Source organism: Oceanococcus sp. HetDA_MAG_MS8, assembly GCA_019192445.1.
Taxonomy (GTDB): domain Bacteria; phylum Pseudomonadota; class Gammaproteobacteria; order Nevskiales; family Oceanococcaceae; genus MS8.
The window spans coordinates 230687-288357 of sequence record JAHCMK010000005.1 but is presented as its reverse complement, the minus strand read 5'-3'; the positions used below and the strand labels follow the sequence as shown (position 1 = coordinate 288357).

General features: G+C 59.2%; 55 protein-coding genes and 1 other RNA gene (2 of these 56 running past the window's edge). 34 read left to right on the top strand and 22 right to left on the bottom strand.

Translation table 11 applies throughout. The annotated features are described in order from the left end of the window. Positions 1-878, top strand: the 3' portion of a protein-coding gene (locus tag KI787_11115; GenBank protein ID MBV6630504.1) for a glycosyltransferase family 9 protein. The gene continues 166 nt to the left of window position 1, outside the view; the window shows 878 of its 1044 coding nt (coding positions 167-1044); the start codon falls outside the window, past its left edge; the stop codon is at positions 876-878. Positions 879-884: 6 nt separating this feature from the next. On the opposite strand, the gene KI787_11110 is transcribed toward KI787_11115, so the two are convergent. From KI787_11110 to glnE, 3 genes are all read right to left on the bottom strand, one after another. Then, positions 885-1883: a glycosyltransferase family 9 protein gene (locus KI787_11110; protein MBV6630503.1), complete on the bottom strand. Its 999-nt coding sequence runs from the start codon at positions 1881-1883 to the stop codon at positions 885-887. 55 nt (positions 1884-1938) lie between these two features. After that, positions 1939-3123: a hypothetical protein gene (locus tag KI787_11105; protein MBV6630502.1), complete on the bottom strand. Its 1185-nt coding sequence runs from the start codon at positions 3121-3123 to the stop codon at positions 1939-1941. 246 nt (positions 3124-3369) lie between these two features. Further along, on the bottom strand, positions 3370-6084 hold the full coding sequence (glnE, locus tag KI787_11100) for a bifunctional [glutamate--ammonia ligase]-adenylyl-L-tyrosine phosphorylase/[glutamate--ammonia-ligase] adenylyltransferase (GenBank protein ID MBV6630501.1): 2715 nt from the start codon (positions 6082-6084) through the stop codon (positions 3370-3372). A gap of 14 nt (positions 6085-6098) precedes the next feature. Between glnE and KI787_11095 the strand changes: the two genes are divergently transcribed. Next, positions 6099-6692 carry a prolyl oligopeptidase family serine peptidase gene (locus KI787_11095; protein ID MBV6630500.1) on the top strand — a complete coding sequence of 198 codons (594 nt, stop codon included), beginning with the start codon at positions 6099-6101 and terminating at the stop codon, positions 6690-6692. 159 nt (positions 6693-6851) lie between these two features. Here KI787_11095 and KI787_11090 read toward each other — a convergent pair whose 3' ends face one another. Next, positions 6852-7814, bottom strand: coding sequence for a nitronate monooxygenase (locus KI787_11090; protein ID MBV6630499.1), 963 nt, complete (start codon positions 7812-7814; stop codon positions 6852-6854). Positions 7815-8132: 318 nt separating this feature from the next. Here KI787_11090 and KI787_11085 point away from each other — a divergent pair, with 318 nt between their 5' ends. Then, positions 8133-10760: a serine/threonine protein kinase gene (locus KI787_11085; protein MBV6630498.1), complete on the top strand. Its 2628-nt coding sequence runs from the start codon at positions 8133-8135 to the stop codon at positions 10758-10760. Here KI787_11085 and KI787_11080 read toward each other — a convergent pair. Then, positions 10717-11289: a hypothetical protein gene (locus KI787_11080; GenBank protein ID MBV6630497.1), complete on the bottom strand. Its 573-nt coding sequence runs from the start codon at positions 11287-11289 to the stop codon at positions 10717-10719. The two genes, KI787_11085 and KI787_11080, sit on opposite strands and share 44 nt — an antisense overlap. 125 nt (positions 11290-11414) lie before the next feature. Between KI787_11080 and KI787_11075 the strand changes: the two genes are divergently transcribed. Then, positions 11415-12344 carry a recombination-associated protein RdgC gene (locus KI787_11075; protein ID MBV6630496.1) on the top strand — a complete coding sequence of 310 codons (930 nt, stop codon included), beginning with the start codon at positions 11415-11417 and terminating at the stop codon, positions 12342-12344. Next, positions 12344-13006 (top strand): hypothetical protein, encoded by a 663-nt coding sequence (locus tag KI787_11070; GenBank protein ID MBV6630495.1) that lies wholly within the window; start codon positions 12344-12346, stop codon positions 13004-13006. The genes KI787_11075 and KI787_11070 overlap by 1 nt, the downstream gene beginning before the upstream one ends. A 26-nt stretch (positions 13007-13032) precedes the next feature. On the opposite strand, the gene ampD is transcribed toward KI787_11070, so the two are convergent. Both ampD and KI787_11060 read right to left on the bottom strand, forming a co-directional pair. Further along, positions 13033-13608 (bottom strand): 1,6-anhydro-N-acetylmuramyl-L-alanine amidase AmpD, encoded by a 576-nt coding sequence (ampD, locus tag KI787_11065; protein MBV6630494.1) that lies wholly within the window; start codon positions 13606-13608, stop codon positions 13033-13035. A 10-nt stretch (positions 13609-13618) separates the two neighbouring features. Beyond that, a complete protein-coding gene (locus tag KI787_11060; GenBank protein ID MBV6630493.1) occupies positions 13619-15214 on the bottom strand; it encodes a thioredoxin family protein in 1596 nt (531 codons plus the stop codon). Positions 15215-15301: 87 nt separating this feature from the next. Here KI787_11060 and KI787_11055 point away from each other — a divergent pair, with 87 nt between their 5' ends. From KI787_11055 to KI787_11000, 12 genes are all read left to right on the top strand, one after another. Continuing rightward, positions 15302-18049 (top strand): insulinase family protein, encoded by a 2748-nt coding sequence (locus tag KI787_11055; GenBank protein MBV6630492.1) that lies wholly within the window; start codon positions 15302-15304, stop codon positions 18047-18049. Continuing rightward, positions 18046-18381 carry a hypothetical protein gene (locus tag KI787_11050; protein ID MBV6630491.1) on the top strand — a complete coding sequence of 112 codons (336 nt, stop codon included), beginning with the start codon at positions 18046-18048 and terminating at the stop codon, positions 18379-18381. The genes KI787_11055 and KI787_11050 overlap by 4 nt, the downstream gene beginning before the upstream one ends. Beyond that, on the top strand, positions 18378-18860 hold the full coding sequence (locus KI787_11045; GenBank protein MBV6630490.1) for a tRNA (cytidine(34)-2'-O)-methyltransferase: 483 nt from the start codon (positions 18378-18380) through the stop codon (positions 18858-18860). The genes KI787_11050 and KI787_11045 overlap by 4 nt, the downstream gene beginning before the upstream one ends. A gap of 113 nt (positions 18861-18973) precedes the next feature. Then, complete coding sequence (locus tag KI787_11040; protein MBV6630489.1) at positions 18974-20428, top strand: RNA polymerase factor sigma-54; 1455 nt, start codon at positions 18974-18976, stop codon at positions 20426-20428. Positions 20429-20526: 98 nt separating this feature from the next. Continuing rightward, entirely contained in the window at positions 20527-20859 is a 333-nt protein-coding gene (gene raiA, locus KI787_11035) for a ribosome-associated translation inhibitor RaiA (GenBank protein MBV6630488.1), read from the top strand. A gap of 77 nt (positions 20860-20936) precedes the next feature. Next, on the top strand, positions 20937-21398 hold the full coding sequence (gene ptsN, locus KI787_11030) for a PTS IIA-like nitrogen regulatory protein PtsN (protein ID MBV6630487.1): 462 nt from the start codon (positions 20937-20939) through the stop codon (positions 21396-21398). Positions 21399-21431: 33 nt separating this feature from the next. Then, a complete protein-coding gene (locus KI787_11025; GenBank protein MBV6630486.1) occupies positions 21432-21893 on the top strand; it encodes a hypothetical protein in 462 nt (153 codons plus the stop codon). Next, positions 21875-22768, top strand: coding sequence for an RNase adapter RapZ (gene rapZ / locus KI787_11020; protein ID MBV6630485.1), 894 nt, complete (start codon positions 21875-21877; stop codon positions 22766-22768). The genes KI787_11025 and rapZ overlap by 19 nt, the downstream gene beginning before the upstream one ends. Before the next feature lies 1 nt (position 22769). Beyond that, entirely contained in the window at positions 22770-23168 is a 399-nt protein-coding gene (locus KI787_11015; protein MBV6630484.1) for a PTS fructose transporter subunit IIA, read from the top strand. Further along, the gene (locus tag KI787_11010; protein ID MBV6630483.1) at positions 23165-23446 is read left to right on the top strand and encodes an HPr family phosphocarrier protein; all 282 of its coding nucleotides are present in this window, start codon (positions 23165-23167) and stop codon (positions 23444-23446) included. The genes KI787_11015 and KI787_11010 overlap by 4 nt, the downstream gene beginning before the upstream one ends. Beyond that, entirely contained in the window at positions 23443-25167 is a 1725-nt protein-coding gene (ptsP, locus tag KI787_11005; GenBank protein MBV6630482.1) for a phosphoenolpyruvate--protein phosphotransferase, read from the top strand. Before KI787_11010 ends, ptsP begins: the two co-directional genes overlap by 4 nt. Positions 25168-25289: 122 nt before the next feature. After that, positions 25290-25655: a hypothetical protein gene (locus KI787_11000; protein MBV6630481.1), complete on the top strand. Its 366-nt coding sequence runs from the start codon at positions 25290-25292 to the stop codon at positions 25653-25655. 157 nt (positions 25656-25812) lie between these two features. On the opposite strand, the gene KI787_10995 is transcribed toward KI787_11000, so the two are convergent. Beyond that, complete coding sequence (locus tag KI787_10995) at positions 25813-26796, bottom strand: malate dehydrogenase (GenBank protein MBV6630480.1); 984 nt, start codon at positions 26794-26796, stop codon at positions 25813-25815. Positions 26797-26962: 166 nt separating this feature from the next. Continuing rightward, positions 26963-28405, bottom strand: coding sequence for a PAS domain S-box protein (locus KI787_10990; protein MBV6630479.1), 1443 nt, complete (start codon positions 28403-28405; stop codon positions 26963-26965). 323 nt (positions 28406-28728) lie between these two features. Here KI787_10990 and KI787_10985 point away from each other — a divergent pair, with 323 nt between their 5' ends. Further along, positions 28729-29130, top strand: a complete 402-nt coding sequence (locus tag KI787_10985; protein MBV6630478.1) for a GNAT family N-acetyltransferase — start codon at positions 28729-28731, stop codon at positions 29128-29130. Between the two features lie 15 nt (positions 29131-29145). Next, on the top strand, positions 29146-30069 hold the full coding sequence (gene rarD, locus KI787_10980) for an EamA family transporter RarD (protein ID MBV6630477.1): 924 nt from the start codon (positions 29146-29148) through the stop codon (positions 30067-30069). On the opposite strand, the gene KI787_10975 is transcribed toward rarD, so the two are convergent. From KI787_10975 to KI787_10950, 6 genes are all read right to left on the bottom strand, one after another. Further along, a complete protein-coding gene (locus KI787_10975; protein ID MBV6630476.1) occupies positions 30063-30578 on the bottom strand; it encodes a spore coat protein U domain-containing protein in 516 nt (171 codons plus the stop codon). The genes rarD and KI787_10975 overlap by 7 nt on opposite strands. After that, on the bottom strand, positions 30569-32872 hold the full coding sequence (locus KI787_10970; GenBank protein ID MBV6630475.1) for a fimbrial biogenesis outer membrane usher protein: 2304 nt from the start codon (positions 32870-32872) through the stop codon (positions 30569-30571). The genes KI787_10975 and KI787_10970 overlap by 10 nt, the downstream gene beginning before the upstream one ends. Positions 32873-32881: 9 nt before the next feature. Then, a complete protein-coding gene (locus KI787_10965) occupies positions 32882-33586 on the bottom strand; it encodes a molecular chaperone (protein ID MBV6630474.1) in 705 nt (234 codons plus the stop codon). Between the two features lie 2 nt (positions 33587-33588). Then, positions 33589-34074: a spore coat U domain-containing protein gene (locus tag KI787_10960; protein ID MBV6630473.1), complete on the bottom strand. Its 486-nt coding sequence runs from the start codon at positions 34072-34074 to the stop codon at positions 33589-33591. 297 nt (positions 34075-34371) lie between these two features. Continuing rightward, complete coding sequence (locus KI787_10955; protein MBV6630472.1) at positions 34372-35688, bottom strand: MFS transporter; 1317 nt, start codon at positions 35686-35688, stop codon at positions 34372-34374. Positions 35689-35795: 107 nt separating this feature from the next. Further along, positions 35796-37001, bottom strand: coding sequence for a sorbosone dehydrogenase family protein (locus KI787_10950; GenBank protein MBV6630471.1), 1206 nt, complete (start codon positions 36999-37001; stop codon positions 35796-35798). Positions 37002-37159: 158 nt separating this feature from the next. Between KI787_10950 and KI787_10945 the strand changes: the two genes are divergently transcribed. Next, positions 37160-37975, top strand: coding sequence for a PhzF family phenazine biosynthesis protein (locus KI787_10945; GenBank protein ID MBV6630470.1), 816 nt, complete (start codon positions 37160-37162; stop codon positions 37973-37975). Here the strand turns inward: KI787_10945 and egtD are convergent. Next, positions 37944-38915 carry an L-histidine N(alpha)-methyltransferase gene (gene egtD / locus KI787_10940; GenBank protein ID MBV6630469.1) on the bottom strand — a complete coding sequence of 324 codons (972 nt, stop codon included), beginning with the start codon at positions 38913-38915 and terminating at the stop codon, positions 37944-37946. The two genes, KI787_10945 and egtD, sit on opposite strands and share 32 nt — an antisense overlap. After that, positions 38905-40182, bottom strand: coding sequence for an ergothioneine biosynthesis protein EgtB (gene egtB, locus KI787_10935; protein ID MBV6630468.1), 1278 nt, complete (start codon positions 40180-40182; stop codon positions 38905-38907). Before egtB ends, egtD begins: the two co-directional genes overlap by 11 nt. 202 nt (positions 40183-40384) lie before the next feature. On the opposite strand from egtB, the gene KI787_10930 reads away from it, so the two are divergent. Further along, positions 40385-41443, top strand: a complete 1059-nt coding sequence (locus KI787_10930; protein MBV6630467.1) for an NAD-dependent epimerase/dehydratase family protein — start codon at positions 40385-40387, stop codon at positions 41441-41443. Between the two features lie 90 nt (positions 41444-41533). Here KI787_10930 and KI787_10925 read toward each other — a convergent pair whose 3' ends face one another. The 4 genes from KI787_10925 to KI787_10910 all read right to left on the bottom strand — a co-directional run bounded on the left by KI787_10925 (position 41534) and on the right by KI787_10910 (position 46330). Then, on the bottom strand, positions 41534-42376 hold the full coding sequence (locus KI787_10925; GenBank protein ID MBV6630466.1) for an SDR family NAD(P)-dependent oxidoreductase: 843 nt from the start codon (positions 42374-42376) through the stop codon (positions 41534-41536). Positions 42377-42422: 46 nt separating this feature from the next. Beyond that, a complete protein-coding gene (locus tag KI787_10920) occupies positions 42423-44321 on the bottom strand; it encodes an ATP-binding cassette domain-containing protein (protein ID MBV6630465.1) in 1899 nt (632 codons plus the stop codon). Positions 44322-44498: 177 nt separating this feature from the next. After that, positions 44499-45038 (bottom strand): inorganic diphosphatase, encoded by a 540-nt coding sequence (gene ppa / locus KI787_10915; GenBank protein MBV6630464.1) that lies wholly within the window; start codon positions 45036-45038, stop codon positions 44499-44501. A gap of 26 nt (positions 45039-45064) precedes the next feature. Next, on the bottom strand, positions 45065-46330 hold the full coding sequence (locus KI787_10910; protein MBV6630463.1) for a 6-phosphofructokinase: 1266 nt from the start codon (positions 46328-46330) through the stop codon (positions 45065-45067). Between the two features lie 166 nt (positions 46331-46496). Between KI787_10910 and KI787_10905 the strand changes: the two genes are divergently transcribed. Genes KI787_10905 through KI787_10895 form a run of 3 tightly spaced genes read left to right on the top strand, consistent with a single transcriptional unit; the run spans position 46497 to position 48847 of the window. Then, a complete protein-coding gene (locus KI787_10905) occupies positions 46497-47144 on the top strand; it encodes an adenylate kinase (GenBank protein MBV6630462.1) in 648 nt (215 codons plus the stop codon). Between the two features lie 52 nt (positions 47145-47196). Continuing rightward, positions 47197-48033: a 23S rRNA (adenine(2030)-N(6))-methyltransferase RlmJ gene (locus KI787_10900; protein ID MBV6630461.1), complete on the top strand. Its 837-nt coding sequence runs from the start codon at positions 47197-47199 to the stop codon at positions 48031-48033. After that, complete coding sequence (locus tag KI787_10895; protein MBV6630460.1) at positions 48026-48847, top strand: SDR family NAD(P)-dependent oxidoreductase; 822 nt, start codon at positions 48026-48028, stop codon at positions 48845-48847. Before KI787_10900 ends, KI787_10895 begins: the two co-directional genes overlap by 8 nt. A gap of 8 nt (positions 48848-48855) precedes the next feature. On the opposite strand, the gene KI787_10890 is transcribed toward KI787_10895, so the two are convergent. After that, positions 48856-49083, bottom strand: a complete 228-nt coding sequence (locus KI787_10890) for a hypothetical protein (GenBank protein MBV6630459.1) — start codon at positions 49081-49083, stop codon at positions 48856-48858. Between the two features lie 236 nt (positions 49084-49319). Here KI787_10890 and KI787_10885 point away from each other — a divergent pair, with 236 nt between their 5' ends. The 10 genes from KI787_10885 to KI787_10840 all read left to right on the top strand — a co-directional run. Next, positions 49320-50609 (top strand): sodium-dependent transporter, encoded by a 1290-nt coding sequence (locus tag KI787_10885; protein MBV6630458.1) that lies wholly within the window; start codon positions 49320-49322, stop codon positions 50607-50609. A 26-nt stretch (positions 50610-50635) separates the two neighbouring features. After that, a complete protein-coding gene (locus KI787_10880) occupies positions 50636-52306 on the top strand; it encodes a sodium:alanine symporter family protein (GenBank protein MBV6630457.1) in 1671 nt (556 codons plus the stop codon). 7 nt (positions 52307-52313) lie between these two features. After that, complete coding sequence (gene hemH / locus KI787_10875) at positions 52314-53324, top strand: ferrochelatase (GenBank protein ID MBV6630456.1); 1011 nt, start codon at positions 52314-52316, stop codon at positions 53322-53324. A gap of 284 nt (positions 53325-53608) precedes the next feature. Next, positions 53609-54682 (top strand): protease SohB, encoded by a 1074-nt coding sequence (sohB, locus tag KI787_10870; GenBank protein ID MBV6630455.1) that lies wholly within the window; start codon positions 53609-53611, stop codon positions 54680-54682. After that, on the top strand, positions 54657-55289 hold the full coding sequence (locus tag KI787_10865; protein ID MBV6630454.1) for a YbhB/YbcL family Raf kinase inhibitor-like protein: 633 nt from the start codon (positions 54657-54659) through the stop codon (positions 55287-55289). The genes sohB and KI787_10865 overlap by 26 nt, the downstream gene beginning before the upstream one ends. A 60-nt stretch (positions 55290-55349) precedes the next feature. After that, complete coding sequence (locus KI787_10860; GenBank protein MBV6630453.1) at positions 55350-56684, top strand: DegQ family serine endoprotease; 1335 nt, start codon at positions 55350-55352, stop codon at positions 56682-56684. A gap of 148 nt (positions 56685-56832) precedes the next feature. Further along, positions 56833-57024, top strand: coding sequence for a hypothetical protein (locus KI787_10855; protein MBV6630452.1), 192 nt, complete (start codon positions 56833-56835; stop codon positions 57022-57024). Next, positions 57021-57383 carry a cell division protein ZapA gene (locus tag KI787_10850; protein MBV6630451.1) on the top strand — a complete coding sequence of 121 codons (363 nt, stop codon included), beginning with the start codon at positions 57021-57023 and terminating at the stop codon, positions 57381-57383. Before KI787_10855 ends, KI787_10850 begins: the two co-directional genes overlap by 4 nt. 36 nt (positions 57384-57419) lie before the next feature. Beyond that, positions 57420-57602, top strand: a non-coding RNA gene (gene ssrS / locus KI787_10845) — 6S RNA. A gap of 44 nt (positions 57603-57646) precedes the next feature. Then, positions 57647-57671, top strand: the beginning of a protein-coding gene (locus tag KI787_10840) for a 5-formyltetrahydrofolate cyclo-ligase (GenBank protein ID MBV6630450.1). The gene runs 566 nt beyond the window's last position; only the first 25 of its 591 coding nucleotides appear in the window; its start codon is at positions 57647-57649; the stop codon falls past the right edge of the window.

Here is a 57671-nt window from a genome sequence, read left to right as displayed (position 1 = left end):
ACTCGGTCAACCAGCTGCACCTACTCAGCAGCCGCAAGACGCCTTATCTTTTCAATCGCAGCCAGCAAGAGCTCGTCCAATGGCTCAAAACCCAGCACCCCAGGCCGGTAATCATCTGCGAAACCGAGCCCAAGTCACGTTGGCTGGTCGAGCGCGCCGGCTATGGCCCCGATGAGATGTTTTGGGCCGGAGATCTGCCCATCCAGGCGGGAGAGCACTGGGTGCAGCGATGGTTGCGTTTAGCCTGCCTATGCTATGGGCAGCGCTGGGAGCCGGGTATTGCCCATACCTACACCCACCAGGGTTGGCTACCGGCCTCCGGCGCGGCCCGCGAGGATTTTCAGCAATGGGTGCAGGCTCGTGGCTGGCAGCAGGCCGAGCTGCTGCTGATTCAGCCCGGCAACAAACGCACCATGCGGCGCGGTCGCGCCGAACGTCAGAGCAACCCTAAATTTTGGCCGGACGACTATTGGGTCGCCGTGGCGCAATGGCTCTGCACCCAGCACCCACAGGCCCAGGTGCTGTTTTGTGGGTCGCCTGAAGAAGCCGAATACATCGATCGCTTGAGCGCGGCCTGCAACCATCCCAGAGTGCATAACCTCGCCCGCGATTTGCCCATACCCCGACTGCTGGCGCTGCTGGAGAAAGCCCAAGGCCTCATCAGTGTAGATACCGGCCCTGCCCACGCGGCAGCTGCCGCCGGATGCCCGACGGTGGTCCTTTTTGCCGACAAGGACCCGGCACTGTGGCAACCCTATACGGGCCCCGCTGCGGTCATTCCCCTGCAGGCATCTTCGCAAAGCATGGCCGACATCTCCGTCGCTGAGGTGCAGCAGGCCTGGCAACAACTCAGCCTATCCACCGCAGGCCATGGCTAGTACGGATTAGGCGGCGCCTGCTAAGCGCGCGGTACAGACTTGCCGCAGACGCGCGCAGACTTCCTCCACAGTGATGCAGGCCATGGCCTGCTCGGACTCCACCCGCGTTCCCCAGGGCACCTGCTCCACCGACTTCGCCATCACCGCCTGCAAGGCGCGTGGATAGGCGTCTACGCAGTATTGACGCCAACGATAAGGCCCGCAACGCTGCGGGTTACTCAAACCATACAAACCAATCGCTGGCGTTCCGGCCAGCGCAGCCATATGCGCTGGACCAGAGTCCGGTCCCACCACCACCGTACTGCGTTCCATCAGCGCTAAAAGCTGCGGCAAGGTGTCCTGACCGACCAAATCCAGGGGGGACTGTTGACTCCGACATTCAGCCAGAATGCGATCGGCTAGCTGCCGCTCACCGGCGCTGGGCCCACCACAAATCACGACGCGCAGACCGAGTTCCTCCAGCGCATAATCCACCAGCCCTGAGTAGCCTTTTACGCTCCAATTGCGCAGAGCCACGCTAGAGGCCGGAGCCAGCAGTAATGTGGGCTGCGTACCTGGAAGTTTGTCAGCGGCCCACTGCCGCTCAGCGTCGCTAATGGGGATAGACCAACTCAGTACAGGCTCCGGCAGCCCGAGATAGCGCAAGAACCCCAATTGGGCTTCAAGCACATGCTGGCGATCAATGAACGGAATACGCTCGTCTACAAACAGGCCATGCAGGTCTCGCCCTCGCACCGCGTCATAGCCAATTCGGCGCTGGGCGCGTACCCCTAGACTGGCAATATGAGCCCGCATGCTCACCTGCATGAGCAGCAGCAGGTCAAAACGCCGTCCAGCCAACTGTGCGTAGAGCTGCCGGTAGCCTCGCCATCCGGCAGCCTTATCCAACACCAGGAATTCCACATCGGCTAAGGCCTGCATTAAGCGGTGCTCATGCTTCCCGATGATCCAAGTGATGCGAGTCTGCGGCCAATGCTTACGCAAGCTATGCACCACCGGCAGCATGTGGGTGACGTCGCCCAAAGCTGACAAACGCAGCAAGCAAATATGGCGCGGTGCCTCAGCCAAGGTTCCAACTCCATTGCCAGCGTTGAGCTGCGGGCTGCGCGCGCCGCCTGGCTCCAGGATGCTGTTTCAATCGCTCGCTCAAGCGGCGGAAATGCTCCTGAGTGGGCGCCTTATGGTGTGCGGGAATGCAGTAATCATTCAGCAAATAGTTGATAAAGGCTTCGCGGTGAGTCGCGGCAGGCAGCTCACCGGCGTCAGCCATACGCATCCATTGCGCAAGCTCCGCAACGCTTCGGGCCTGCGCCGCCACCCCGGGAATGGCGTAGCAGGCGCGTCCGAGCGTCATCACCGGCCGGTTCAGCAACACACTTTCCAAGCCCACCGTAGAGTTGATGGTCACCACGCCCAAGGCGTGATCGATCAGCTCTTGCGTGCTATTGCCATCTGCAAATCGTGCGCAGCCCAAGGCCTGGAACAGGCGCTCGAGGTCGGCGTAATCCTGGGTGCAACTCGGGTGACGTTTGAAAACCAGCTCCACATCACTGTGCTGCAAACCATCACGGGCGGCTTCCAAGACCACCTGCACCAAATGGCGCATGTTGCGAATCCAGGGGGAATACAAAAGTACCTGGCTATCCAAGCGCACTTGCAGAGGAATAAAGAGATAACGTTTGGGCAGGCGCTGCGCGGCGTCAACGCGACGCCTAGATGGTCTTGGCAATAAATTCTGGGGCCAGGCGGCGGACTTGTTATAGCGCGCGTAAAACTGCGGGTCCTGAGGAATGGAATTATCTGCGTTGACCCCCACCGGGTCGCAAGTGGTGGTATTCGGCAACAATCCGCACTCAAAGATATAGCGCTCTACGCCTAGACGATCCGCTGCGAATAGTGCTGAGGCCACATCGACTGACTGCCCTCCCCACACAGCGACGGCATCGGGCTTCAGGGACTCGATCCGTCGCCATACGTCATTGATGTGCCAACGCGCCACACGCCGATGACTGTGCTCAAGCGCGCGCAGCCGCCAAGACGGAATTCGCTCGCGTGCCCACTTGCGGCGCATGGTGTAGTCACACACCTCATCCACACACGCCGCTGGCAAACAGTTGGCCGCCCCCTGCCAACGAATACCAATAGCTGCCGTATGGATATCCAGCTCATCGATGCCGGACTGCAGCGTGCGAAAGTAACGCCTGGCTTTGGGCGTGTTGTGCAGCAATAAGACGCGACGCGCCATACAAGCTTCTCCCAACTGAAGTTCAGACCGCAGCGTGGCGCGCCACATCTGAGTGATAGGCACAGTGATGTTCCACCATGAGCCGCTGCCAAGCCATGGCCCAAAAGCAACTACAGGGATAGCTTGGAGGACAAAGATGGCAGCCACGTGAAAGGCCTGCCCACCGCAGCGCTGCTGGCTAAGCGGCTACACCAAACTTTGCCTGCGCCGCTATGGCCAGTGGCTCATCCGGCGGTACACACCGCGTTAGCTCGTCGATGCTTGGCGACCAAAAAAGCTCTGCAGCAAGGGCAGCGCTGGCAATTGCTGCTGCGCTTGCTCCGGGCTCTGCAAGGATTGCGCATGGATTCGTTCACGCAGTAGGCGGTAGCGCTGCGCCAAAGTGTCGGCGGTATCGGGCTCGATGAGGTCGGCGGCAGCCGCCGACTCTAGAATGCGTAACACATCGCCAAAGCGCGACAGTGCCGGCCACTGCGCAGCATGGGCTAATACCAACCACTGGGAATAGAACTCGATATCGACCAGCCCTCCAGGTGACTGCTTGTCATCGAAGTCCTTGGTGATGGGCTTGTCTTTGAGCATGCGTGCACGCATGTCCTGAATATCTTGGAGCAATGCTGCGTGATCTCGACGCCGGCCCAGAATGTCCAGGCGCAGCTCATTAAAACTCGCAATCACCTCAGCCTGCCCTACGATGGGGCGGGCACGCACCAAGGCCTGGTGCTCCCAGGTCCATGCCGACTCTTGCTGGTAACGGGCAAAGGCCGACAACGACGTCACCAATAAGCCAGCATTGCCATTCGGGCGCAAACGCATGTCCACCTCATAACAGCGACCTGCCGCAGTTTGCGTGGCCAGGGCAGAGATGAGTTTTTGCGCAAGTCGCGTAAAGAACAATTGCGGGTCTTGGTCCACACCCGGAATAGGCCCGTCGCGGTATACGAAGACCAAGTCCAAATCTGAGCTGTAGGACAGCTCCATCCCGCCTAATTTGCCGTAGGCCACGACGGCAAATGGTAAAGCGCCCAGCTTGGGCCAACGCTGGCGCATACGCGCCTGGGCCCAATGCAAGGCCGCGCGAACAACCTCTTCGGCCAACTCAGTGAGCTGGTCCGACACGCGCATCAGCGGCAAGGCATGCGCCACATCAGCCGCGGCAATGCGCAAGCCCACAGCATGCCGAATCCTCCGCAGCTGCTCCAATACCGCCTCATCATCCTCCGTGTCGCAGGCACTGATCTGCCTTTGGATATGTTGGCGCAGTGCCTCGCGGGTTGGCGGAGCATAGAGGGTGCGAACATCGCATAGTTCCACCAATAAGGACGGATGCTGAACCAGCTCGGCAGCAATGGTTCCGCTGTGCTGGCAAAGCCAGAGTAGTTCGCGGCGCGCCTCCGGATGCTTGCGTAACAAGCTCAGATACTGGGGGCGCCCGCAAATCGCCGTCACCAGCGCCAGCACTCGGCGTCCGGTGGCGTCATCTGGGGCTTGATCCAGCAGGCGCAGGGCTAACTCAAAAGCCTCCGTCTGCGCGTCCGCATCACGAAATCGACGCTGGGCTGCCAGCTTCAGCGCTTCTAGTTCTGCGCGCAAATCTGCAAATGGAGCCGGCCATGACGGCTCATCGTCGCTCTCCAAGGCGACCATGAGCTCTTGCATAGGCTTGGGAAGGGGGGCGTCTTCAACCGGCGTGAATAGCTCTAGGAAATGACTCCGCACCCGACTTCGCACCGCCTGCAGGGCAGCCTCAAACTCGCCCCAGCGGGAGTAACCCAAGGCCGCAAGCAGACGCTGCCGAGCCTCTTCTTCTAAGGGCAGTACATGAGACTGGGCATCGGCGACAGCCTGCCAGCAGTTCTCCACGTGGCGCAAAAACCAATAATGCTGCGCCCATTCCTGGGCGAAAGAGGTGTCAACCAGCTCTTCTGCATGCAGGGCCGTGAGCGCCAGAATCAAACTACGTTGCTGCAAGCTTGGCCGAGCGCCGCCATGAATCAGCTGCAGGGCTTGAACTGTGAACTCCATTTCGCGGATTCCACCCCAACCCCGCTTGATATCTTGCTCACGGCCCTTATGCCGCACATCGGCATCGATATCGTCCTTCATTTGTTTCAGGGCGGCGAGCTGGCCAAAATCGATATAACGTCGATAAATGAAGGGAGTGAGGCCCTCTAGCCAACTCTCCCCCACCTCGACATCACCGGCCACACAGCGCGCCTTCTGCCAGGCATAGCGCTCCCAGTCCCGCGCGTGAGTCTCAAAGTAACTGTCCAGCGCAGCCAGGGAAAAACTCGGGGCGCCCTGGCTACCAAACGGCCGCAACCGCAAGTCCACCCTAAACACAAAGCCATCCTCCATAGGCTCGGATAGGGCCCGCGTCACCCGCTGAACCAGTTTGGCCATCAATGGCTCTACAGCCACCGAATGGGCCGCGGCTGTGGCGCTATGGGCAAAGACCAAATCCACATCCGATGAGAAGTTCAGCTCCGAACCGCCAAGCTTGCCGAGCGCAAAGACCAGCGGTTGAATGGGCCGGCCCCGCGCGTCCACAGGCTGACCTTTCTTGGCGCAAAGCTGCTGCCAGTGGTAGTCGACCATTGTGGCAATGCTCTGATCAGCCAGCCGGCTTAAGGCCTCCACGATCTGCGCCGGCGTGTAGCGACCCAGCACCTGACCGCAGGCAAGCCGAACCATCTCTCGATTGCGGTAACGGCGCAGGCCTGCATCGTCCTGCGGCGGCGGCGAAGGCGCTGCAGCAGCCGTCATCAAGGCTGGAAACTCCGCCGGGTTGCGACGCGCCCAATCACTGACAAAGCGGCTGGCCAGCAAACAACGCAGCAGCGGCTGAGCCTGCGCAGATTCCGCGGACTCGCCCAGCGCTGCCAGCAGTTCGAGGCTACGCTCGCGTAAAGCGCTGGGCAGCGCGGCTAGGTCAAGGCGATAATCCGGGCTGTCTTGCATCTGCGTACATCCTTATGACGACCGTCGCCCTACTCTATCTGCATGGGCTAGGTTCCAGTGGTAACAGTGACACTGGGCAGTTTCTTGAGCAGCATTTCGGGCAGACCCACCGTGTGCTGCGCCCGGACTACCGCCCGCAGTTTTTTGTGGAATCGGTGCAGGCTATCGACCGCTGGATACAACAGCTGGGTGAGGACGCTGAGCGTGTCGCCATTCTCGGCAGCTCTATGGGCGGCTGGCAGGCTCTGCATGCACTTGCGCGTCATCCGCAATTGCAGGTGTTGGCTCTGAACCCGGTGTTGGCTCCGGCCGCGTTGGCAACATCTGCGCCGCCAGACCAGGTCGACCACCGCAGCGGCGATCCACTACCGTGGCCGCAGCCCATCCGAGTCGAGGACTTCCCACCTGCGCCCCTGGCTACGCTACCGGCGCAGCAACTCAGAGTCTTGATCGGTCGTCATGATGATGTGGTGCCACCCCAGCCTACCATCGATGCATGCGCCACATTCGATATCAGCCACCGCGTATTGCCCTGGGGCCACCGCGCGGAGTTTGGCTCGGTGCTTCGCGATGAGGTCGCCGAATTACTTGGTCGTAGCCAGGCTTGACGGCCCCATCAGCACGCAAGTAGCAGTCTGTAGCAATGAGCGCAGCGCAGGCTTTGCGCTGCCCATCACTTCGAGCTCAGATCGACAATGATCTGCAGCCCAAGCTTGTGGGACAGGGCCAAAAAGACCCTGTCCACTACTGCTTTTTCAGGAGCGACACTACTGGCCCAGCAAGCGCTCGCGAGCGGCCCGGTACTCGCCCTCAAGGCGGTCGATTAATCCAGCCGCGCTAGGGATTTGGTCCACAGCGCCAATGCCCTGCCCGCAGCCCCAAATATCGCGCCAAGCTTTGGTGGGTTTGCCGCTAGAGCCAAAGTCCATCTGCGACACGTCGCCCTCGGGCAGATTGTCCGGGTCTAAACCAGCCGCTTCAATAGAGGAGCGCAGGTAGTTACCGTTCACTCCAGTAAACAGGCTGGAATAGACGATGTCGGCAGCACCCCCATCGACCACCGCTTGTTTGTAAGCCTCGGCAGCTCGCGCCTCTTTGGTCGCAATGAAGGGCGAGCCGATGTACGCCAGATCCGCGCCCATCGCTTGGGCCGCCAAGATGGAATCTCCACGCGCGATACAGCCCGAGAGCAGCAGCGGCCCATCAAACCAACTGCGAATTTCCTGAACCAGCGCAAAAGGCGACCAAGTACCCGCATGTCCACCAGCGCCAGCCGCAACAGCGATGATGCCGTCGGCCCCTTTATCGATGGCCTTGCGCGCAAACTGATCGTTGATCACATCATGAAAAACAACGCCGCCATAACTGTGCACGGCCTCAAACACTTCTGGCCGGGCCCCCAAGGAGGTGATCACGATGGGAACTTTGTACTTCACGCACATTTCCAAATCATGCTCTAGGCGATCATTGGAGCGGTGGACGATTTGGTTCACCGCGAACGGCGCCGCTGGTTGATCCGGGTTTGCCGCATCGTGGGCGCGCAGCTCTTCTGTGATCTGAGCCAACCACTCATCTAACTGTTCAGCCGGTCTGGCATTGAGCGCAGGGAAAGAGCCCACAATGCCCGCCTTGCACTGGGCGAGAACCGAATCCGGGTTAGAAATAATGAACAGCGGTGCAGCCACGGCGGGCAAGCGTAGGCGTGAAGCCCAAGGCTGGGTTAAGGCCATGATCTATGTCTCCGTCAATCTACGCCGGCGGCGTAGCCAGATCAGTCAAAAAGGCCCTGAAGTGTACGCAATCCTTAAGCAACAAAAAGGCGGCGGGCCCGACGGACCCGCCACAAACCCCTGAATCAGGGGTGCAGGGTTTATCACCCTCCGCTTTTGCCCGGATGGAGCGAACAGCAATATCTGATTCCGCCATTCGCTCAATGGGGTGGGGGCAGCCTTGTTGAATCGCTCAAAGCGCCCGCATACTCCCTACATTCGTAATCACTGGGCAAAAGCGGACATCGGCAATGCCAAAGGCCGGCGGAGGGCGCATCCATGGCAGACAGCAGCCAAGTCAGCGAAGACGAGATTGATCGCGTATTAGATGCGGTCATTGATCTGCCTGCGCCGCAAAGGCTGCAGTCCGCAAGGCGGATATGCGCTGACAACACACCGCTCTGGGCCGCAATTCAGCCCATGCTGGAATTGGATTTAGACCCGACGCAATTTCTGCAACCCCGCTCGGTCGCTGCGCGTAGTCCCACATCGCTACCTACATCCAGCCTCATTGGGCAAGCGATTGGCGCCTGGAAAGTGGTGCGCAAGCTGGGCCAAGGCGGCATGGGCGAGGTGTTCTTGGTCGAGCGGGCCGATGGCCAATATCAAATGCAGGCCGCGCTCAAGAGGTTGCACACCGCCGATCCTGCCAACAGCGAACGCATGCAGCGGGAACGACAAATCCTGGCTGCTTTAGCTCATCCGCATATTGCACAGCTACTCGATGGCGGTGTGGATGATCAAGGCCACCCATGGATGGTGATGGAGCTGGTTGATGGAACTCCCCTCGATCAGTGGGCACATGGCCGATCCCAGCAGGAGATCCTGCCGGTTTTCGAGCAGGTCCTGGATGCGGTGGCTTATGCGCATAGCCAACTGGTAATTCACCGCGACCTTAAGCCCTCCAATGTGCTGGTGGACGAGCGCGGCCGAGCCAAACTTTTGGATTTTGGCATTGCCAAACTTCTCACCGCGCTGCATACCGCCGACAAAACCCAAGCCTTGGCAACGCCCAACTACGCAGCCCCAGAGCAGATGCTCGGTGAACCTGTGAGCACCGCCACAGACGTGTATGCCCTGGGCGCCATCCTGTACAAACTGCTCAGCGGCCACCCTCCTCTGGACCTGGAGGGGGCGCCCATCCCGGTGCTGATTGACCGCGTTCAGCACCAAATACCGCCCAGCCCTAGCAGCCTTCAGCCGGGCACGATGGTGTCACCAGCCTTGGACGCTATCTGCCTAAAAGCTCTGCAGAAGCGCCCGGTTCAGCGTTACGCCAGCGTGACGGACCTGCGGGCAGACTTGGACCGGTTTCGCAAGGACTTTCCGGTTTTGGCCCGGGAGCCAGGCCGCTGGGATTACTTCGCCCACTTTCTGCGCCGCAACCGTCTGATTGCCAGCGCTGCAGCTGGCGTCGTCATGGCGATTTTTGTGGGTCTATTGGCGACCAGTTGGCAGGCTCGGCTGGCCCTGCAAGAGCGCGACGTCGCGCGCCTGGAGCTGCAACGCATGCAGAGCCTGCGCAATGCATTTAGTGAGATTCTGACCAACTCGGCCGAGCGCTCCGACCCGGCTCAAACACGCGCCCTGTTTGAGCGCGCCAGCACCGCCGCCGAGGCCCGCGTCGCCCAGGACCCACTGACGGCCGCCACCTTGTGGAGCATGCTGAGCTCGCAACTACTGCATGCCGAGGATTACGCTGGAGCACGCGGCATCTTAAGCCGAGTCGATACGCTAAACCTGCGCGCACTCCCGCCCAGCCTGCAAGCCGACATTGCACTGAATAAAGCGCATCTCAGCTTTCGGGATCGAGACCTTGAGGCCACCGCCGAGCACATTGCCATGGTGCGCGAGGTCTACAGCCAAGCACCGATGATTCAGCGCCATCTGTTGCTCTCTTTGGCCACGCTAGAGTCTCAGCTAGAGCGTGCCCGCGGTAATGAAGCCGCCGCCGTGGAGCGTCTCAAACAAGGCTTAGTTCATGCCCGCAAATACTTGGGGGACAAGCATCCAGAGACCGCAACCCTGTGGGTGAATTTGGCCGTTGCTCATTACTACGCCGGTAATCTCGGTGCGGCCCTACATAGCTCCGAACAAGGCTATGCCATCTACCAGGCATTAGGAGAAGAGCAGTCTCCAGACGCCTTGAACCTACTCACTAACTGGGGCGCATTTGCCTTACGTGCCGGGCGCCCCTTGGAGGCGCAGCAGCGCCTGAGCAGCGCATTGGATCTGCGCTCTAAGCTCTATGGAGCGTCTGCAGCGCAAGCCGTATTACTCAAAAACCTTGGCATCACTCATTGGATTAACGGAGAATTAGAGGACGCTCGCACCTTGCTGGAGCAAAGCCAATGGATGGCGAGTCGGTATGCCGGGGCCGGATCTAATCTCCATGCGTCCGCTAGCTGTAATCTCGCCCGCTTGCTGTACCTCACAGATCACACCGCAGCCGCAGCAGCGGCAGTGGCAGAGCTGCCCACAGACTTTTATTCCACGCAAAGCATTTGGGTGAATGTTTGCCAGGGCTTGCAGCACATCATCGAAGCGCCCGCGGTTGCTGCCGGTCCGCCAGCGCCCGCGCTTGCGGCCATCAATAAGCTCAAGGCTCGTGGCAAGCGCGGTGAGAATCATGCCGCCCACCTGCGCGAGGCCCTCGCGCATCGCTTAGGGCGGCAGGCAGATTGGGCAGGAGCCTTAACTCAAATCGAGTTAGCCATAGAAGAAAAGTCGGCCGCCCGAGCTCCAGAGCATTTCAGCATTGCCATGCTCCAGCTCAAGCGGGCCGAATACCTGGAGCGTTTAGGTCAACAAAGAGTGGCGCAGCAAGAGCGTTTGGACGCCCAAACCAGCCTGCGCCGAGTCCTCAGCCCGACGCATCCTCTATTGGCCCGGTCCACGTCGCCTTAAGCTTGTCGTGCAGTAAGGCACGCACCTTGATCCAGTCGCGACGCAAAGTACGCGAGGTCACGCCCAAGGCAGCAGCTGTCTCTTCGTCGTTAAAGCCGGCAAAATAGCGACACTCCACCAGGGCCACTAAGCGAGGATGCTTGTCGCGCAGTTGCTCCAACACCGTGTCTAGCGCAACCAAAGTATCCGCATCGGCGTCGTCTTGCGCCGCAATTTCATGCGGAAACGCGGTGGCATCCAAGGACAAGGGTTTGACGCCGCCTCCACGCTTATTAGCCATGTGCGCCCGGGCATTATCCACCAAGACTTGGCGCATGGCCTGAGCCGCTGTCATCAAAAAATGCTGGCGGTTTTCGTAGCCTTGGTGGCTGGCCAACTTCAAATAGGCCTCATTGACCAGTGCGGTGGTCGCCAAGGTTTGTCCAGCAATGAGCTTGCGTCGTTCGCGCCTCGCGCAGCGCTTGAGCTCCTCGTACATCGCCGCGTACAACGCGCCAGATCCTTGTTGCGTCAAGCCTTCATCATCCATTTGTATCCTCCGCAGGCCGTCTCGCCGCAGCGCAGCCTTGTCATTTTTTTTGATACTGCCACGCTGTAGCCAGACCGCCAAGCCAGCACGCGATTGCTATGATCTGCGGCCGCTTCGAGCCCTGCATGACTATGTGGTTTAAAAATCTCTGCCTATTCCAGTTTACGGAGAGCTTCTCGCTACCCCCTGCCGAACTGGAAACAGCACTCGCGGCCCACCCCCTGCAAAATGTGCCCGGTGCCATGGAGCACACGCAGGGCTGGTTACCGGTGCTCAGCGACGGGCGCCTGGTGGAGGGCTTTGACCGGCACATGTTTTTGCGCTTTGGCGAGCGTCAGCGCCTGCTACCCGCCAGCGTGATTAATCAAGAGCTGGCCGAGAAAGTGGAAGAGCATGCCCAGCAGCGGGGCTACAAACCGGGCCGCAAGCAAAAGCAGGAAATGAAGGAGGATATTCGCGCCCGGCTGCTACCTCAGGCTTTTGTGGTGCAAAAGTCTATTCGCGCCTGGTTGGATAGCGAGCATGGCTGGCTGGTGGTGGACGCAGCCTCCCAGGGTCAGGCTGAAAAACTGGTGGAGTTGCTCCGTGAGCATGCCCCCATGCTGCCGCGCATCATCCTTCCGGACACCGAAGTTGGGGTACAAACGCTGTTAACCGAATGGTTAGGTCGGGGCGAGGCCGCTGGCCACTTCACCCTCGATGATGAGGCTGAAGTCCAGGGCAGTGACCCGCAGCGCGCGACCATTCGTTATAGCCGCCTGCCCGTAGGCTCGGCCAACGAACTCAAGCGCCACCTGGATCAGGGAAAACGGGCCACAAAACTTGGGCTATGTTGGGATGATCGTTTAAGCATGGTGCTTGCCGATAATCTGCAGATCAAACGTCTGCGCTTGCTGGAAACACAAGCTGAAGACGACTCCGTGCGTGATGACGATCCGCAGCTAGCCTTTGAAACTGACATGCGGCTCATGACCGCGCTGCTTCACGACATGCTGCGAGAACTGGGGGCAGAGTTGGGACTGCGCGGCCCTAGCCTCTCCGCAGAGGCCGCCTGATGCTGAGCCATGCCCAGCTTTGGGCCTTTCATACAGCGTTTGGGGTGTTCTGTGGGCTGGCACTGTGGTGGCAGCCACTGCCCTATGGGCAGTTATTGCTGGGGCTCGTGGTCGGCTACTCCATTGCCATGGCCTTGTTCACCCAGTTCGTCGGCGCGTCTCGTGCCTTTCAGTTGTGGCTATTTTTGCTGCCCCTGTCGGCCTTGATGATCCTGCCAGATTGGTGGCTGAGCAGCAGTGCCGGAGTACTGCGCTTCATGCCGCATGGCGTACCGTACGTGGGCGCCGTACCGATTTACATGGGCCTGATGTGGGTGATCCCACTGTTTGTCTGCCTGCACTTGGCCCGTCCTGCTCAGGCTGGGGCGGCGCTCCGTGCAGCCGGCTGGGCTCTGGTCATCTTCGGCTTGGCTGAGCTCGCTGCCCCGCATTTGCAAATCTGGGCGCCGCAAGGTGTCACGGGCGTTGCTGGCACCGCGCTGTACATACTGCCGGCAGAAGCCTGGCTAGGCGCAGCTACCTGTATGGCATGGCAGGCCGCGGGCCAAGCCCCCTGGCCGGGCCGCTTAAGCGCTGGGCTCGCCGTGATGCTGAGTTATGTGGGCGCGGCTGCCTTGAGCCTCATGCTGTTGGAGCCCTTGCTGCGCGCTTGGGTCTCCTGAGCGACCTTCGGGCTCCAGCCGCTGATCTAGCGCCGTTGACGCGCTGGCGCCTCGCTGGCCGCCACATCACGCCATAAGCGGCGCCAATCAAAGCCTGGGCCGGGGTCCGTCTTGCGTCCAGGCGCAATATGCTCATGACCAACGATATTTTCCGCACTGATCGCTGGGTATCGGCGGCGGATGATCGGAATCAGCCGCCGGAGTTGACGATACTGCGCCTGGGTGTAGGGCCGGTCGTCGGAGCCTTCCAGCTCGATTCCAATCGAATAATCGTTGCAGCGTTCTCGGCCCTGCCACATCGACTGGCCGGCGTGCCAAGCCCGATCGCGCAAGGCAGCGAATTGCCAGATGCTGCCCTGACGCCGAATAAATAGGTGCGCGCTCACCCTCACACCTTCTAAGCCTGCGAAGTAAGGGTGTTCCTGGGTATTCAGCTGGTTACAGAACAGCTGGCGCACCGCATGACCGGAGTACTGACGCGGGGGCAAAGCAATGCAGTGCAGTACCAGCAAGCTCAGGTCCTCGGGATCCGGCCGCGCATCTACATTCGGAGATGCACAGCGACGGACCCCCGTCAGCCAACCCGTGTCCAATAAACGCATCAGCCCTCCCCTAAGTACTGGGCCAAAAAGCTGCGCAGGTTTGCGCCGCGGCGGAACTCGCCTCCAGCTGCTCGCACACCGCCTGCCATTGCTGCCGCCCCTCAGCCAGAACTTCACGACGACGCTTGCTCGCCTGCGTCCACTGCGCCAGCGGGGTTTGCAGACGCTGCAAACGCACCCGGCTACGCTGATACAGGCTATTCGGTGCCTCCTGGGCAATCTGCTGCAGCGATTCCAAGGCGACGTAAATACGCGGCTCATCCGCAGGGGCCAGCTCCAGCAAAGACTGTAAATAGGCCAAACCCCATTGCATCCGTGTCGCCGACCCATGCGCCTGTACAAATGCTCGCTGGTACCAGTTCAGCGCCTCTTGGATATCTCCCTGGTCCTGGGCGAAACGCCCCAGATAACTCATGTAGTAATGAGGGGCGACTGCCGTCTCCAACTCGGACTGCAGTAATTCTGCGGCGGCTGAGCTTTGACCCACCTCGCGCAAATACCAAGCCGCGTTGTACATCAGAGACTGGCGCTCATAAGGCGTCTGCGCCTGCTCCGTAATCTGCGCCGTCCGCCGTTCAACCAGTGCTACCAGCGGCGCGGCAGGTGGCTGCTGAGGGTAATTGAGTGCCGCCGCATCCAAGCGGCTGCGCAAGGTGAGCAGACGCGTTTTTAAACTGTAATTCTCATCCGACCACACCTGCTCCATCACAGACTGCAGCTCTGCCAGCAGCGACTTACGCTGCTCGTCTGAGGAACTAATGGCGGCAATCCAATCAACGCCAGAATATTGCAGCCAATCCAGGCTGGCCTGCCACTCGGCTGGGTTGCTCAGTATGGCTCGCAGCTCCTCGCGGAATTGGCCCTTGCGGCCCTGCAGCAAAGGCTCCGGTTCACTAGCGCGCAGAACCTCCGTTGCCCATAACAAGAGCAGCCGTCGGTCCAAGGCGGGTGTGGGAACGGACTGCGCCGCATGCAGTTCGGCGAAGAACGACTTGCGCTCGGCGTCCTCCAGCAGCCCATGAGGTTCAGCGCCCCAGGGGTAGTAGGCCACTTGCTCCCAATCAGCAGCCGACCAGTCCGCCAAACGCTGCTGCCGCCAGAGCGCTATTAAGGTGCTCAGATCACGCGACTGTGGCGCGGTTTCTAAGACTTGGGCGTAGCGCTCCAATTGCATGCCGCTAGATAAGCGGGTGCGCTCCTGCCCTTGGGCATCAAATACGATCAGCGTGGGGTAGCCCATGGCACCAAAATGCGCAGCCCAACGCTGTGCGGCCGGATCGTCACCGTCCAAGCGAAAGGCCACATACCGCTGGGTTTGGGCCACGAAATCCGGTCGCGTAAAGACCGTGGATTTGAGCTGATTACATGGTGGGCACCAGGTCGCCCCCCAATACAGAAATAGTGGCTTGCGATTGGCAGCAGCATGAGCGAAGGCTTCTTCGACTGTGCCTTTGAACCATGCGATTTCGGCTTGTGTCTCCGCCTGACTGGCAGCCTTTGTAGGCTGCACTGAAGGCTCTTGGGAGCAGCCCATAGCCAGACTCGCTGCCACCCACAGCAAGCAAGATGCGAATCTGCGGTGCAGGTCAATCCATAAATTTGTCATTGTGGTCCTCCAAAACCGGCCCAAAGTCTGAATTCAGACGCGGTAGCGCGTAATCTGCTGGGCTCGTTCACTGGATATGACTGCATTATGTCTGTGCGCACCCATTTGTTGTTGCTGTTGCTGCCCGCCTGTCTGCTCGCCTGCAGCCTGATTCCAACGCAATCCACAACAGACTGGCCATTGCCAAGCTTGGATTACACCGAGTTCCGGCTAGACAATGGCCTGCGGGTCATCGTGCACGAGGACCACCGTAGCCCCATCGTCGCGGTCAACGTTTGGTACCACGTAGGCTCCAAGAACGAGCCTGAGGGACGCACAGGTTTTGCCCACCTCTTCGAACATTTGATGTTCAATGGCAGCGAAAACTACGACGATGAATTCTTCCGCCCCTTGGAAGAAGTGGGTGCCACCAACCTCAACGGCACCACCAACCGCGACCGCACCAACTACTTTGCCAACGTTCCTACAACGGCGCTGGATCGATTGTTGTGGCTGGAGTCTGACCGCATGGGGCATCTGCTCGGAGCGGTGACTCAAGACAAACTGGATGAGCAGCGCGGTGTTGTTCAGAACGAAAAACGGCAACGCGGCAATGAACCCTATGCCAAGGTCTGGGACATGATCCCGGAGCTGTCCTACCCCGAAGGGCATCCTTACTCTTGGACCACCATAGGCTCCATGGCAGATCTCAATTCGGCCAGCATGGAGGACGTTCAAGACTGGTTTCGCACCTGGTATGGCGCCGCCAATGCCACCATTGTCATCGCGGGCGACGTGACTGCTGAATTGGCGCGGGAGCGCGTAGAGCACTACTTTGGTGCTATTCCCGCCGGCCCCCAGCTGCAACGCCCGCAGCGCTGGGAAGCGCCCATGGCTGACAATCGCCGAGCCAGTGTGGTCGACCAAGTGCCGCAGCCGCGGATTTACCGGGTTTACAACGTCGCCGCCAACTACACCCAAGATGCCGTCGCCTTGCAGGTGGCCGCACAAATTCTCGGCGGTGGAAAAAGCTCCAGACTCTACGAGCGATTGGTCTACCAAGAACAGCTTGCCACCAGCGCCGGAGCCTACTTTTCCCCGGGTGAACTGGGCTCTCAACTGTACTTAATCGCTACTATCAAGCCTGAGGCCGACCCAGCACGGGTTGAGGCCATTCTTGATGCTGAATTGCAGCGCCTGCGCCAGGAGGGCCCGCGCCCGGCTGAGTTAGAGCGCGTTCAGCGCAGTCTCTATGCCGGCGTCGTGCGGGGGCTAGAACAAGTGGGCGGCTTCGGCGGCAAATCCGATCAATTAGCATCGGCTGCGGTACTTGCCGGCGACCCGGACATGTGGCGCCAGGAGCTGGCCTGGCTGCGCGACTTAAGCCGCGAACAGCTGCAAACTGCGTTAAAAAAGTGGACCGATGCAGGTCATCTCACCGTATCGGTTGTGCCTGAACAGGCTCATGAGGTCGCCGCGGTGGACGCAGATCGAAGTGCCCTGCCCACGGTGGACGAGGCCCCCTCGCTCAAACTACCTGACACCGACGCCATCACCCTGAAGAACGGAATGCAGGTTGTTGTGGCGCACTTAGCTGAGGCTCCCGTCACTGAGTTTCGCTGGACCCGGCGCGGTGGCACAGCTGCAGACCCTCAAGGTCAGGCCGGGCTGGGCACCTTGATGATGGATGTCCTGGACGAATCCGCAGGCGATCTGGACGCTTTAGAGTTGGCGCGGGCCCTGGAGGCCAATGGGGCCAGCATCGGCAGCCGCGCCGAACTAGACCATTTTGAGCTCAGCCTCTCCGCGCTTGCCGGCTGGGAGGATCAACCTCTGCAGTGGTTTAGCGCCTTATTAACCCAGCCGCAATTCTCCAGCGCCGAGCTTGAGCGTCGCCGGAATCTGCAGCTAGCAGGCATTGAGCAGGAGCGAGCCAGCCCCTTCTCCTTGGGGCTGCGCACCTTGCCACCTCTGTTGTTTGGAGAAGACCATCCCTACGCCCAACCACTGACCGGTAGTGGCTACCCCGAGTCTGTCGCGCAGCTCAGCACCCAAGACCTCGCAAGGCACGCCGCGCGCATGCTGCACCCGCAGGATTCCACCTTGCTCATCGTAGGACCGTGGACCATCGACCAGGTGCGCGAACGGCTGCCCCAGGCCCTGCTCTCATGGTCACCCGCTGAAGCAGCGGCCCCCTTCCCCGAATTGCCTGAAGTCGCAATGGCGCAAGCGGCTCATATTTACCTACTCGACCGACCTGGCGCTCCCCAATCGCTCATCCTGGCAGGCCATTTATTGCCCCCGGAGACTCCGCAAAGTGATTTAGCTTTGAGCATGGCCAACACCCTCTATGGCGGGCTATTCACCTCGAGGCTGAATATGAACCTCAGAGAAGACAAATCCTGGAGCTATGGAGCGCGCAGCGCCATCGTCGGCACCCAGGCTCAGCAGCCTTGGGTGAACTACACCCGCGTTCAAACTCCCTACACCGCAGCTGCAGTGGCGGAGATTCAAGCCGAGATTCGGCGCATGCAAAAAACCGGGACCGTCGGCGATGAGGAGCTACGCAGGGCGGCCCGCAACCGTGCCCTGCGCCTGCCCGGACAGCATGAGACGACGGCTCAGGTCGCCGCATCGCTGCTCAGCCAAATTCAGCGGCAGCGCCCTGCAGACTATTTGGCCAAGCTCCCGCAGCGGCTCCAAGCCTTAGCACCACCAGAGGTGGAAGAAGCCGCCAAACAGCACTTTTTTGCTGGGCAGCTGCAATGGGTGATCGTTGGAGACATCAGCAAAATACTCCCGGATCTGCGCAAACTGCCCGGCATCAAGATTCAACATTTGGATCAGGTGCCATGATCGACACAGTTTGGTGGTGGCTACTGATCGCACTTGGGCTGCTCAGCGGAATGGCCTTGTGGCCACGTTGGTTGGCGCGATCCCTGACGCCCTCACAAGGCTTGGTTTTGCTGCACGCTATCGCAGGGGGCCTATTGCTCGCCAGTTTGGCTTTGCTCTATCGCCGCGAAGGCCCCTGGAGCAACCCCGAAGTCATTGCGGTTGTCGTCGTGATTGCTAGCGGGGCCATGCTCTTTGGGGCGCGCCATAAGCAGGGAGAGTTCCCGCGGCCGGTCATGGTGATCCATGCCTTCGCCAGCCTGGCCCTGGTTGCCTTGGCTCTGGGCGCATGAGCTGGCTGCACGTGGTGCTTTATGCACCAGAAATCCCAGGGAACACGGGCAACATCATCCGCCTATGCGCCAATGTGGGAGCCCAGCTGCATTTGGTGCAGCCCCTGGGTTTTATTCTGGATGACAAGCGCCTGCGCCGCGCCGGTTTGGACTATCACGAATTCGTCAAGGTACGGGTTCATCGGGATTGGTCCTGCCTCCGCGAGGCCACGCCAGAGGTGCGCGAAGAGCGCATTTTTCTGACCACCAAACACGCGAGTCGCCCCCCAACCCAAGTGCAGTTTGAGCCAGGAGACATGCTGGTCATGGGCTCCGAAACCCGCGGACTACCGCCCGATTTTCGGGAAGCCTACCCCGCCCAGCAGCGATTAAGACTGCCGATGGTAGAGGGTTCGCGCAGCCTTAACTTGGCCAACGCCACAGCGGTGTTCGTCTACGAAGCCTGGCGGCAGTGTGATTTTGTCGGCGCGATGCAATAATCTTGCCAGTTGGGAAGGCACTGAAATGAGCCGCACATGTAGCCCTTATTTCAGCGCCACCTGGCACAGATTTGCTTTGAAATGGAATTGATCCGGCCTGTGATTGCAACGCCATGAAGAATGTCCTGAGCCTGAAGCTGGGCCAGAGCCTCTCGATGACTCCTGCCCTGCAGCAAGCCATTCGGCTGCTGCAAATGGCGTCCTTGGACCTGCAAACGGAGATTCAGCAGGCCTTGGATTCGAATGTGATGCTCGAGCCCGAAGAGGCCGAAGCCGAGGTCGATAGCCCAGAGCCCACCACAGACGAGCCTACGACTAGCGCCGCGGAGAATGCCGGCGAGCTTAAACAGGCCAACGACACCTCCGAGGCCATCCCAGACGACCCCGGCGAAGACTTCAGCTGGAACGATGTTTACAGCGGCAGTAGTGATGACCCAGAGGCGCAACAGGCCTTGCAGGACTACCGCCAAGCCTCCATGACCAGCACACCGGACCTGCAAGATCATTTGCTGAATCAGGCGCGGCTGCTGCCTTTGGACTCGACTCAGCGCAGTGCCTGTGCTTACCTCATTGATGGACTGGATGAGCGTGGTTACATCCTCGACTATGTCGAGCTACGGGACACCATCTGCAGCGACTGCGAACTTAGCCCCGCTGAGGTTGATGGAGTACTCGCTCAGTTGCAGAGCTGTGACCCGATCGGCGTGGCGGCGCGCGATCTGCGTGAGTGCCTGCAACTCCAATTGCAGGGCGTACCCGCATGTCCCGAGCGTGATATCGCTCAACGCATTGTGAGCCAGCACCTGCAGGACATCACCCAAATTCCACTGCGTTCGCTGAGCAAACGGTTGCAGGCCAGCGAAGAGCAGGTGGACTTGGCGCTGCACCTCATACGCTCCCTGCAACCGCATCCCGGCGCCCCCTTCCAAGACCACTCCAATCAATATGTCTCCCCGGACCTCTTCGTGCGTAAGCGCAGCGGCCGTTGGGAGGCTTTACTCAACCCGGAAATTGCGCCAAAGATTCGTATCAATAGCACCTATCAGTCCTATCTGAAGCGCGGCGATGGCAGCCCGGAGCAGCAGACGCTCAAGAGCCATCTCGCGGAAGCACGCCATTTTCTGCATGCGCTACGCAGCCGAAACGAGACTCTGCTGCGGGTGGGACAGGAGATCGTTGACCTCCAGCGTGGTTTTCTGGAATATGGACCTGAGGCGATGAAGCCGCTGGTGTTGCGGGACATCGCTGACCGCCTCGGGTTGCACGAATCAACGGTATCCCGAGCAACGGCCAGCAAGTACATGCATACGCCACGTGGCCTCTTCGAGCTCAAGTACTTCTTTTCAAGCTCCGTTGGGACAACGGAAGGGGGAAGCTGCTCAGCTACTGCTATTCAGGCCATGATCAAGCGCTTCGTGTCGGCCGAGAATCCGGCGAAGCCCCTGAGCGACTCCCGTCTGGTACAAATGTTGCACGACGAGGGTGTGCAGGTGGCCCGCCGAACCGTCGCAAAATATCGAGACACTCTGGGCATTGCGCCCACGCACGAACGCCGGGTCCGCGCCTGACACCCTGAGCGAACCGCGCTCAGGTATCACGTGAACATGTTGCGACCATTGCGGTCCTACAACATGGGCACATCAGGATTGCCGAGAGGAGTCTTTGTATGAATTTGAATATCACGGGCCATCATGTGGACCTCACCGACCCGCTGCGTAACTTTGTTATCGACAAGCTAGGTCGTATTGAACGCCACTCCGATGACATGATCGACGCCAACGTTGTGCTGACGGTTGAGCGCCAGCATCACAAGGCCGAAGCCACCCTACATGCGCGCGGAGCGAATCTACACGCCGCCGCCACCGCAGAGAACATGTATACGGCCATCGATAAGCTCGTGGACAAACTAGATCGGCAAACCGCCAAGTACAAAGAGCGGCACAAAGACCACCACGCGCGCAGCGGTATCAAAGCCGCAGCCGATCAACTAGTACAATAGGAGCTGCGCTTGCGCAGACATCCATCAGCGGCGGGCAGTAAGCCCGCCGCTTTCGTTTTTGGGGACCTTAGACACACATGACACTGGCAGACATTATTTCAGCCTCCTCCGTCCACATCGCTAGCGAGGTGAGTAGTAAGAAGCGGGCCCTGGAAGAGCTGGCCAATATCCTGGCCCAAGCCACCGAGGATTTGGACGCTCGGGAGATCTTCACCGCTTTAGTCAACCGGGAAAAGCTTGGCAGCACAGGCCTGGGTTCGGGTGTAGGCATCCCACACGGCCGCATTTCCGGGCTGGACCAAGCCGTCGGTGCAGTCATCAAACTTCCCGCCCCCATCGACTTTGAATCCGTTGACCGCAAAGGCGTCGACCTCTTGTTCGGGCTGATCGTTCCCAAAGAAGCAACCCAGCTTCACCTGCAAACTCTGGCGGCCATTGCCGAGCTTTGCCAGGATGATAGTGTGGTCGGCAAAATGCGCGAAGCTAGCGATGCTGAGTCGCTCTATGCGGTACTCGCTTCCAAGCCGGTAGGCGACTAAAGCGGTTAATAGCGACGGTCCCAGACACATAGCGTGGACGTTCACGGCAGTCTCTGCCGGGTGCACAGCACAGGGGTTTTGTTGCGTGGTGAGCCCGGCGCTGGCAAGAGCTGGCAATGTCTTCATCTGCTCGAGCGCGGGCATGGATTGGTTGCTGACGATTGTGTGATCTTAAGCTCCCAACACCAAGCATTGCAGGGGCAGTCACCGTCTGCTCACAAACCGCAACTCGCCCTGCGCGGCGTTGGCATTGTGGATGTGCAGCAGGCTTTCGGCCCCAAAGCCTGGACCGCACAAGCTCAAACCATCGGCTGGCTGGTTGAACTCCAGCACTCCCCGCCCCAGTGCACCATCCCTGAACTTCGGTTCACCGAGGTTCTGGGCCATGCCATTCCCACCTTGCATTTGCCCACAGGGGCCAACCACAGCGCGGTGATCGAGCTATGCTGTCGGCTTGGACCGGAGCGACTGCAAGCATGGAAAAGGACCCCGTGAGTCCATTACTCGATCTCGTCTTTGTCTCTGGCCTATCCGGCGCCGGCAAATCAGTGGCGCTGGATATGCTGGAAGACCTGGATTACTTTTGTATCGATAATCTCCCGCTCGCCCTGGCCGCCAACCTAGATCCGGCGAGCCTGGCCGGCAACGACGCGCGATACCAGCGCATTGCTGTGGGGATTGATGCGCGCGCCAGCGCCGACGATGTGCGCGCCTTTCCCGAGTATTTACAGCAAGCCCGAGCACGCTCTAGTCACTCGGTTCGCTTGTTGTACCTGACGGCCTCCTTTGATGTACTCATTCGCCGCTTCTCGGAAACACGGCGCAAGCACCCCTTAACCGGCCCAGATCATGATCTGGGCGAAGCACTGCGCTCCGAGCAACAACTATTGGACCCGGTGGCGCAGATTGCCGATATCACCCTGGATACCAGCGATACCAACTTGCACGAGTTGCGGGAGCTGATCCGCACCACCCTGAGTCCGGACAATAGCCCCGGCCTGAATTTGGCCACGGTCGTGCGCTCCTTTGGCTTCAAACATGGTGCGCCCAAGGGTTTGGATTTGGTTTTCGACGTACGCTGCCTGCCAAACCCCCATTGGGCGCCGGAGCTGCGGAGCGGCACCGGCCGCGACCCCGCGGTGCAGGCCTGGCTGCGCGACCAACCCGAGGTGATGCAAATGCGCGAGGACATCCTCCATTTTTTGCGCCGCTGGATACCCCATTACGCCGCGCAGAATCGGCATTATCTGACGGTGGGCATTGGCTGCACGGGTGGCCAACACCGATCAGTTTTTCTAGCAGAAGAAGTCGCACTAGCCCTCGGCGCCGACTTCCCCATGGTTAGCGTGCGACATACGGAGTTACCTTGAAATGAGTGTTGCGGTCTTACTTGTCACCCATGGCAAGCTCAGCCAAACCCTGCTCGACACCGTAACCGAGGTGCTGGGAAACCTGCCGCTACGCACTGAAGTGCTGGAGGTCCGGCGCGTGAACGACACTCAACCTTTGATCGTGCAGGGTGAACAACTGATTAAAAAGCTGAATGAGGGTCAAGGAGTGCTGGTACTCACCGACGCCTTCGGCTCCACTCCCAGCAATATCGCCAACCATATTGCTGGCTGTGTGAACAGCCGCGTGGTTGCCGGCCTGAACCTACCGATGTTGTTCAAAATCTACAATTATCCGCAGTTGTCCCTCGATGATCTGGCCACCGCTGCCGTCGAAGGGGGCCAGCGCGGCATCCTCGCCTGTGAGCCCCGCCCCGTATGAGTTCCTCCCCGCACAGCCGTGAACTGACCATCTGCAACAAACTTGGCCTGCATGCCCGCGCCGCCGCGCGCCTGGTCCAAACCGCGTCGCACTTCGACAGCGTCATTACTTTGCGCACCACCAAGCGCTCGGTGAATGCCAAGAGCATGATGGGCATTTTGATGCTCGCCGCAGCTCAGGGTACTGAATTGGTGGTGGAAGCCGACGGCAGCGATGCCCAGGCGGCTCTGGATGCCATTCAAGCCCTGGTGGAGGATCGATTCGGAGAAGAGGCATGAGTATCGCGCTACGGGGCATTGGCGTCTCCCGTGGCATTGCCATGGGCCCGGCGCACAAGCTACACGGGCGCTCAGCACCGGTAGAGAAGCGGCATGTGGCCCCCGCTGAACTCACAGCTGAGTGCGCACGCTACAACGCCGCGCGAGAAACAGCGCGTCAGCAGCTGTCGGCTATTCGTGAAGACATTCCAGCGGACACTCCCAAAGAGATTGCTTCATTTATCGATGCTCACCTGTTGATGCTGGATGACCGCGCTTTCTCGTCTGCGGTAACCGACCTGATCCAGGCAGAACAGGTCAATGCGGAATGGGCCTTACAGCAGCAGTGCGAGCAACTGGTAGCCGTCTTCGACGCCATGGACGATGCCTACCTGCGTAGCCGCCAAGACGATGTCGAGCATGTAGTAGCGCGCATTCAACGCTTGCTCAGCCAGGCCGATGCTGGTCTTCCGCCCTCCGGCCTACCAAACTCAGCTGCTGCGCCCGTGGTGGTCGCAGATGACATCACACCCGCAGATGTGATTTTGCTGCAAAAGCAAGGAATTGGCGGCTTTATTACCGAGTTTGGTGGGCCGCTGTCGCATACAGCGATTCTTGCGCGTAGCTTAGGGGTTCCGGCGATCGTCGGCGTTCACGGTGCAGAGTCTGCCGTGAGTGAGGGCGCGCTGATTCTGGTGGATGGGCAGGCCGGTGAAGCCATTGCCTTACCCACTCCGGAAGAACGCCAGGAATTTGAAGAGCGTGCAGCGGCCGACGCGCGGTTTCGCAGCATGTTGGACAAGCTGCGCGATGTGGACGCCGTCACCCAAGATGGCACGCCAATTACATTGCAATGCAATATCGAACTGCCCGCCGACACCGCACATGCGCATGGGGTAGGCGCCACTGGCGTTGGCTTGTATCGCACAGAATTCCTGTACATGAACCGCACGGAGCTGCCAACGGAAGCCGAGCAGTTCGAGGCCTATGTCAACGTGATTCAGGCGGTATCGGGACCAGTCACGATCCGCACCTTGGATGTAGGCGCAGATAAGCAAGTGGACTCGGGCCGAATTGCCGGGCCTACACCGAATAACCCCGCACTGGGTTTAAGGGCCATCCGGCTGTGCTTAAAGGAAGAAGAGCTGTTTCGCACGCAGCTCCGCGCCCTGCTCCGCGCTTCCGCCTACGGGACCATCAAATTGATGCTGCCGATGATCTCCAATGTGGACGAATTACTCCGCTCCCGGGCGTTGATTCAGGAGGTTATGCAGGAATTAGCAGCACGCGATGTGAAGTTCGATAAGGACATCGCCGTAGGCGCCATGATCGAGGTCCCCGCTGCCGCTTTGGCAGCGCATCAACTCGCCCAGCATTGCGATTTCTTTTCCATTGGTACCAATGACCTGATTCAGTACACCCTGGCCATCGACCGCGTGGATGATGAGGTCAATTATCTCTACGACCCACTCCACCCGGCCGTGCTGCAATTGATTGCCATGACCATTGAAGCCGGCCACAGCGCTGGCATTCCCGTGTCCATGTGTGGGGAGATGGCAGGTGATGCGCGCTATACGCGGTTGCTACTCGCATTGGGTTTACGCGAATACTCCATGCATCCCTCGAGCATCTTGGAGATTAAGCGCATTGTGCTGGATTCCAACCTGGGGGAGCTCGCCGCGCGCATCCAACACTTGGCCGTCAACGGCTACGCCGGCGACCTGGGATCGCTGGTGGGGTAGCACATAGCTCGGCCTGACCCCAGCCAAGTTCTGACTCGCCCCCGCACTGTGGGGCTGGCAGAACTTCACACTCTTGGCCAAGCAAAAAAAACGTTCTTCGCGGAACAGTGTGGATTGATCCGATGATCTTTGTTCGGCAGCTCCGTCTGGCCTCACTAGGCTCGATCTTGCCCGACATCAAGCATCTGAGGATGAGGCTCTTCGAAGAGCCGGTGGTGGCAGGTGGGGTGTGTTGGTCCCTTAGGGCCGTATTTCGGAGCGCCGTAGGCGTCTTGCAGCGGCTGTGGTCAATCGGCCATGGACGGCCGATTGAGGCTTGCCGCGACACGACGTCGCGTCAAGCCGGCCACACAAAGCGCAAGACGCCGGAGGGCACCGCGCAGCGGCGCGAGGAACGAACGGCGCTAAGTGACCAATACGCCCCACGCCTGCGAGCGCAGCAACGACGTTCTGTCTTTTATCTGCAGAACTGGCTAGTGCCCATCTGATGACCTACGACGAGGACAGATACTCAAGCCATCAAGTTCGGCAGACCTAAACTCATGTCCCGCCAAAGTGCGATGAACCAAAAAAAGCTCGCGACCGTCTACCGGCCGCGAGCTTTCTTTGTAAGGCCCAGGTCTTATCGATAAAGACCTGATGCGTTTAGCCCTTAGGGAAGAGGTGCTCCACTGCAGCGCGCTCTTCGCGCAACTCGGTGTTGGTGGCATCCATCCGTGCACGGCTGAAGTCATTGACGTCCACACCCTGCACAATGGTGTAGTTCCCACCCTCGCACACACACGGGTAGCTGTAGACCACACCTTCGGGAATGTCGTAGGAACCATCAGAGGCCACGGCCATGCTCACCCACTGACCATTGCTGCCCAGTGCCCAGTCACGCATGTGATCAACAGCAGCAGAGGCTGCAGAGGCTGCCGACGATGCTCCACGGGCTTTGATAATGGCCGCGCCGCGCTGCTGCACGGTAGGAATAAAGGTGTCGGCGTACCAGTCTTGGTCAACCAGTTCCAGCGCCGCTTGGCCTTTGACCGTGGTTTTGTGCAGGTCGGGATACTGCGTGGAGCTGTGGTTGCCCCAAATCACCATGTTTTGAATATCGTTGACGCTGCTGCCGGTCTTATCAGCCAACTGGGCCAAGGCACGGTTGTGGTCCAGGCGCGTCATTGCGGTGAATTGGCGAGGATCCAAGTCTGGTGCATTTTCGCGAGCAATCAGGGCATTGGTATTGGCTGGGTTACCCACCACCAAGACTTTCACATCTCGGCTAGCGTGGTCGTTCAGAGCCTTACCCTGCACCGAGAAAATGGCCGCATTGGCTTCGAGCAAGTCTTTGCGCTCCATACCGGGGCCACGAGGACGCGCGCCAACCAGCAAGGCAAAGTCGGCATCCTTAAAGGCCACATTGGGATCATCGGTGGCCACAATGTCAGCGACCAGTGGGAAGGCGCAGTCTTTGAGCTCCATCACAACGCCTTCCAGCGCACCCATGGCCGGGGGAATTTCCAGCAACTGCAAGATAACCGGCTGGTCCGGACCCAACATGCTTCCAGAAGCAATACGGAAAGCCAGGGAATAAGCAATTTGACCAGCGCCACCGGTGATGGCTACGCGCACGGGCTGTTTCATAGAACGACGCTCCCTCGTAAATCAAGGCAAAAGTAGGGATCGCCATGACGGATCGAAGGCCTCAACCTTCAGGGTCATAGGCGAAAGAAAATTAGACTTGCTAGGCCAGGCCAGCAATTCCAAGCTCGCTATTATCGGGCAATCGGCGTCGGCCTGCCTTGCGACCTCAGTCGGGACGAAAGCGCAGACTTAAACAACGCTCCTCACCGGGCTGCTCCAACAACAGATCCGCGCCGCGTTCCTGGGCTTCGCTGCGCAGGCTGAATAAGCTGCCGCCCGGCTCCAACCACGCTTGTGGCTGCTCCAGGGGCTCGGCCAAAGCGCTGACGCGAATCAGCCAGTGCCCACCGGACCAACTGCCACGAATACGCAGGTCACCCCGCATCTGGCCGGACTGAATCCAGGCCAGACACTGATCTAATAAGGATTGTAAAGTGGCCCCAAGCCGGGCCTGGCCGCGTACCTGTGGCAGTTCTGTACGGTCTAAGGCCACCCCCAGGGACTGCAAATCTGGACTGTGAACGTCTTGCCATTCATCGACGATCGCATCTAAAGCCAGCATTTCCTGCGGCGCTGCCGTCTCTTGCATGGCACTGACTTGCGTTTCTAACTCATCCAGGCGCGCGCGCAGACGTTTGGCCTGATCCACTGCCTGCTGCGCAGTGCTGCGCTCAGTCTCACTGAGCACATCTTTATGCCGACGCACGATGAGCTGCAGACTGCCCACGAGTCCGCGCAGTGGCTCCTTCAGATCATGGCTAGCCATCCAGGCCATGTCATGGAGTCGCTCGTGGCTCTGACGCAGCTGCACCAAATTGCGCTCCAGAGCTCTCTCGGCCTCAATGCGCGCTGTCAGGTCCAGTATCTGCGCCATCGCGAAGGCCTCACCTTCCGCCCCAACCAGGGCGAAGGTGATGCGCAAATGCACCATGCGGCCGCGACGGTCATAGCTCAGCGGCAATTCAGCCGGAGTCTCTCCTGTACGCAGCTGCTCCCAGCCGCGTTCAATTTCATCAAAGCCCTGGCTACCCGCTAATAGCTCAAGGAAAACCAAACCCTCCAGCTCGCTCGCCCAGCGGTTCACCAACTCTGCAAAGCTGCGGTTGGCGTCCAGGATGTGCCCCTGGGCATCCAACAGCACTTTGCCGATGGGGGCGTCATGAAAGGCACTGCGAAAGCGCGCTTCGCGCTCTGCCAGCGCTGCGGTGGCGGCAACCTCTTCGGTGGCGTCACGCGCCGAAAAGACAATGCGGTCTGTGTAGGCATCCTCATGCACCCGCACTCCGGACATCACCAGAGTCCGCCAAAAGCCGGGGCGGCCGGCACGCACCTGCAAACTTTGGTGACTATCGCCGTCGGCGCAGGCATCAAGCCAGCGGCGGTAGGCAGCGCGATCATCCGGGTGAACGCGGTCTACCCAGTGGCGTCCCTGCAGTCGTTCTGGGTGCAGTTGTAGTACCCGGCGTAGCGCCGGGCTCGCAGTTACCACCACGCCTTGAGGGGTCAGCACGCCTAATACGTCCTGCGCGTTTTCAACCAGCGCGCGGTAAAGAGGCTGTATGGCCAGTTTTTCCATGCCCTGATTATGGGATGGTGCCGGTTCTGTCACAATGCGCCTCGCCCATGGAGCTACAGTTTCAACCGAATTCAGAGTCCTCAATGATTGCCGTCATCCCTCCCGCCGCTGCAGCTTGGCGCGGGTTCGACTGCTCCGGCGCCCAGGCCTGCGTGGACACTCGGCGATCATGGGTCTGCATGCAATGCGCCGGCGCATTGTGCACATCGCGCGCGTGCGAAACCTAGCGCAGCATTGATCACCCCCTTCGCGGAGCACCTGCAGTGAGCGAACCCCGTTACCAATTACGCGCCGCCGAGCCAGAAGACTGCGCGGCGATCTTAGCCCTTATTCAAGAGCTCGCCACCTATGAGCGCATGGCTGGAGCGGTGCGCGCCACCACAGCCGCCTTGGAACAAACCTTGTTTGGGCCCGCGCCAGCTGCCGAAGTCATCCTGGCTCAGTCGCATGATGAGACTGTGGTCGGCTTTGCCTTGTTCTTTCCCAACTACTCCACCTTTCTCGCCAAGCCCGGGATCTGGTTGGAGGATCTTTATGTGAAGCCAGACCATCGCGGGCATGGTGTTGGCAGCGCTTTGTTTCGCAGCGTCGCAGGGCTGGCCCGTGAACGCGGCTGCGGGCGCATGGAATGGAGCGTGCTGGATTGGAATCGGCCCGCCATTGATTTCTATCAACGCATGGGCGCTCAAGCTCAAGACGAATGGACCACCTGGCGCTTAACGGGCACAGCGCTAGAAGCCCTTGCCCAACGGTCCTAGCCGGGCACAAGCACCATGCCTCTGAGCCCCCACAGCCGCGGCCTGTTAGCCGCTGCCGGCGCCTTTACTCTCTGGGGCCTGTTCCCCTTGTATTGGCGTCAGCTGCAAGCGGTACCCGCCTTAGAAATCATGGCGCATCGCCTGATTTGGTGTTGCCTATTTGTGGGCGGCTGGCTGTTCATTAGCCAGGGGCGCTACTGGTGGCGGCAAGCCCTGAGCCAGCCACGGACACGCCGCAACTTATTGCTATCCAGCCTCTTTATTGGCGCCAACTGGTGGTTGTATATCTGGTCGGTCAACAATGGCCATATCGTTGAGGCCAGCCTAGGCTACTTCATCAACCCCATCGTCAATATCATGCTGGGCACCCTGATCTTGGGCGAACGCCTCAACCGGGTGCAATGGTTGGCGGTGGGGCTCGCCGCCATAGGCGTCACTTGGCTCACAATCGATTATGGGCGCCCGCCTTGGATTGCGCTGTGCCTCGCCAGCAGCTTTGCCATTTATGGCCTGCTGCGAAAGGTCACCCCGGTGGGCTCTGTCACCGGCCTGGGAATTGAGGCCAGCATGCTGGCTCCGATTGCCCTGGTGACGATCTGTGCGCTTTGGAGCCAAGGCACATTGGAGTTCGGCCAAGTCGCCCAGTGGCAAAGTGGCCTGCTCATCCTGGGCGGGGGTGTGACAGCCATCCCTCTGATTCTCTTCGCCTATGGTGCCCAACGTATTAACTACTCCACCGTGGGGCTGTTGCAATACATTGGCCCGACCCTGCAGCTATTGATTGGCGTCGCGATCTATGGAGAGAGCTTTAGCCGCTCCCGTCTGCTGGGCTTCGCACTCATTTGGACAGCCTTGGCCCTATACGCCGCGGATGGCGTCCATCGCTTCCGCAAACGGCCGCGCCCTGCCTCTACCGCGCCACTGGCCGCTGATCAGTAGGTCACCGTCACCGTGAGGGTGTCGGCATAGACTCCTTCATCCACCGCTTGATTCGCCGGGATACGACCGTAGGCTGGATGATTGGCCGAGCGTACAGCGCCCAGAAGCGCACTGAAGTCCACGCTTCCGCTCACTGTGCCAGTGGCACCCGTTCCGTCGCCCCAGACAATGCTGCGCGCAGGGTCGGTGTAGAGGTTGTACTGCAGCACATCACCCAGGCTGGACATTTCCCGAGCCGAGTAACTGCCGCTGCCTCCGGTATCGAATTCAATGCTATAGGGGATCGTGCATACCGAAAGCAGTCCCACTAAGGTGCAGGTTAAATCCACATCGGCCACGGCGTCGGCAGGTGAGCCAGAAAAAGGCGCATAAGCGCTACCGAAACTCAGCCCTGATGTGGTGACCGCACAGGTGACAGTGCCCAATCCGCAACCAACCTGAGCCTGCACGGCTCCGCAATAGAGGCTGCAATACAAACTGATAGTTACGAGGGATATTCTCAGCGACACAGCACATCTCCGAGGTTGTGGTCAGGCTTTGTCGCTGGCAGAGGCGGCCAAACCAACTCACATTCGCCCTGCGGCCAGCGCAGCTGCGCTCCCCCTTGCCAACCTGCAGGTAGCTCCGCATAGGCTTGGCCAGCACTGCCCAAATAACCTGCGGGCTGGCGAACTCCGTCTAGCCACACTTCGGCCCCAGCCGGCGCCACTACGGCACCCGGTTTATAAACAACCTTGAAGAGCAAGCTGCGCAGCTGCGCGGGGGCAAAATCCACCAGCAAACCCGCTGTACGTGCTGGGCGCAGAGTCTGGGTGCTCGCCGCCAAGCTACGATCCAAGGGAATCGCTGCCGCATCGATATGAATACGATTGGGTTCATATGGCCTCAGATTCGCCACCAATGCCAAGCCACGCCGGTCGCTACGCGCCACCGGTTGATTGTCTCGGTACACCAATACCTCGGACAGGCCGCCCAGATCTACAACGGCAAAAGCTTGCCCGAGGTTACGCCCCATAACCGGACGCTGGCCCACCCAGGCCACACTGCCGCGCAGGCCCATATTCACATTGCGGCCACCGGCCGTTTCCCGCCACCCACCACGCCAACTCCAGCGACTGGAGTTGAGGTCGGCCTGGACGGCCACAGTGGCATCTCCCTGGCTATCACGCTGGGCTTGCGCCCCCCAGTTGAGGCCTAACTCACTCGGCCTTTGCTGCTGCCAGAGCACGGAAGCCTGTCCGTCATCTTGCACAAAGCTCGAGACAAAGCGGTGAGCGCGTGGAGACCAAATCCACTGCAAACGCCCGCCCACATCACTGGCCGCATCACCGTCCTGGGTCGCAAAGACTTCGAATAACATTTGACCGGCGGCGCCGGGTAAGGTCCACGCGGTACGCAGGCCTAGACGGCGAAAGCGAGGCTGATTCACGAATTCGCGCTGCAACCAGCTTGCACCCACATTCCACAATCCGCGTCGCCAGCTCAGCTGTCCGCGTTGCTGGCGGCGATACGGCAGTTCGGCTTGCCCTGGCTCGCGCAAACGTAGCTGCTCTTGCAACCAACTTGCGCGCACGCTTCTGTATTGCATGTTCAAGCCCCAATTGATGAGATCGCCCCGCTGGTCATCCTCGTTGAAGCCCCCCCAACCCGCCTGCGCCAATACCGGCAGTACTGGAAGTCGCATCAGCAGCCCTGTATTCCAGTTATGGTCATTTTCACGCGCATGCACTGTTGCCGAGAGGTTCAGAGTGTTGCTCCAGGCGTAGCGAGCGCTGGCCGCGAACAGTCGACCTGAATATGCGAAGCTTTGCTGCAGCACATCCTGACGCAAAGCCCCCAGACTGAGGCTGTAGTCGAGAAGCCCTGCCCGCAGCAACTGCGGGAAGATCACCAGATCTCGATTGAGCAAAACCTCTTCCCCCAAAGCATTGCGCAGCCGCAACTGAGCCTGCCCACTCCCACTCAGCGGAGGCGCATCGCGGATTACGAATGGGCCTGGCTGCACTTGATACTGGCGCTGACGTACACCGTCGATGATGAGGTCTACGGTGGAAGGCAATTCCGCCCGCCCCTCTAACACTGGGATGGGGAAGGTCAATCTAAGGGGGGTAAATTCTAAAGCTCTTCGTAGCTGAACACCGCCAAGTTGATACTGGCGTCCAAAGGCATCGGCAGCGCTTAGGTGGTCGCCCACCGTCAATAGGCTTTGCTTGGACCATAGCTCCTGCACCCACTGACTTTGTAGTCGCGTCGTCTGGCTTTGCTCGGCAAACTGCAGCAACTGCTGATGCCTGAATACGCCCAAAGGATGGAAACGCTGAAGGTCCAACAAGGTTGAGGCCGTGCTTTGACCTTGCCCAAAGTCCTGCCAGTTCACATTACTGTCGTAGTGCAACACCCACCCCTGCCCGCGCTGGGGGGGAATACTTTGCGGTGTAGGCCCGGCACTGAGACTTTGGGCATCGAAAGCCTGAACCGGAAGCTGCAGTCGCAACCGTTCCCCCTCCAGGCTGTACGTCAGTGGCGTCATGGACTCCAATGACGACCAACTCACGTCATCACTCATGCGCACCACACCGACTAAATCAGACAATTGCCGCTGAGCCTGAACCGCACTACTTTCCAGCCAAAGTCCCGTGCGTTGGGAGAAGCGGCGCACCAGTGCGTAGCCTAAAGCCTGCCCGTTGAGGTCTAATTCCACCCATGTGGGGTCGCCCCCGATGCAGTCCCCACCAGGACAGGCCCACGACTTAGAAGCAGCCAGAATGAGGGTCACCAGTAGCACCCCGCCAGAGAGACGCACGGCATTGCCCTAAGGTGCGGTAATCAGCTGCGCCTCTACAGCCCCTTGTCGGGATTGCGCACGCAGCACCGGTTTGCCCTGTGCATCGGGACGCCAGTCCTCGGGCAAACGCAGCTGCCATTGCTCGCCAGGCAGCAAATAGCCTAGAGGCGGTGCCTGCAGCCGCCATTGCTGGCGATGATCCACGAGTAGCAGCTCTTGTAGTTGCGCATGTCCATTGCCCTGGTTACTCAGCTCAACCTGTCCCGGGCTCCATGACCATGTGAGCTCAGGCTTGCAGCCCACTCCAACCTGCCGAAAAACGGGCAGGCTGATTCGCGTGCGCAGCCGCAAAGGAGCTTGAGCCTGCTGGGCGCGAAGCACTTCGGTGACCCACAACCGGTAACTGAGCTCGCAAACGCCTTGCGGCGGCGAACTGGGCCGGAAACCGATGCGTAGCTGTACCTGCCCCTGCGGCGGAACTTCAACGATGGGCGGCGACACAATCAAATCTCGTGTGGCTTTGAGCGACTTCGGGGATGTCGCCCAATCAAATGCTGCTGTTTCCACCAACACAGGAGTCGCACCTGGGTTACTCAAAGTCAGGGTTTGCACGGTTTGCTGTGCTGTAAAGCCCAAGCGGGTCGGACTGATACGCAGGTCGGCCGCTTGAACCGCGCCGGTAGCGGTGAGCAGCGCAGCGACGGCGAAAAAGCCTCTGCCCAGGGGCAACATGGCTAGTAGGTCAGCGTCACAGTGACGGTATCGGTGTAGGCACCGGCTGCAGGAAACTGACTGGCCGGCACGCGCCCGTACACAGTCACGGTTTGAGCCAAACCCGTCCCCGTTCCGGCAACAGTGTCTCCTGTTACGCCGTCACCAAAAACTGTTGTGCGCCCAGCGTCGGTGTAAAGCTGGTAGCCCAGCGTTTCACTCCCGCCGTCTGTCATTTCTCTAGCACTGATGCTGCCGCTGCCCCCACCATCAATATCCAGGGTCCAAGGCGTGGTTCCGGTGCAGGTGACGGTGACATCGGCTTGCGCATCGTTTTCGGTAGCGTCGTAGTTGCCAAAGGCCATGGGCAAAACGGCGACTAAACAGGTCGATAAAACCGTTGCGCTCACAACCATCGAACCAGTGGCCGTCGCAGCGCGAGCCTGCGCACCGGCTAAACACAAACCCAGCAGCAAGACCGGAACCAGACGGCGTAGGAACTGCGTCATAGTCTTGACTCCATGTAAATACGGAGCTCAACTATTTCCGTTGGACCGTCAACGATCCGTCAATGTGATGGAATAACAATCAAATGGGGATCGTCGAGCACACATCTGCAGCTGTTGCGCCCTCGGGGGCTTGAGAAGCTGTCCAAGCAGCGTCGTTTTAAGTCCCCTTGACTACGCGGCAGCAGCCTAGGCTGAAAGAGCGACGCGACCACCACAGACAAGCTCATTTTTAAGCGTGGTGGCTTAGCCTAATCACGAGGCCCTGCTGAATCACCCTCAGTCCGGAAGCACCGGAGTTTAGGACAACTGCGTTTCTGGAACAGCAGCCCAACTACCCAGTTGAGCCTTAAGCGCCCAGGCCAACCCCAGCAGCACCAACGCATGAATCGCGGCGACCAAGCCGAACAACTCCGGAATACTCCAACCACTACCCAGTAAAGCGCCAGAGATGAGGGCTGAGGCCACCATGAACAGGGCGTTGAGGATATTCACCCCAGCAATGACCTGAGCGCGGTGCTCCAGCTGGGCGCGCCGCTGCACCAATGCAAATAAGGGCACGATGTATAAACCGCCGGCGATGCCTAAGCCGAGCACCCCCGCCAAAATGGGCCAGCCGCCAACTGCGATGAACTCAGACGCAGTCCGCAGGCTCTCAGCCGCCGGAAAATCATTCGCCAGCCAGGGTAGCCAGCTGCCGAAGCCGAGCATACCCAGCCCTCCGAGTAGACAAACCCACGGGACAATTTGGCGGCGCGATAAGCCCTCAACCAACAAAGACCCCAGACCGATCCCTAGGGAAAAGGTGGTCAGCAACAGCGTCACGACCTGTGCATTCGAGCTCAAACTCAGCCGCGTAAAGTTCGGGATTTGGGTGAGTAAGGTCGAGCCATAAAACCAAAACCAGCTAATACCCAGGGCAGTCAGCCACTGCACCGGGTCGCGCCATAACAAACCCAAGTTCGCCCAGGTCGCTGCGAGGATATTCCAACGGATGCGAAGCTCTGGGGCAGCTGCGCTCGCCGTGGGTACGCCCTGCGCCACCCACCATCCAGCTAAGGCGATCGCGACGACGGCTATGGCCACCAACAAGGGGCCGTAGCCGCTTATGGCAATGAGCAGCCCACCGACCACCGTGCCTAGCAAAATCGCCAAAAACGTCCCCATCTCAACCATGCCATTCCCGCCGACCAGCTCATCTTTATCCAGATGCTGCGGCAGGATGGCGTACTTCACCGGCCCAAAAATGCTGGACTGCATTCCCATCAAAAACAGCAAGGCAATAAGCACCCATAAGGACTTGAGCAGCAGGGCAACCGCTGCCAAAGACATGATGACAAGCTCAAGAAACTTGATGCGCCGAATCAGCCAAGCTTTTTCATAACGGTCTGCGATTTGCCCTGCAGTGGCCGAAAATAAGAAGAAGGGCAAAATGAATAAACCCGCGGCCGCATTCACCATGATGTGAGAGCTGGCATCTCCCCCGGTACGAGCGAGTTCAAAGGCAATCAGAATAATTAAGGCATTGCGATACACATTGTCATTGAATGCCCCCAGAAACTGCACCCCGAAAAAGGGCCCGAAACGTCGCTGGCGCAGCAGCTGGAACTGATTCATGACAATCCTTGGAACAATCGAAATGCCAAATGACTAAGGCTGCGTTGTGGTGCAATCACTCGCCCCTGGCATGCCGGAGCATACCGGAGCTCGTAGTGCCATGCCGCTCAGTGTGCCGCGGTGTCTGAGCTCTGCACTGAGCTTTGGGTCTGGCTCAATATCCAAATCCGTCCAGCATGATCATCTGACACGAGCAATGACGAGCTAGACAAGCGGAGCACATCCACAGGGCGGCCCAAGACTCGATCCTGGTGCAAGAATCCCTCAACCAGAGGTTTGTAATCATGCACCTCGCCCTGCTCTAGGGTGGCCAACATGAGTCTGTAGCCCACCTTGGTACTTCGATTCCAGGAGCCATGCTCAGCAACCACCAAGCCGGGGCCTTCCAAACCCAAATCACCGGCGTTCAGAAAAGCCAAGCCCAACGGCGCCACGTGGGCCTGCAATGCCAAGGCCGGAGCGGTGAACTGGCGACATGGACGGGAGTTGAATTTGGGGTCCGGTACCTGTCCTCCATGACAAAAAGGAAATCCAAAGTGGGTGCCCGGTTTCGTGAGTAGGTTGAGTTCACAGGGCGGTTGGTCGTCCCCCATCCAATCGCGCCCATTGTCGCTGAACCACAGGCGACCGGCGTCGTCCCACGCCAGGCCTACCGAGTTACGAACGCCATCCGCAACGAGCTCAACATGGCTGCCATCCGCTTGAAAACGCTCGATGCGAGCAAAGCCAGGCTCCAGACACACATTGCAGGGCGCTCCAATACTCAGATAAAGCCATCCCTGAGGCCCGGCAGCCAAATAGCGCCAACCATGATGACGCTCGGACGGTAACTGCCGAATGGCCTGAGCTTCGACATTTGCCTGCGGGTTTGCGGCCAAACCCGGGTAACGCCACACATGGCGTAATGTGGCTACAAATAAATCATCACCGAGTACGGCAATGCCGTTGGGCATATCCAGATCGTCGAGTAAAACCTGGCGCTGCTCTGCCTGCCCATCGGCATTAGCATCGCGCAGTACCCACACTTTGTTTTTTCGCCGATTGCCCACGAACACATGTCCATTGGGCCCCAGGGCCAGGGAACGGGCATCAGGCACATCGGCCCAAGGCTGCCAGCTCAAGTGCTGCGCCGTCGGCGCCAGCCAGTCCTGGTGGGTGGATGGCTGGGCGCCACCAGCGCAGCCGCTGTAAATAGCCAGCAGCACCGACAAGGCCATTACCTTGAACACCCGGTGAACAGCCCTAGCGGATCGGTCCAGGAAGAGAGCGGCCATCTTATTCAAGACTGCAGGAGCACCTAGGCGCGAGGTCATCTTGGCTTCCTCTCAAGCTGAGGTCTTCAGGGGCCATAGTGCCACTGTGCAAACAACGCTTGCAGCACTGCCTAAAGAACCGGCATTGCAATGCCATTTGCCAGGTCCAAGGCCCTGGGGAGTTGGCAGTATCCGAGCATGCATGGGAGCATAAGCCCATGCCAAGCCTGTTCCAGATAGACGCCTTCACCTCCACCCTTTTCGCGGGCAATCCCGCTGCTGTGGTGCCGCTCAGCCAAGCCCTGGATGCCGAGCTGATGCAGCGCATTGCGGCTGAGAACAACCTCTCCGAAACCGCCTTTTTCTGGCCGGATTCCGGCACCGCCGATTTTCAGCTGTGTTGGTTTACCCCGCAATCTGAGGTCGAGCTTTGCGGCCATGCAACGCTAGCCACGGCGTGGCTGCTGCAGCATGAACTGGGCTGGAAAGCACCGAGTATCAGCTTTAGCACTCGCAGCGGCATGTTACACGCCCAAGCTGCTCCAGGAGGACGTGTTCAAATCGACTTACCGGCACGCCCCAGTCAGCCGGCCACCCCACCCCCCGCTTTGCTGCAAGGGCTGAACCACGAACCCGAGCAGATTCTGTGTGGCGCGAATTGGATATGCGTCTACGCCCAGGAATCGGATGTTCATCAATTACAGCCAGTCATGGAGCCACTCACCCGTATTGGGCCCCATGGGGTCATCGCTACCGCGCCAGGGAGCAGCGTCGATTTCGTCAGCCGTTACTTCGTTCCGGCCTACGGCATTGACGAAGATCCGGTGACCGGATCCGCGCACTGTGACCTGTTCCCGTATTGGTCGGCGCGGCTGCACAAGGAGCAACTGCACGCCCGCCAGCTATCAGCACGTGGCGGTGAGCTGGAGCTGAGCTGGAAAGATGCCCAGCGCAGCCGAGTATTGCTCAGCGGCGACTGTAGGCTGTATTTGCGTGGAAGTATCAGCTTGCCCGACGATACAACTGCAAACTGAAGTAATCCTGAGAGTCGGTCCATACCTTCTGCAGTTGCCAATTTGCCCCTTCTGCCAGCCTAGAGAACTCGGCCACATCGTATTTGCAGGAGTACTCGGTGCGTATTCCCTGGCCAGCAGCAAATGTCAGAGGCGCATGCCCAGGGAACCGCACCTTCTGGGCGCTGGCACTACGCAGCCACATTTGTATTTGCCCTTCCTCAGGCAAATAGAAGGCCTCATGCTCCCAGGATTCAGGCACAAAGTCCGCTCCAGTCAAGCGGTTGACGTGGGCCAGAATGTTGCGGTTAAACGCGGCGGTGATGCCCTGGCTATCGTTATAAGCGGCATGCAGAACATCGGGGTCTTTGCGTAGATCCACTCCAATGAGCAGATAGCCTTGGGTGCCCGCCATATCTGCCCAGCGCTTAAGCAAGGCCTGCGCCTGAAGTGGCGGAAAATTCCCAATGGTCGAGCCCGGAAAAAAGAATAGCCGCGGGTGATCAACGGGCTTTAGATTCAGCGCAGCGGTAAAATCCCCAACCACAGGATTGATCCTGAGATTTGGGAAGTCCGCAGCCAAGGTTTTGGCGGCCTCATGTAATTGCTCTGCGGCGACGTCCATGGGCCGGTAGCTATGCGGTGCATCCAGAGCGCGCAGCAGATGACGAATCTTCACCCCCTCACCGCTACCCGGCTCCACCACTTCGATACCGGCGCCGAGTTCTGCCGCCATGTCCAGGGCTTGGCCTTCGAGGATCTCTAGCTCACAGCGGGTGGGGTAATACTCGGGCAAGGTACAGATGCGCTCAAACAGTCGCGCTCCTCTTGCGTCGTAAAAATATTTACTCGCCAGCCTGGGCGGGTCCGCCTGCAAGCCACGGACAATGTCCGCAGTGAGGGCTGCATCGTGACGCGGCGCAATATCGTAGGCCGCGCTTGCTGAAGAATTAGATGTCACGTGCCAACCTCAATCCGCTGAACTGCCACTGCAGTGCTGGGTAAAAGAAATTGCGATAGCTCACCCGGCTATGCCCGGCCGGTGTCGCTCTGGAGGCCCCGCGCAGCACCATTTGGCTAGCCATAAATTTCGCGTTGTATTCGCCCAGCGCCCCCGACGGAGGGCGAAAACCGGGGTATGGAGCATAGCTGGACGCGGTCCACTCCCATACGCCGCCGTGCCAATCCGATGAGGCGGTCGCAGCCACATACTGACTCTCGAAGTCGGAATCACAGGGAGCTCCCGGCAGGGTTCCTGCGGGCAGGATCTGAGCTGCGAGCACCTCCCACTCGGCTTCCGTCGGCAACCGCGCTCCCGCCCAGAGAGCGTAGGCCGCTGCTTCATAAAAGCTCAGATGTGCCACCGGCCGATCGGGGTTGACGCGCTGCGCACCATGCAAAGTGAACTGCCACCACTCACCCTGATCCTGATACCAATACAGTGGAGCGCGACGCGTGCCAGCCTGCACCCAGGCCCAGCCGTCCGACAACCATAAATTAGCGGTGGTGTAGCCACCATCCGCCATGAACTCCAGCCATTCCCCTTGACTCACCGGCCTGGATGCTAGCGCGTAGGCGTTTAACCAAACACGGTGAGCCGGTCCTTCGTTATCGAAGCAAAACCCATCGGGTTCGCTCACACCAATGAGGTGCAGACCCTCGCCCTGCTCCAACCACCGCGCAGCTGGCAGGCTAGGCTGGGGCGCAGAGTCGGCCGGCGGCGCATAAGCTGGTTGCAGAGGGTTCTGCGCCAACACATGTTTGATGTCGGTCAGCATTAACTCCTGGTGCTGCTGCTCATGCGCCAAGCCCAAACGCAGCAAGGGCCAATCATCGGCGCAGCACTGCGCCAACCATTGCTGCATGGCGCCATCGACATAGCGGCGATACTCCAACACCTGCTCCAGGCTGGGGCGTGAGAGCAAGCCCCGCTGCGGTCGCGCATGCCGCGGGCCCACAGCTTCGTAGTAGGAGTTGAACAGGTAGTTAAACTGCGGGTGGAAGGCGCTATACCCCGGCAGCTTTGGCAGCAGGATAAAAGTCTCAAAAAACCATGTGGTGTGAGCCAAATGCCATTTGGCGGGCGACACGTCCGGCATGCTTTGCAGCGCACAGTCTTCAGCCGACAGTTCAGCGACTAAGCGCATGCTCTGCCGACGGACCGCGTTGTAATCCTCTGCCTGGATTCCGGACACGGCGCTTTGGGATGATGCCGGCACGTCAAACATGCGCCGTCTCCTGCTGAATCTGACCCGACCATAACAAAATCGGCAGGCTCACGAAGCCCCTACAGCACACGGCATGACCAGAGCCGCGGGACCAAGCAAAAGACTCAGGCGGCACAAAATGGTCACCGCAGCCTCGACGGAACCAGATAGACTTCGCTGCGTTATTGCATTTATCGACCAAATATCAAGGACATTGCTGCATATGCCCACAGAATTCGCCATCGATACCGCGCACCCTGTTGCCGTGACTGGCGCCAATGGCTACGTCGCATCCTGGATCGTGCAGGAACTGCTGGACGCTGGCTGCACCGTTCACGCCACCGTGCGCGACCCTAGCAACTCGCGCAAAGTCGAGCATTTACAGTCGCTGGCCGCCACACGTCCAGGCACTCTGAAGCTCTTCGCCGCCGACTTGCTCACGCCGGGCAGCTTCGACGAAGCACTTCAGGGCTGCAAAGTGGTGATGCATACGGCCTCACCCTTTGTGGTGCGCGGCATCAAAGACGCCCAACGCGAACTCATCGACCCCGCCGTGCAAGGCACCGAAAACGTGTTGCGCAGCGTGGATCGCTGCGACAGCGTGCAGCGCGTGGTGCTGACCTCCTCCGTCGTGGCGATTTATGGCGACGTCGCCGACGCCCAAGGCCAAACCCTGGATGAATCCCATTGGAACACCAGCTCCTCAGTGGACCACCAGCCTTATCCGCGCTCCAAAGTCGCCGCTGAGCAGGCCGCCTGGGCTATTGCCGAAGCCCAGTCTCGCTGGGATCTAGTCGTCATTAATCCGGGCCTGGTGCTGGGGCCAGCCCTGACGCGCCATTCCGCCTCTGAGTCTTTGGTGATCATGGGCGATCTACTCAAAGGCAAGCTGCGCACCGGAGTTCCTCAGCTAGAGATCGCTTTGGTGGATGTTCGTGATGTGGCGCATGCCCATGTGCGGGCCGCGTTTGTGGAGAAGGCGGCGGGGCGTCATGTTCTGGTGAACCAAACCCTAACCATGTTGCAAATGGCCCAAGTCATTGGCCAGCGCTTCCAAGGACGCTTCCGGCTGCCGAAAATGGAACTGCCGAAGTGGCTGATTTGGCTGGCCGGCCCCACGCAGGGCATTTCGCGCAAATTCGTCAGCTTGAACGTGGGCCACAAGCTCCGCTTCGATAACAGCAAGAGTCGTCAGGAGCTGGGTTTGGAGTATCGCCCGATTGCCGACACCCTGGCTGCCCATGTGCAACAAATGCTCGACGACGGCGTCGTCCGCGGCTAGCTGCTCATTGAGCCACTGAGCAAGGCCCGGCATGGCCATACAGGCCGGGCCTTGCTACGGCGGCTATCTATTTCGCCACAACCCTAGCTCTCAGGCCGCTTTGTTCTGGCGCTTCAGCAAGCCAGTGAGGATGCGCTGATAGGCGGTGGGTAGGGCCCGCTGCATCACATCAATCGCTTTGGCGTCTGGTCCAACCAAGACCCGGCGGCGATCCTTACGCACCGCATCCAGAATAATCCGCGCGGCTTGGTCGGCCGTGGTCCTGAACAAGCGCTCGAATTCTTTTTGCGACTCTTCAGCCGTCTTGCCAGTCATTTTTTGGACCGAGGCATTCGTGCGTGCATTAGCGGCAATGTTGGTCTTGATCCCGCCAGGATGAACGCAGGTAGCCGAGACGCCATTGGCCGCCAAATCTAGCTCTTGGCGTAGCGACTCGGTAAAACCGCGCACCGCGAATTTGGTGGCGTTGTAACCGCTTTGAGTGGGCTGCGAAAAGAGCCCAAAAATCGACGAGACATTAATCACATGACCTTCCCCGGCCGCCACCAAATGTGGCAGGAAGGCCTTGGTGCCATAAACCACGCCCCAGAAGTTGATGTTCACGATCCACTCGTATTCATCCAAGCTGGTGCCCTCGACCGTGCCCCCCAAGGCCACGCCGGCGTTATTGAAGATCATGTTGACCTTGCCGTGTTCGGCCACCGTTGCGTCGGCCCAGGCAAAAACCGCAGCACGATCCGCAACATCCAAGGTGGTCTCGCTCACCTTGACGCCCAGTGCACGCGCTTGCTCCGCTGTCTGGCTGAGCCCTTGCGCATCCACATCGGACAAGCTCAGCTCGCATCCCGCTTTTGCCAGGTTCAGCGCTAAGCCGCGACCAATCCCTGAGGCAGCTCCTGTAATCGCCGCCACCCGGCCTTTGAAATCTTTCAATGGTCTACTCCTCTACAACACTTAGATGGGGTATGGCTGCGCCGACTTAGCTTTGCCGCAAAGCCTCCAGCTCTTCAGCTGCCATCATCCAACGCTCTTCGGCTGCTTCCAGCCTTTTGCGCCACTCCCCTTGTTCACGGGCTAAATCCGCTGCCCAGCTTGGATCGGCACTATACAACTCGGGATCGGCCAGCTCTTGCTCCAATGTTGTCAGATGCGTACTGGCGGTCTGCATTTGCTGCTCAGCCTGCTTGATGGCCTTGCGCAGCGGTTGCTCCCGCTGGCGCTGCTCGGCCGCCAGCCTGCGGCGCTCCGCAGCAGACGGTGCGGAGTTCTCAGCCTTGGCGGATGGGCCTGCTTTATCACCCGTGGCCGAGTTACGCTGCAACCATCTCGCGTAATCATCCAAATCGCCGTCGAAGACTGCCAAGGCGCCATCATGCACCAGCCAGAGGCTTTCGCAGCATGTGGCGAGTAGGTGACGGTCATGCGCGACCAAAATCACCGCGCCTGGGTAATCCAACAGGGCCAACTCCAAGGCATGCCGCATCTCCAGATCCAAATGGTTGGTCGGCTCATCAAGCAACAACAGGTTCGGCTTTTGCCAGACCAGAAGCGCCAGGGCTAAACGGGCTTTTTCGCCGCCGGAGAAGTCACCTACGGCTTCAAAGACCCGGTCTCCATGAAAATCGAAACCGCCTAAGAAGTTGCGCAGGCTCTGCTCGCGCTCCATGGGGGCCAAGTCTTGCAGGTGTTTGATGGGGCTCCAGTCGGACTGCAAAGCATCCACTTGGTGCTGGTGGAAGTAGCCCACTGACAAACGTTCATCTCTTTCGAGCTTGCCGCCTTGGGCCGGCAGCTGACCAGCAATGGTTTTAACCAATGTGGACTTACCCGCCCCATTCGGCCCGAGGATGCCCACACGGTCACCGGGCTCCAGGCTGAACCGAGCGCCGTCAATAATCGCCTGCCCATCCAGATAACCACAACGTAGCTGCTCAGCCTGAATCAAAGGAGACGGCAAACGTTCTGGGGGAGCAAATGCAAAAGAAAATGGAGAGGCCCAATGCGCCGGCTCCACCAATTGGATCTTTTCAATCTGCTTGACCCGACTCTGGGCTTGGCGGGCCTTGGAAGCTTTGGCCTTAAAGCGATCCACAAAGCGCTGCAGCTCGCCTAGGCGCCGCTTCTGCGCCTCGTACTCCTTGGCCTGCTGGCGCATCTGTTCAGCGCGCTGAGCTTCACTGGCGGAGTAGTTCCCAGTGTATAAGGTCGCCGTCGCGCGTTCTAGGTGCAAAGTATGCGTGGAAAAGCCATCCAGAAAATCGCGGTCATGGGAGATGATCAGCAAAGTTCCGCTGTAGCGCTCCAGCTCCTGCGCCAGCCAGAGCACCGTATCTAGGTCCAAATGGTTGGTGGGCTCATCCAGCAGCAATAGCTCCGAACGACACATTAAGCACTGGGCTAGGTTCAAGCGCATACGCCAGCCACCAGAAAAATCCGCCACTGGTTTGCGCATGGCGGCATCAGCAAAACCCAAACCAGCCAACAGGCGAGCAGCACGTGCCGGCGCCGTGTATCCATCAACCGCGTGGAGTTGCTCATGTGCCTGGGCCTGAGCCTGGGCGTCCTGCGCCGCTTCGGCAGTGGCTAGGGCGTTTTGAATGCGCCGTAATTCGGCGTCCCCGTCCAGCACATAGTCCAGTGCAGACTGCGGCAAAGCCGGTGTTTCCTGGGCCAAGTGGGCAATACTGAGACGCTGCGGCCTCACAAACTCACCTTTGTCCGCGCTCAGTTCTCCCCGGATTAAAGCGAACAGCGTGGATTTCCCCGTGCCATTGCGTCCCGTGACCCCAACCTTCTGACCCGCGTGAATAGCTGCCGTGAAGTCACTGAGCAATACGCGCGACCCGCGTCGGATTGTCACATCGGAAAACACCAACATCAGCTACGCATTCCCTTGTTGTGAGGAATCATTATCAGCATGTGATTGCGGATATCCGCACACGGTTTGCCGCCATAAAAAAGCCGCAGGGTAACAGCGCACCCTGCGGCTTTTCGGAATCATCGCCGTAACGATCTGCTTAGACAACGCCTAGGCTTGGCGCCGCCAAAGCGGCCATCAGGACTCGGCGGCTTTGTAAGCCTCGATGGACTTGCGAATCTCTTCTTTGGCTTTTTCAGCGCCGTACCAGCCCGACACCTTCACCCATTTGCCTTTCTCGTTGTCTTTGTAACGCTCGAAGAAGTGGGTGATTTTGTCCTGCAGGCGCTGCGGAACCTGGGCCAGATCCTGCATCTCCGAATAGTAGTGGTTAGACACTTTATCGGTCGGTACTGCCAGCAGCTTGGCGTCCATGCCGGATTCATCTTCCGTCATCAATACCGCCACTGGGCGGCATTTAATCACACAGCCAGGAATCACCGGATAGGGCGTGAGCACCAAGACATCAACCGGGTCGCCATCGTCATACAAGGTTTGGTTCACAAAGCCATAGTTGGCTGGGTAGTGCATGGCCACATTCATGAAGCGGTCCACGCGCAAGCAGTGAATATCCTTGTCGAGTTCGTATTTGACTGGCGGCCCAGCCTCAGGAATTTCGATGATGACATCGATTTCATCTGGGGCTTTGTCGCCGGGTCCAACGTGTTCGTAAGCCATGAGGATTTCCTCCCGTAAAGGTGATGTTATGACTTGAGGGTGAAGGTCGTGCCCGTCTTTTTGGGTACGGCCACTTTTTTCAGCTTGACGTAGGCCGGCAAGCCATCGGGTCCATAAGGTGGAGGGTTTTCACCGGCAATCAGCGGCAGCATGTAGCGGCGACAGGCCTCGGTGATCTGAAAACCGTCCTCACTAATGAATTCCGCCGGCATTTCCTTTTCGACGTTGGCCACCTCTTCCAGAGGGGCTTCGCCAATGTGCCAGCGGTAGGGACTATCGGCCTCGCGGACAATGCTCATCATAATACCGCTCTTGCCCGCAACGGCGGCCTCGACCGCAGCTGCGCCAACGGCATAGGCCTGGTCCAGGTCGGTTTTGGAAGCGATGTGACGTGCCGACCGCATGAGGTAATCGGCAATGGCGTAGTGGTATTTCAGTCCCAGCTCGCTTTGCACCATGGTGGCCAAAGTGCTCGCCACTCCACCCAGCTGGGTGTGGCCAAACGCGTCGGTGGTACCAGCGTCGGCCACAAACTTGCCATCCGCGTTGCGAATACCTTCTGAGGCAACAATGGTGCAATACCCATGTTGCTCCACGCACTGCTGGACGCGCGCCAGGAAGCGCTGTTTGTCGAAAGTGACTTCTGGGAACAAGAGTAGATGGGGATCGCGGCCGTCCACACTGGCCAGGCCACCGGCTGCCGCAGTCCAACCCGCATGCCGCCCCATCACTTCCAAGATGAACACCTTGGTTGAGGTCTTACACATCGACGCCAAGTCGTAACTGGCTTCACGAATCGCCACCGCCGTGTACTTGGCCACGGAGCCAAAGCCTGGGCTGCAATCGGTCAGCGGCAGGTCGTTGTCCATGGTCTTGGGCACATGAATGGCCTGCAGCGGATATCCCATCTGCGCGCCTAATTGGCTCACCTTCAAACAGGTGTCAGCGGAGTCACCACCTCCGTTGTAGAAGAAGTAACCGATGTCATGCGCCTTGAAAACTTCGATCAAGCGCTCGTACTCAGCGCGGTTTTGTTCAAAACCTTTGAGCTTGTAACGGCATGAGCCGAAGGCTCCGCTGGGAGTGTGTTTGAGCGCAGCAATGGCCGCCGGGCTTTCGGCGGAAGTGTCAATCAAATCTTCGGTCAATGCACCGATGATCCCATCGCGCCCGGCATATACCTTGCCGATATGTTCGGGGTGTTGTCGCGCAGCTTCTATCACCCCTGCGGCAGACGCGTTGATGACGGCGGTAACGCCTCCGGACTGGGCGTAAAAAGCATTCTTCGGCATGAACCTGACCCGTTCTTTGCAGGGCGGATGGATGGCAATGGAGGCGCGCAAGGATAGCCGATTGTGCGGCTTTATCCCACGGACTCGACGAAGGGTGCATTGACGGGTCGTACTCCCGCGGCTAGCCTCCGCCCTCTTGATTCACGTTGGATAGGGACGGGACCCCATGCGAATTGTCTTGCTCGGCGCACCGGGCTCGGGTAAAGGAACCCAAGCGAAGAAAATCATGGATGCGCGGGGCATCCCGCAAATTTCCACCGGCGATCTGCTGCGTGCGGCTGTACGCGACGGAACTGCTTTAGGTCAAAAAGCCAAAGCGGCCATGGATGCAGGCGAGCTGGTAGCCGACGAGGTGGTTATTGGCATGATCCGCGAGAGGCTGGAGCAGCCAGACACGGCTAAGGGCTTCATTTTGGATGGTTTTCCGCGCTCAACCGTACAGGCCGAAGCCTTGGATGAGATGCTTGCCGCTGCCGGCCAACCTATCGACAAGGCGCTGCTCATCAATGTGCCTTTCGATAGCTTGGTCAAGCGCCTGACTGGGCGCCGCACCTGCGCGGACTGCGGGCAGATGTACAACCTGTACTTCAGCCCACCGGAAAAAGAGGGCGTGTGTGATCGCTGCGGCGGAACCGACCTGCAACATCGCGCAGATGACAACGAAGCCACAATTACCAACCGGCTTGAGGTTTACCGTGCGCAAACCGAGCCGGTTGTAGGCTTCTACGATGCCCAAGGCAAGATGGTCTCGGTCGCTGGCGAAGGCGATCCGAATAAGATCTACCAGACGATCTGCGACACCCTAGGCCTTTAATTCAGGTCGCCTTGATTACTGCCCATCCTCGGCGGCCAATGCGTAGCGCAAGGTGCTGAGTTATCAGCACGGCTATCACGCTGGTAATCACGCCGATCTACTCAAACACTGTGCCTTAGCGCTGTGTCTGCAGGCGCGTCTGCGCAAGTCCAGCCCGCTGTGCGTCTTTGATACCCACAGCGGGCGTGGACTGTATGACCTCGCCGACGTCCAAGCGCTCAAGAACCAGGAGTTTGCCTCCGGCATCGCGGCCGTTTGGGAGCAGCGCCAAGCCTTACCCGAGCTCTACAGACAAGCGCTTGCGCATTACAACGGCAACGGCGCCCTGCGCTACTACCCAGGCTCGGCCGCCATTATCGCCAAGGCTTTGCGCCCTCAAGATGAAGCGATTTTCTGCGAGGCACATCCCGCTGAGCATGCGGCACTAGCGCACAATCTGCACGGTCAATCTGGGCTGCGAATCTTGGCTGCAGATGGCTGGCAACAAGCCCGAGCCTTACTACCACCCGCACAAAAACGGGGACTGGTTCTGATTGACCCCAGCTATGAGCGTCCTGAGGATTTTCAGGCAGCGGCAAGCTTAGCCAACCATCTTTGCAAACATTTTCGTGCGGCCACGATCCTGATCTGGTTTCCTTGCTTAGCGGGTAGCGGCAATCTGCGTCGTGCCCTTGCCCCGCTGGCTCAGGGGCGTGATTGTTGGACAGCGGAGCTGAGCCTTGCTCAAAGCGGTGAGCGGGGTATGCATGCCTCTGCGATGGCCTGCATCAATGCTCCTTTTGGTGCAGCCCAGGCCCTGAATCAATGCATGCACGCACTGCTGCCTCTGTTGGGCCCCACAAATCAGGTAGGCTGGCGCATGGATTCCGAGTTGACTACGCATGACTGATCGCCCTGCCGATTCAGACTTGACCGGCCAACGCATTCTGCTCACGGGCGCTTCGTCGGGAATTGGTTATGAATGCGCGCGGCAGCTGGCTGCGCTTGGTGCTGAGATGATTCTGGTAGCTCGCCGCGAGGCGGAGCTAGACGCCCTAGCGCGGCATATTCGGCAAACCGGTGGTACCGCACATTGCTTACCCGTTGACCTCAGCGACCTGCAGGCTGTGGACGCTCTGAGCGATGAGGTCATCAAACGCTTTGGCGAAGTGGACATCTTGATCAATAACGCGGGTCGCAGCATCCGCCGATCGATTCAAGACTCCCTCAACCGGCCGCATGATTTTGAGCGCACCATGACGCTGAACTATCACGCGGCTGTACGCCTTTGCCTGAAGCTGCTGCCCGGCATGCTGGAGCGGGATCGCGGTCAGATCATCAATGTGTCTAGCCAATCGGTACAGATGCCAACCCCACGGTTTAGTGCCTATGTGGGTAGCAAGGCAGCCTTGGAGGGCTTCTCGCGTTCGCTAGCTTGCGAGCTAGAAGCCACCGGGGTCCACATCACCATTGTGAACTACCCCTTGGTACGCACGCCGATGTCGGGAGCTACCCCCATTTATCGCGCCTTACCGATGATGGAAGTCGAAGAAGCGGCGAGCTGGATGCTCAAAGCGGTGCGCCAAAAACCTGCGCGCGTCTGCGCGGCCAGTGGCCATGCCTGGCAAGTCTCCACCGCTTTAGCTCCCGGACTCACCACACGGCTCACCGCGCGCTTTCTTCGCCACATGCTAAAGCGCCTACAGGCTAAGCACGGCGCCTAATTGGCACCCTACCAACGACTATTCCACAGCAGTGGCTTGCGCATGACGCCCGCCTCCCAGCGCTGCCACAGGCGCTGTAGCTCCGGCCCCACCCACAAACTGGCTGCGCCAAGCAGCAAAAAGCTGGCCTGAACGCGCGGCTCACCGTCGGCGCCAGCCAGCAAAAAACCAGCAGCCATCAATGCGGCCAGAAGGCGCCAGACCGGCGATACGGAAGCGTTGTTGAGTTCGTTCATGGCTGTCGCGACTCCAAATTGACTGAGGATGTGCGGATAGCTTGAATACGCTCTGGCTCAAAACTTGAGCCTATGGTTTATCCTGAAAAAAGAAACTCTTAGCTGTGTGCTGCACGAGTCGGCTGCCCGAATAAGCTTTGGCGTCGATCTTGCTTAGCAGCCCGCCAACAACAACCTTGGGGAAAAGAGACGCTGTGTCATCGCGCGAGCATTGGAGTGGCAGATTTGGTTTCATCATGGCGACGGCCGGCTCGGCTGTGGGCTTGGGAAACGTGTGGAAGTTCCCCTATGAGGCGGGAGAGAACGGAGGCGGTGCCTTTTTGTTGATGTACCTGTTCTTCGTCGCGCTCTTTGGCCTGGCTTTAGTCATCGCCGAGCTACTCCTGGGCCGCACCACCCAGCGTAATCCCGTGGGGGCATTTCGCGCCTTGGGCGGCGCCGGCTGGCCCGCCGTTGGCGGAGTTGGGGTGCTGGCTGGTTTCGTGATCTTGTCGTTCTACATCGTAGTCGCTGGCTGGACCTTGGCCTACCTCGGCTTTATGGCCACCGGTCAACTCGATATCGAAGCCGGACTATTGGCTGAGCAATTCGGCGCCTTTGTCTCCTCACCCATCGCCCCCATCGGTTATGCAGCATTGTTTATGGTGCTATGCGTAGGTGTGGTTCACGGCGGCGTGAGTGGCGGAATCGAACGGGCGTCGCGGCTGCTGATGCCGGCGCTCTTCGTGCTGCTTTTGCTGCTGGTAGGACGCTCGGTCACCCTCCCCGGTGCCGGTGAAGGACTGCGCTACTTTCTACAGCCCGACTGGAGCAAAGTCTCGGCCAGCACCATTAGCAGCGCCATCGGCCAGGCCTTCTTCTCGCTATCGTTAGGGATGGGGACGCTGATCACCTACGGCTCCTACCTGCACCAAAATGACCGCATCCCCGCAAACGCTGGGATCATCGCCGGGCTAGACACACTGGTCGCTGTCCTTGCCGGGCTCATGATCCTGCCGGCGGTGTTTGCCTTTGGCTTTGACCCCAGTGCCGGACCTGGCCTCACCTTCATCACTCTGCCTGCGGTGTTCGCGCAGATGCCGGGCGGGCAATTTTTTGGAATGGCCTTTTTCGCCCTGCTCGCTGTAGCCGCACTCACTTCGGCCATTTCCTTGTTGGAAACGGTCGTGTGCTACTTCACCGACGAACATGGCCTATCGCGCAATAGCGCCACCGCCATCGTCGCTTTGGTGAGCTTTGGGCTAGGCATTCCTGCCTCGCTTTCGCTGGGTATTTGGAGCGGCTTCACCGTACCTGGCACTAAATTTTCCATTTTCGATTTCCTGGACTTCACAGCCTCCAATTTAATGCTGCCCTTTGGCGGCATGCTGACAGCCATTTTCGTTGGCTGGCGTTGGGCGACTCCTGCTCAAGAAGCATTGATTGCAGGTGGCCTGCCTGCGTGGATGGCGAAGTTCTGGATTGTCACTTTGCGCTACGTGGCGCCGCTGGGGATTGGCTACATCCTGTTCAGCGCGCTGAGCTAAGCGCCCAACCTTAGAGAACCTTGTTTATGGAATCCCTTATTGGGTATCTGAACGCGATTAATTCCGTGATGCTTTCGGTCCCAGTGCTGCTGACGCTACTGGGCACGGGCATCGTCTTCACCTTTTGGAGTGGCTTTTGTCAGTACCGCTCACTGACCCATGGCGCCTTTTTGGTGCGGGGTGGATTGGACTCTGCTGATGGCCCCGGAGCTATTTCTCACTTCCAAGCCCTATCCGCTGCATTATCGGCAACCGTCGGTTTGGGTAACATCGCTGGCGTAGCTATTGCGGTAGAACTCGGCGGTCCTGGCGCTGTGTTTTGGATGTGGCTGGTTGGGTTTGCCGGAATGGCGATTAAATCCTTCGAAGTGTTGCTATCCATGCTCTACCGCAACACCGAAGACCCCAACAATCCGCATGGCGGCACCATGTGGGTGGCGAAGAAAGGCCTCCCGGAACGTTTCCCAGCGTTAAAAAGCATTAGCGGGATTGTTGGCGGCCTGTTCTGCATACCGCTGCTCATGTTCGCCTTTACCGGTGGCAACATGTTCCAGGCCTGGAGTGTGGCGACCAGCACCGAAGTCTATTTCGGCATCCCGAGTTGGATCACCGGCGTGGTACTCGCCGTTTTGGTTGGTTTGGTGATTATTGGCGGCATTAAACGCATTGGCCAAATTGCCTCCTTGATCGTGCCCGTCATGTGCGGCATTTACCTGCTCTGCGGGATCATCGTCATCGGCATCAATTACGAAGCCGTGCCGGGCATGTTCAAGCTCATCTTTACCTCTGCCTTCAATCCCACCGAGGCCAGTGGTGCCTTCATGGGAGCCACCTTCGGTGTGGCCTTCATCTTCGGCATGAAGCGCGCTCTGTTTTCTTCTGAAGCCGGTTTGGGTAGTGCACCTATCGCCCACTCGGCCGTGCGGACCAAAGAGCCCGCCACTGAAGGTGTTGTTGCCGGCCTAGAGCCCTTCGTAGACACCATTGTGGTTTGCACCATCACAGCCTTGGTGATCTTGATCTCCGGAGTTTGGAACCGGGCCCCCAGCTCAACCTGGGAGAACACACCCGTGATGCAGCAGGTTCAAGACGGTTATGTGCCGGCCGTCAACACCATCGCCAGCACCGATGAAATGCGTAGCGGCGATACTGTTTTCGCCTTGGCTGATATCCGCTCCGCCTCGGGTGAAACCCGTATTGCGCGCATCTACGGAGAGCTGGAGTCGGCCGGACCAGAGCAGGTGGAAATTACCTGGTTCCCAGAAGAAATCGGGACGGACGAAGCCATTAGTCTGCGCGAACCCGGAGTGTTCAAGGACTACCCCGGCGCTGCAATGACGGCGCGTGCCTTCGATCTTGGGGTTGAAGGTTTAGGCCGCTACATGGTCACGATTGCCATCATGATGTTCGCCCTGTCGACCATCATCACCTGGAGTTACTACGGTGAGCAGGGTTGGGTGTATATGACCGGTGGTCGCGGCGTCATCATCTATAAGATGATTTGGTGCGTAGTCATCGTGATCCCGTGCCTAGGCTTTATTCGCCGCATCACGGAAATCGATACCATCAGCACCGTAGCGCTGGGCTTCATGATGGCCGTTAACCTTCCCTTGATGTGGTTGATGGGCTCCAGAGCCATGGCTGCATGGAAAGATTACTTCCGGCGCTTCAATGCCGGAGAAATTAAGGAAGTCTGAAAACCCGATGACACAATGCTGCACCTCTGCCCCGTGCCGGGGCATTTTGCTGGTCAACCTTGGAACCCCGGATGCGCCCACTGCGAGCGCGGTGCGTCGCTATCTGGCCGAGTTTTTGGCCGACCCGCGCGTGGTGGAGGTGCCGCGCCTGATTTGGTTGATGTTGCTGTACGGGGTCATCCTGCCCTTGCGTAGCCCACGCGTGGCTCGCAACTACGCCAAAATTTGGAGTGACCGTGGCTCACCCCTGCGGTTTCATACCGAGGATCAAGCTAAGGCTCTGGCGAAACTCACCCGGTTGCCAGTGGAGCCCGCTTTTCGCTACGGACAGCCCTCGCTGCAGACCGGCATCGACAAGTTGCGTGCGGCCGGGGTGCAGCACATCAGTGTGCTGCCAATGTATCCGCAGAACTCGGCAACGACCACGGCGACCATCTTTGACAAGATTGCCCAAATCCTGAAGACCACCCGTGATATCCCCGGTTTGGACTTCATTAACGCCTACCCCACGCACCCTGCCTACATTGAAGCCTTGGCTCAGCAGGTAGAAACGTATTGGGAAAAGCATGGCCGCGCCGACAAACTGCTGATGAGCTTTCATGGCCTGCCCGCGCGGAATGTTGAGCGCGGTGACCCCTATCAAGGCCAATGCGAGCAAACTGCAAATGCCTTGGCGCAGCGCTTGGGCCTGGAGTCCGACGCTTGGTTGCACACCTACCAAAGCCGCTTCGGCCCCGCTGAGTGGCTGCAGCCGTATACGGAACCTAAGCTGGAAGAGCTGGCTGAAGACGGGGTTCGCAGCGTCGATGTCATTTGCCCTGGGTTCCTGGCCGATTGTTTGGAAACCCTGGAAGAAATCGCCTTGGGAGCACAGGAAACCTTCGTTGAGGCTGGTGGTGAGTCGCTGCGTTACATTCCCGCGCTCAATGACAGTGCAGCGCTCACATCAGTGTTTGCCGACCTAGCAGGCTGTCCCAAGACGGGCTGCGCACGCTACAAGGGGCTCAAGGCCGCCTAACTGACAACACTGCCGCGGGTAGGGCTCATGGCAGCCTCCGCCACGGATGCGGCGAAAGCACTTGTAGATCTGTAATCCAGCCCCATAAGAACCGGTTGGTTGCCGAAATATGGCTCGGGATGGGCAGTGCAGATGCTGATCGTCAATAGAACCCTTGGGCACGGCTCAGGATGCTTTACCCAGGGGGAGCTTTGACAGCCTCTGCTGACTGAAGATACTGGGCGCATTGAGCGTTTTTTTCGCTAACTCAAGCCCCCAGGCAGGGGCTTGAACGACGGATACACATGGAATACCTCTATCAATACGGCCTGTTTCTGGCCAAAGCCATCACCCTTGTCGTGGCCATCATCTTTGTTGTGGGCAGTGTGGTCTCGCTGCTGCGTCAGGCACGTGAGCAACTCAGCGAGCAGCTTGAAGTTCGTAATCTCAATGAACGCCTAGAGCGTATGGCCGATGTGCTGCGCAGTGAGTTACTCGACAATAAGTCCTGGAAGGACTACCTCAAGCGCAAAAAGAAAGAAGACAAAGCACACAGCAAAGCCAAGAAAACGGGGCGCAAACCGCGCCTGTTTGTACTCGACTTTGATGGCGACGTCAGTGCGACTGCCACCGACAGCCTGCGCGAGGAAATCAGCGCTATTTTGCAAATTGCAGAGAGCGAGGATGAAGTTTTACTGCGACTGGAGTCTGCTGGGGGCTTCGTACACTCTTATGGCTTGGCCGCCTCGCAACTGCAACGGATACGCGAGCGGCAACTGCAACTCACCGTCGCCGTGGACAAAGTAGCTGCGTCCGGCGGTTACTTGATGGCTGGCGTGGCTGATCGTATTTTGGCTGCTCCCTTTGCCATCATTGGCAGCATTGGCGTGGTGGCTCAACTGCCCAACGTGCACCGCCTGCTGAAAAAGCACGATGTGGACATCGAACTGCACACGGCCGGCCAATACAAACGCACTCTCACCATGTTGGGCGAAAACACCGAGGAAGGCCGCGCGAAGTTCAAACAAGAGCTAGAGGAAACCCACGGCCTGTTTAAACAGTTCCTCAACGAGCATCGCAGCAAACTCGATCTGGACAAAGTCGCCACCGGTGAGCATTGGTATGGACGCCAGGCTTTAGAACTAGAGTTGATCGATGAAGTCACCACATCCGATGACTACTTACTGAAGAATTTAGCCAGTCACGATATTTTCAGTGTGGAGTACAAGCGTCGGCGCCCCTTGACGGAGAAGCTAGGTGAGTCGCTGCGCTTACTCAGCCGTCCATTGCTCCGTCGCTGGCCGCATGTCGATGCGCCCAGCCCCAGAATTCAAGCCCGAGGAGAAAGCCCCCATGCGCGTTACCAGTCAGAGCTTTGAGCACCGCGCCTTTATCCCAGATGAGTTTGCCTTTGGCGTTCCGGATGCTGACGCGCATGTGCGCTTTGGTGACAACCGCAACCCGCAGCTCAGCTGGTCGGACTTCCCGGAGGCCACGCGCAGCTTTGTCATTACCTGCATAGACGAAGATGCCCCGGCTCAAGCCGATGACGTCAACAAGGACGACCGGGAAGTTCCCAAAGATCTCGCGCGCGCAGAGTTTGTGCACTGGCTTTTGGCGAACATGCCGGCCCAAATCACCGAGCTTTGGGCGGGTAGTTTTGGCGCTAGAGTCATGCCGGGAGGGTTATCGAACCCACAGGGGCCCACGGGCTCAGTGCAAGGGCAAAACGACTACACCAGTTGGTTTGCGGACGATCCCAGCATGCGCGGCACCTATTGCGGCTACGATGGCCCCTGCCCTCCCTGGAATGATGCGCGGGTTCACCAGTATCACTTTTGCGTCTACGCCCTGGATGTAGAGCGCTTGGACTTGCCCTCGGGCTTTGGTCTAGGAGAGCTACGCCGGGCCATGGAGGGGCATGTACTCGACGTGGGGCAAATTACCGGCTTGTACACGCTCAACCCTCGCTTACGTCCGCAGTGAACTTGCGCGTCCCCCGTTAGTCTGAGCCTTCTCTTCCCCAACCTGCACCGAAAGATTGTTATGCCGAAATTGATGCGCTGGGCGCTGCTCAGCCTACTGCTTGTGTTACCTGTCGCTCATGCGGGCATTCCACTTCCGACCAAAGCCGACGGCACACCGAGCCTGTCGCCTATGCTTAAGGAAGTCACCCCCGCGGTGGTCAACGTCATCACCCGCGGCACCCAACAAGCTCGCCATCCCTTCTTCAATGACCCAAACTTTCGCTTCTTCTTTGGGGACCGTATGCCCGAGCGTGAGGTACGCGGCCTGGGCTCTGGCGTTATCGTTGACGCCGAAGAAGGCTTGGTCCTCACGAACGCTCATGTGATCGCTGATGCGGACGAGATTCGCGTCCGCCTTTCTGATGACCGCGAGGTTGAGGCCGAACTGGTCGGCAGCGATCCGGATAGCGATGTCGCCGTATTGCGCATCGAAGAGGACAATTTGGTCGCTGTAGAGATGGGCGACTCGGACAGCCTGGAAGTGGGCGACTTTGTAGTGGCTATTGGCAACCCCTTTGGCCTGCGTCAAACCGTGACCTCCGGCATCGTCAGCGCCTTGGGGCGTTCGGGGCTGGGAAATCGTTACGAAAACTTCATTCAGACCGATGCCAGCATTAACCGCGGCAACAGTGGTGGAGCTTTAGTGGATTTGGCCGGTCGCCTTGTGGGTATCAATACCGCCATCATTTCCACCTCTGGCGGCAGCGTTGGCATTGGCTTTGCCATCCCAACCAAGTTGGCCTTATCCGTCATGGAGCAACTTGTGGAGCATGGCAGCGTCAAGCGCGGCATGCTTGGCGTCATCGGCCAAGACTTGACCCCGGAGTTGGCCGAAGCCTTTGGTCTGGATAAGGGCCGCGGAGCCGTCATCGCAGAGGTTTTGGAAGACTCCGCTGCTGATGAGGCGGGGCTGGAACCGGGGGATGTCATTACCGCCATCGACGGAGATGAGATCCGCAACTTCGATGCCCTCCGTAACGCCATCGGCCTCCACCGGGAAGGCGATACAGTCAAAGTGGCGTACCTACGTGACGGCAAAAAACGCAGTACCAAAGTGACCCTCGGCGCCGACCGCAGCGGTCGCGGCGGTGGCAGCGATGTACACCCCAGGTTGCGCCAAGTGCGCTTTGCGAACCTGGATGATGGTGAGGGGGTCCGTGTTGCCGAGATCGCCGCTGACTCGGAGGCGGCTCGTGCTGGCCTACGCGAAGGCGATATTGTGGATGCGGTCAATCGCAAAGCTGTGCGCAACCTGACCGACCTCCGTAACCATTTAGCGAACGAAGCTGACGACGCCAACTTGTTGCTGCGTGTTCGTCGCGGTGAAGGGGCTTTGTTCCTGCTCCTTCGCTGAGCCCGGCTCAACCGCGAGTGCAGCGCTCGCTACTGTGAACTTTGCAAGGCCAGTCCATCATTGATGGGCTGGCCTTGTTGCTGTAGGCCTGCCATTGCAAGCGAGGGCCTGTTAATCTTCGGCTTAATAGCTTATTCAAGATCAGGTTATGACCGATCCTATCTCCGAACTCGAGGACTGGATTGAGGAGCTGTGCGACGCGCACATCCGCCTCAAACGCGAGAACCGTCAGTTGCAAGACCAGCATCAAACCTTGCTGGAACGCAATGCAGCCCTGCGCGGACGCTTAGAAGTTCTACTGGAGAAGGTTCGCAAACTAGAAGCGGAGGTAGAGGCATGAGCGACGCACGATCCATCACCGTCAAGGTCCTGGGCCGGGATTATCAGGTTGCCTGCCCTCCTGATGAGCGCGACGCACTGTATGCCGCTGCACGCTACCTCGATGATCGGATGCAGTCCATCCGTAAACGCTCCGCTGGCTTGGGCTTGGAGCGCATTGCGATCATGACCGGCTTGAACATGGCGCGCGAATTGATGCAGTACGAACGCGGGCAACCGCCTCGCCAACAAGAACCGCCACGGGTCGACCCGCAGCACCCCGCGCCCAAAGAGCGTGAGGCCAATCACGCCCAGGGCAACACCGAAGACCGACTCAGTCAATTGACTTTAACTATCCGGGACGCCTTGGCAGACGACTGAACTCCAGTCTTGGCCTGCGTATACTGCACGCTCTGGGTGTGGCTGCCGTGTTCGCTCTTTCCAAATGAACCCCTTGAGCCAATTACGGTATCCCGGGAGTCGTCGTCCGCGCCGGTGAGCATGCCTGCACTTGTGCGGGAAGCCTAAAGGTGACGGGGCGGCACCCACTTGAGACTTCGTCTCAAGGGATATGCGGATAGCGGCACAGGCGGTCCCCCAGACTCTGCTGCTGCTCATAGATTCATCAGCCTCGTCTCGCTCGCATGTGCTCCAAAGCCTCTTATCGCC

Bases quoted from the DNA above. Each gene is read 5' to 3' on its own strand.
- KI787_11055 (MBV6630492.1), top strand. From the start codon at position 15,302: ATGTCTGTGCGCACCCATTTGTTGTTGCTGTTGCTGCCCGCCTGTCTG.
- KI787_11085 (MBV6630498.1), top strand. From the start codon at position 8,133: ATGGCAGACAGCAGCCAAGTCAGCGAAGACGAGATTGATCGCGTATTA.
- KI787_11060 (MBV6630493.1), bottom strand. From the start codon at position 15,214: ATGACAAATTTATGGATTGACCTGCACCGCAGATTCGCATCTTGCTTG.
- KI787_10955 (MBV6630472.1), bottom strand. From the start codon at position 35,688: ATGAATCAGTTCCAGCTGCTGCGCCAGCGACGTTTCGGGCCCTTTTTC.
- raiA (MBV6630488.1), top strand. From the start codon at position 20,527: ATGAATTTGAATATCACGGGCCATCATGTGGACCTCACCGACCCGCTG.
- KI787_10865 (MBV6630454.1), top strand. From the start codon at position 54,657: ATGCGCGTTACCAGTCAGAGCTTTGAGCACCGCGCCTTTATCCCAGAT.
- KI787_11070 (MBV6630495.1), top strand. From the start codon at position 12,344: ATGCTGAGCCATGCCCAGCTTTGGGCCTTTCATACAGCGTTTGGGGTG.
- rarD (MBV6630477.1), top strand. From the start codon at position 29,146: ATGCCTCTGAGCCCCCACAGCCGCGGCCTGTTAGCCGCTGCCGGCGCC.
- glnE (MBV6630501.1), bottom strand. From the start codon at position 6,084: ATGCAAGACAGCCCGGATTATCGCCTTGACCTAGCCGCGCTGCCCAGC.
- KI787_10890 (MBV6630459.1), bottom strand. From the start codon at position 49,083: ATGAACGAACTCAACAACGCTTCCGTATCGCCGGTCTGGCGCCTTCTG.
- KI787_11045 (MBV6630490.1), top strand. From the start codon at position 18,378: ATGAGCTGGCTGCACGTGGTGCTTTATGCACCAGAAATCCCAGGGAAC.
- ampD (MBV6630494.1), bottom strand. From the start codon at position 13,608: ATGCGTTTATTGGACACGGGTTGGCTGACGGGGGTCCGTCGCTGTGCA.
- KI787_10960 (MBV6630473.1), bottom strand. From the start codon at position 34,074: ATGACGCAGTTCCTACGCCGTCTGGTTCCGGTCTTGCTGCTGGGTTTG.
- KI787_11000 (MBV6630481.1), top strand. From the start codon at position 25,290: ATGATCTTTGTTCGGCAGCTCCGTCTGGCCTCACTAGGCTCGATCTTG.
- rapZ (MBV6630485.1), top strand. From the start codon at position 21,875: ATGGAAAAGGACCCCGTGAGTCCATTACTCGATCTCGTCTTTGTCTCT.
- ptsP (MBV6630482.1), top strand. From the start codon at position 23,443: ATGAGTATCGCGCTACGGGGCATTGGCGTCTCCCGTGGCATTGCCATG.
- KI787_10895 (MBV6630460.1), top strand. From the start codon at position 48,026: ATGACTGATCGCCCTGCCGATTCAGACTTGACCGGCCAACGCATTCTG.
- KI787_10965 (MBV6630474.1), bottom strand. From the start codon at position 33,586: ATGTTGCCCCTGGGCAGAGGCTTTTTCGCCGTCGCTGCGCTGCTCACC.
- KI787_10945 (MBV6630470.1), top strand. From the start codon at position 37,160: ATGCCAAGCCTGTTCCAGATAGACGCCTTCACCTCCACCCTTTTCGCG.
- KI787_10860 (MBV6630453.1), top strand. From the start codon at position 55,350: ATGCCGAAATTGATGCGCTGGGCGCTGCTCAGCCTACTGCTTGTGTTA.
- KI787_11080 (MBV6630497.1), bottom strand. From the start codon at position 11,289: ATGGATGATGAAGGCTTGACGCAACAAGGATCTGGCGCGTTGTACGCG.
- KI787_10885 (MBV6630458.1), top strand. From the start codon at position 49,320: ATGGCGACGGCCGGCTCGGCTGTGGGCTTGGGAAACGTGTGGAAGTTC.
- KI787_11105 (MBV6630502.1), bottom strand. From the start codon at position 3,123: ATGGCGCGTCGCGTCTTATTGCTGCACAACACGCCCAAAGCCAGGCGT.
- sohB (MBV6630455.1), top strand. From the start codon at position 53,609: ATGGAATACCTCTATCAATACGGCCTGTTTCTGGCCAAAGCCATCACC.
- ppa (MBV6630464.1), bottom strand. From the start codon at position 45,038: ATGGCTTACGAACACGTTGGACCCGGCGACAAAGCCCCAGATGAAATC.
- KI787_10995 (MBV6630480.1), bottom strand. From the start codon at position 26,796: ATGAAACAGCCCGTGCGCGTAGCCATCACCGGTGGCGCTGGTCAAATT.
- KI787_11050 (MBV6630491.1), top strand. From the start codon at position 18,046: ATGATCGACACAGTTTGGTGGTGGCTACTGATCGCACTTGGGCTGCTC.
- KI787_10855 (MBV6630452.1), top strand. From the start codon at position 56,833: ATGACCGATCCTATCTCCGAACTCGAGGACTGGATTGAGGAGCTGTGC.
- ptsN (MBV6630487.1), top strand. From the start codon at position 20,937: ATGACACTGGCAGACATTATTTCAGCCTCCTCCGTCCACATCGCTAGC.
- KI787_10930 (MBV6630467.1), top strand. From the start codon at position 40,385: ATGCCCACAGAATTCGCCATCGATACCGCGCACCCTGTTGCCGTGACT.
- egtB (MBV6630468.1), bottom strand. From the start codon at position 40,182: ATGTTTGACGTGCCGGCATCATCCCAAAGCGCCGTGTCCGGAATCCAG.
- KI787_10880 (MBV6630457.1), top strand. From the start codon at position 50,636: ATGGAATCCCTTATTGGGTATCTGAACGCGATTAATTCCGTGATGCTT.
- KI787_10850 (MBV6630451.1), top strand. From the start codon at position 57,021: ATGAGCGACGCACGATCCATCACCGTCAAGGTCCTGGGCCGGGATTAT.
- KI787_11095 (MBV6630500.1), top strand. From the start codon at position 6,099: ATGACGACCGTCGCCCTACTCTATCTGCATGGGCTAGGTTCCAGTGGT.
- KI787_11075 (MBV6630496.1), top strand. From the start codon at position 11,415: ATGACTATGTGGTTTAAAAATCTCTGCCTATTCCAGTTTACGGAGAGC.
- KI787_11090 (MBV6630499.1), bottom strand. From the start codon at position 7,814: ATGGCCTTAACCCAGCCTTGGGCTTCACGCCTACGCTTGCCCGCCGTG.
- KI787_11110 (MBV6630503.1), bottom strand. From the start codon at position 1,883: ATGCTGCCGGTGGTGCATAGCTTGCGTAAGCATTGGCCGCAGACTCGC.
- KI787_10910 (MBV6630463.1), bottom strand. From the start codon at position 46,330: ATGCCGAAGAATGCTTTTTACGCCCAGTCCGGAGGCGTTACCGCCGTC.
- KI787_11010 (MBV6630483.1), top strand. From the start codon at position 23,165: ATGAGTTCCTCCCCGCACAGCCGTGAACTGACCATCTGCAACAAACTT.
- KI787_10985 (MBV6630478.1), top strand. From the start codon at position 28,729: ATGGCTGGAGCGGTGCGCGCCACCACAGCCGCCTTGGAACAAACCTTG.
- hemH (MBV6630456.1), top strand. From the start codon at position 52,314: ATGACACAATGCTGCACCTCTGCCCCGTGCCGGGGCATTTTGCTGGTC.
- KI787_10920 (MBV6630465.1), bottom strand. From the start codon at position 44,321: ATGTTGGTGTTTTCCGATGTGACAATCCGACGCGGGTCGCGCGTATTG.
- KI787_11015 (MBV6630484.1), top strand. From the start codon at position 22,770: ATGAGTGTTGCGGTCTTACTTGTCACCCATGGCAAGCTCAGCCAAACC.
- KI787_11040 (MBV6630489.1), top strand. From the start codon at position 18,974: ATGAAGAATGTCCTGAGCCTGAAGCTGGGCCAGAGCCTCTCGATGACT.
- KI787_10905 (MBV6630462.1), top strand. From the start codon at position 46,497: ATGCGAATTGTCTTGCTCGGCGCACCGGGCTCGGGTAAAGGAACCCAA.
- KI787_10950 (MBV6630471.1), bottom strand. From the start codon at position 37,001: ATGACCTCGCGCCTAGGTGCTCCTGCAGTCTTGAATAAGATGGCCGCT.